The sequence below is a fragment of the Nocardia sp. GCM10030253 genome (genome assembly GCF_042675075.1).
Taxonomy (GTDB): domain Bacteria; phylum Actinomycetota; class Actinomycetes; order Mycobacteriales; family Mycobacteriaceae; genus Nocardia.
In genome coordinates, this window is record NZ_JBHTDL010000008.1 from 229,242 (window position 1) to 286,912 (window position 57,671).

At 66.8% G+C, this 57,671-nt stretch carries 48 protein-coding genes and 1 tRNA gene (1 of these 49 only partly in view); 31 read left to right on the forward strand and 18 right to left on the reverse strand.

Annotation, left to right across the window (positions count from 1 at the left end; all coding sequences use genetic code 11):
- Nucleotides 1-500, forward strand: the 3' portion of a protein-coding gene (locus tag ACFQZZ_RS19590; RefSeq protein ID WP_378682492.1) for a hypothetical protein. 94 nt of this gene lie to the left of the window's left edge; the window shows 500 of its 594 coding nt (coding positions 95-594); its start codon lies beyond the left edge, outside the window; it ends in the stop codon at nt 498-500.
- 38 nt (nt 501-538) lie between these two features.
- Here ACFQZZ_RS19590 and ACFQZZ_RS19595 read toward each other — a convergent pair whose 3' ends face one another.
- The gene (locus tag ACFQZZ_RS19595) at nt 539-1,276 is read right to left on the reverse strand and encodes a TetR/AcrR family transcriptional regulator C-terminal domain-containing protein (RefSeq protein WP_378682495.1); all 738 of its coding nucleotides are present in this window, start codon (nt 1,274-1,276) and stop codon (nt 539-541) included.
- A gap of 72 nt (nt 1,277-1,348) precedes the next feature.
- On the opposite strand from ACFQZZ_RS19595, the gene ACFQZZ_RS19600 reads away from it, so the two are divergent.
- The 3 genes from ACFQZZ_RS19600 (at nt 1,349) to ACFQZZ_RS19610 (ending at nt 4,470) form a co-directional block, all read left to right on the forward strand.
- Nucleotides 1,349-2,839 carry an MFS transporter gene (locus tag ACFQZZ_RS19600; protein WP_378682498.1) on the forward strand — a complete coding sequence of 497 codons (1,491 nt, stop codon included), beginning with the start codon at nt 1,349-1,351 and terminating at the stop codon, nt 2,837-2,839.
- 44 nt (nt 2,840-2,883) lie between these two features.
- Nucleotides 2,884-3,882 carry an isopenicillin N synthase family dioxygenase gene (locus tag ACFQZZ_RS19605; RefSeq protein WP_378682501.1) on the forward strand — a complete coding sequence of 333 codons (999 nt, stop codon included), beginning with the start codon at nt 2,884-2,886 and terminating at the stop codon, nt 3,880-3,882.
- Nucleotides 3,883-4,080: 198 nt separating this feature from the next.
- Complete coding sequence (locus ACFQZZ_RS19610) at nt 4,081-4,470, forward strand: lipocalin-like domain-containing protein (RefSeq protein WP_378682504.1); 390 nt, start codon at nt 4,081-4,083, stop codon at nt 4,468-4,470.
- A 40-nt stretch (nt 4,471-4,510) separates the two neighbouring features.
- Here the strand turns inward: ACFQZZ_RS19610 and ACFQZZ_RS19615 are convergent, their stop codons facing one another.
- Nucleotides 4,511-4,996 carry an acetyl-CoA carboxylase biotin carboxyl carrier protein gene (locus ACFQZZ_RS19615; protein ID WP_378682507.1) on the reverse strand — a complete coding sequence of 162 codons (486 nt, stop codon included), beginning with the start codon at nt 4,994-4,996 and terminating at the stop codon, nt 4,511-4,513.
- Between the two features lie 23 nt (nt 4,997-5,019).
- A complete protein-coding gene (locus ACFQZZ_RS19620; protein ID WP_378682509.1) occupies nt 5,020-5,802 on the reverse strand; it encodes an SDR family NAD(P)-dependent oxidoreductase in 783 nt (260 codons plus the stop codon).
- Between the two features lie 174 nt (nt 5,803-5,976).
- Here ACFQZZ_RS19620 and ACFQZZ_RS19625 point away from each other — a divergent pair, with 174 nt between their 5' ends.
- The 4 genes from ACFQZZ_RS19625 (at nt 5,977) to ACFQZZ_RS19640 (ending at nt 12,294) form a co-directional block, all read left to right on the forward strand.
- Nucleotides 5,977-6,399, forward strand: a complete 423-nt coding sequence (locus ACFQZZ_RS19625; protein ID WP_378682512.1) for a nuclear transport factor 2 family protein — start codon at nt 5,977-5,979, stop codon at nt 6,397-6,399.
- A gap of 375 nt (nt 6,400-6,774) precedes the next feature.
- The gene (locus ACFQZZ_RS19630) at nt 6,775-7,332 is read left to right on the forward strand and encodes a CocE/NonD family hydrolase C-terminal non-catalytic domain-containing protein (protein WP_378682515.1); all 558 of its coding nucleotides are present in this window, start codon (nt 6,775-6,777) and stop codon (nt 7,330-7,332) included.
- Nucleotides 7,333-7,814: 482 nt separating this feature from the next.
- Nucleotides 7,815-8,447: a hypothetical protein gene (locus tag ACFQZZ_RS19635; RefSeq protein WP_378682518.1), complete on the forward strand. Its 633-nt coding sequence runs from the start codon at nt 7,815-7,817 to the stop codon at nt 8,445-8,447.
- Nucleotides 8,448-8,733: 286 nt separating this feature from the next.
- Complete coding sequence (locus tag ACFQZZ_RS19640; protein WP_378682521.1) at nt 8,734-12,294, forward strand: AAA family ATPase; 3,561 nt, start codon at nt 8,734-8,736, stop codon at nt 12,292-12,294.
- Between the two features lie 149 nt (nt 12,295-12,443).
- On the opposite strand, the gene ACFQZZ_RS19645 is transcribed toward ACFQZZ_RS19640, so the two are convergent.
- Both ACFQZZ_RS19645 and ACFQZZ_RS19650 read right to left on the reverse strand, forming a co-directional pair.
- Nucleotides 12,444-13,796, reverse strand: a complete 1,353-nt coding sequence (locus ACFQZZ_RS19645) for a TIGR01777 family oxidoreductase (protein WP_378682523.1) — start codon at nt 13,794-13,796, stop codon at nt 12,444-12,446.
- An 86-nt stretch (nt 13,797-13,882) separates the two neighbouring features.
- Nucleotides 13,883-14,674 (reverse strand): 3-oxo-5-alpha-steroid 4-dehydrogenase, encoded by a 792-nt coding sequence (locus ACFQZZ_RS19650; RefSeq protein ID WP_378682526.1) that lies wholly within the window; start codon nt 14,672-14,674, stop codon nt 13,883-13,885.
- 113 nt (nt 14,675-14,787) lie between these two features.
- Between ACFQZZ_RS19650 and ACFQZZ_RS19655 the strand changes: the two genes are divergently transcribed.
- Nucleotides 14,788-15,591: a nuclear transport factor 2 family protein gene (locus ACFQZZ_RS19655; protein WP_378682528.1), complete on the forward strand. Its 804-nt coding sequence runs from the start codon at nt 14,788-14,790 to the stop codon at nt 15,589-15,591.
- Nucleotides 15,592-15,715: 124 nt separating this feature from the next.
- Here ACFQZZ_RS19655 and ACFQZZ_RS19660 read toward each other — a convergent pair whose 3' ends face one another.
- Nucleotides 15,716-16,114 (reverse strand): hypothetical protein, encoded by a 399-nt coding sequence (locus tag ACFQZZ_RS19660; RefSeq protein WP_378682530.1) that lies wholly within the window; start codon nt 16,112-16,114, stop codon nt 15,716-15,718.
- A 132-nt stretch (nt 16,115-16,246) separates the two neighbouring features.
- Here ACFQZZ_RS19660 and ACFQZZ_RS19665 point away from each other — a divergent pair, with 132 nt between their 5' ends.
- Together ACFQZZ_RS19665 and ACFQZZ_RS19670 are read left to right on the forward strand one after the other, a co-directional pair.
- A complete protein-coding gene (locus ACFQZZ_RS19665; RefSeq protein ID WP_378682533.1) occupies nt 16,247-16,453 on the forward strand; it encodes a hypothetical protein in 207 nt (68 codons plus the stop codon).
- Complete coding sequence (locus ACFQZZ_RS19670; RefSeq protein WP_378682535.1) at nt 16,414-16,731, forward strand: response regulator transcription factor; 318 nt, start codon at nt 16,414-16,416, stop codon at nt 16,729-16,731. The genes ACFQZZ_RS19665 and ACFQZZ_RS19670 overlap by 40 nt, the downstream gene beginning before the upstream one ends.
- A gap of 19 nt (nt 16,732-16,750) precedes the next feature.
- Here the strand turns inward: ACFQZZ_RS19670 and ACFQZZ_RS19675 are convergent, their stop codons facing one another.
- A complete protein-coding gene (locus tag ACFQZZ_RS19675) occupies nt 16,751-17,233 on the reverse strand; it encodes a DUF2231 domain-containing protein (RefSeq protein ID WP_378682537.1) in 483 nt (160 codons plus the stop codon).
- A 385-nt stretch (nt 17,234-17,618) separates the two neighbouring features.
- On the opposite strand from ACFQZZ_RS19675, the gene ACFQZZ_RS19680 reads away from it, so the two are divergent.
- The 3 genes from ACFQZZ_RS19680 to ACFQZZ_RS19690 all read left to right on the forward strand — a co-directional run bounded on the left by ACFQZZ_RS19680 (nt 17,619) and on the right by ACFQZZ_RS19690 (nt 20,030).
- Nucleotides 17,619-18,371, forward strand: coding sequence for a DUF6345 domain-containing protein (locus tag ACFQZZ_RS19680; protein ID WP_378682539.1), 753 nt, complete (start codon nt 17,619-17,621; stop codon nt 18,369-18,371).
- A 24-nt stretch (nt 18,372-18,395) separates the two neighbouring features.
- On the forward strand, nt 18,396-19,214 hold the full coding sequence (locus ACFQZZ_RS19685) for a hypothetical protein (RefSeq protein ID WP_378682541.1): 819 nt from the start codon (nt 18,396-18,398) through the stop codon (nt 19,212-19,214).
- Nucleotides 19,215-19,310: 96 nt separating this feature from the next.
- The gene (locus ACFQZZ_RS19690; protein WP_378683148.1) at nt 19,311-20,030 is read left to right on the forward strand and encodes an ABC transporter permease; all 720 of its coding nucleotides are present in this window, start codon (nt 19,311-19,313) and stop codon (nt 20,028-20,030) included.
- 207 nt (nt 20,031-20,237) lie between these two features.
- On the opposite strand, the gene ACFQZZ_RS19695 is transcribed toward ACFQZZ_RS19690, so the two are convergent.
- Nucleotides 20,238-20,311, reverse strand: a tRNA-Met gene (locus ACFQZZ_RS19695).
- 550 nt (nt 20,312-20,861) lie between these two features.
- Between ACFQZZ_RS19695 and ACFQZZ_RS19700 the strand changes: the two genes are divergently transcribed.
- Nucleotides 20,862-21,407, forward strand: a complete 546-nt coding sequence (locus ACFQZZ_RS19700; protein ID WP_378682544.1) for a transglycosylase family protein — start codon at nt 20,862-20,864, stop codon at nt 21,405-21,407.
- Between the two features lie 148 nt (nt 21,408-21,555).
- Here the strand turns inward: ACFQZZ_RS19700 and ACFQZZ_RS19705 are convergent, their stop codons facing one another.
- Nucleotides 21,556-24,558 carry a UPF0182 family protein gene (locus ACFQZZ_RS19705; RefSeq protein WP_378682546.1) on the reverse strand — a complete coding sequence of 1,001 codons (3,003 nt, stop codon included), beginning with the start codon at nt 24,556-24,558 and terminating at the stop codon, nt 21,556-21,558.
- 216 nt (nt 24,559-24,774) lie between these two features.
- On the opposite strand from ACFQZZ_RS19705, the gene ACFQZZ_RS19710 reads away from it, so the two are divergent.
- The gene (locus tag ACFQZZ_RS19710; protein WP_378682548.1) at nt 24,775-25,356 is read left to right on the forward strand and encodes a PPA1309 family protein; all 582 of its coding nucleotides are present in this window, start codon (nt 24,775-24,777) and stop codon (nt 25,354-25,356) included.
- Between the two features lie 7 nt (nt 25,357-25,363).
- Here the strand turns inward: ACFQZZ_RS19710 and ACFQZZ_RS19715 are convergent, their stop codons facing one another.
- The gene (locus ACFQZZ_RS19715; RefSeq protein WP_378682550.1) at nt 25,364-26,389 is read right to left on the reverse strand and encodes a PDZ domain-containing protein; all 1,026 of its coding nucleotides are present in this window, start codon (nt 26,387-26,389) and stop codon (nt 25,364-25,366) included.
- A gap of 127 nt (nt 26,390-26,516) precedes the next feature.
- On the opposite strand from ACFQZZ_RS19715, the gene ACFQZZ_RS19720 reads away from it, so the two are divergent.
- The 4 genes from ACFQZZ_RS19720 (at nt 26,517) to ACFQZZ_RS19735 (ending at nt 30,267) form a co-directional block, all read left to right on the forward strand.
- Nucleotides 26,517-27,941 carry a zinc-dependent metalloprotease gene (locus tag ACFQZZ_RS19720; protein ID WP_378682552.1) on the forward strand — a complete coding sequence of 475 codons (1,425 nt, stop codon included), beginning with the start codon at nt 26,517-26,519 and terminating at the stop codon, nt 27,939-27,941.
- Nucleotides 27,942-28,029: 88 nt separating this feature from the next.
- Nucleotides 28,030-28,392, forward strand: coding sequence for a hypothetical protein (locus ACFQZZ_RS19725; protein WP_378682554.1), 363 nt, complete (start codon nt 28,030-28,032; stop codon nt 28,390-28,392).
- Nucleotides 28,389-28,841 (forward strand): hypothetical protein, encoded by a 453-nt coding sequence (locus tag ACFQZZ_RS19730; RefSeq protein WP_378682556.1) that lies wholly within the window; start codon nt 28,389-28,391, stop codon nt 28,839-28,841. The genes ACFQZZ_RS19725 and ACFQZZ_RS19730 overlap by 4 nt, the downstream gene beginning before the upstream one ends.
- Before the next feature lie 82 nt (nt 28,842-28,923).
- Complete coding sequence (locus tag ACFQZZ_RS19735; protein WP_378682559.1) at nt 28,924-30,267, forward strand: ABC1 kinase family protein; 1,344 nt, start codon at nt 28,924-28,926, stop codon at nt 30,265-30,267.
- A gap of 248 nt (nt 30,268-30,515) precedes the next feature.
- Here ACFQZZ_RS19735 and ACFQZZ_RS19740 read toward each other — a convergent pair whose 3' ends face one another.
- Together ACFQZZ_RS19740 and ACFQZZ_RS19745 are read right to left on the reverse strand one after the other, a co-directional pair.
- Nucleotides 30,516-30,839, reverse strand: a complete 324-nt coding sequence (locus ACFQZZ_RS19740; protein WP_378682562.1) for a WhiB family transcriptional regulator — start codon at nt 30,837-30,839, stop codon at nt 30,516-30,518.
- Nucleotides 30,840-31,450: 611 nt separating this feature from the next.
- The gene (locus ACFQZZ_RS19745; protein ID WP_378683151.1) at nt 31,451-33,604 is read right to left on the reverse strand and encodes an ATP-dependent DNA helicase UvrD2; all 2,154 of its coding nucleotides are present in this window, start codon (nt 33,602-33,604) and stop codon (nt 31,451-31,453) included.
- A 150-nt stretch (nt 33,605-33,754) separates the two neighbouring features.
- Between ACFQZZ_RS19745 and ACFQZZ_RS19750 the strand changes: the two genes are divergently transcribed.
- Complete coding sequence (locus ACFQZZ_RS19750; RefSeq protein ID WP_378683154.1) at nt 33,755-33,985, forward strand: mycoredoxin; 231 nt, start codon at nt 33,755-33,757, stop codon at nt 33,983-33,985.
- Nucleotides 33,986-34,045: 60 nt separating this feature from the next.
- On the opposite strand, the gene nudC is transcribed toward ACFQZZ_RS19750, so the two are convergent.
- Nucleotides 34,046-34,945 carry an NAD(+) diphosphatase gene (nudC, locus tag ACFQZZ_RS19755; protein WP_378682565.1) on the reverse strand — a complete coding sequence of 300 codons (900 nt, stop codon included), beginning with the start codon at nt 34,943-34,945 and terminating at the stop codon, nt 34,046-34,048.
- A gap of 118 nt (nt 34,946-35,063) precedes the next feature.
- A complete protein-coding gene (locus tag ACFQZZ_RS19760) occupies nt 35,064-36,089 on the reverse strand; it encodes a potassium channel family protein (protein ID WP_378682567.1) in 1,026 nt (341 codons plus the stop codon).
- 166 nt (nt 36,090-36,255) lie between these two features.
- Here ACFQZZ_RS19760 and ACFQZZ_RS19765 point away from each other — a divergent pair, with 166 nt between their 5' ends.
- Nucleotides 36,256-36,666 carry a hypothetical protein gene (locus tag ACFQZZ_RS19765; RefSeq protein ID WP_378682569.1) on the forward strand — a complete coding sequence of 137 codons (411 nt, stop codon included), beginning with the start codon at nt 36,256-36,258 and terminating at the stop codon, nt 36,664-36,666.
- On the opposite strand, the gene ACFQZZ_RS19770 is transcribed toward ACFQZZ_RS19765, so the two are convergent.
- Together ACFQZZ_RS19770 and ACFQZZ_RS19775 are read right to left on the reverse strand one after the other, a co-directional pair.
- Entirely contained in the window at nt 36,623-40,450 is a 3,828-nt protein-coding gene (locus ACFQZZ_RS19770) for an ATP-dependent helicase (RefSeq protein WP_378683157.1), read from the reverse strand. The genes ACFQZZ_RS19765 and ACFQZZ_RS19770 overlap by 44 nt on opposite strands.
- A gap of 144 nt (nt 40,451-40,594) precedes the next feature.
- Entirely contained in the window at nt 40,595-44,311 is a 3,717-nt protein-coding gene (locus ACFQZZ_RS19775; protein WP_378683160.1) for an ATP-dependent helicase, read from the reverse strand.
- An 88-nt stretch (nt 44,312-44,399) separates the two neighbouring features.
- Here ACFQZZ_RS19775 and ACFQZZ_RS19780 point away from each other — a divergent pair, with 88 nt between their 5' ends.
- The 8 genes from ACFQZZ_RS19780 to mtnC all read left to right on the forward strand — a co-directional run bounded on the left by ACFQZZ_RS19780 (nt 44,400) and on the right by mtnC (nt 54,418).
- Nucleotides 44,400-45,185 carry an alpha/beta fold hydrolase gene (locus tag ACFQZZ_RS19780; protein WP_378682571.1) on the forward strand — a complete coding sequence of 262 codons (786 nt, stop codon included), beginning with the start codon at nt 44,400-44,402 and terminating at the stop codon, nt 45,183-45,185.
- A 5-nt stretch (nt 45,186-45,190) separates the two neighbouring features.
- Complete coding sequence (locus tag ACFQZZ_RS19785) at nt 45,191-45,502, forward strand: MGMT family protein (protein WP_378682574.1); 312 nt, start codon at nt 45,191-45,193, stop codon at nt 45,500-45,502.
- Between the two features lie 51 nt (nt 45,503-45,553).
- Nucleotides 45,554-46,312 (forward strand): VOC family protein, encoded by a 759-nt coding sequence (locus ACFQZZ_RS19790; RefSeq protein ID WP_378682576.1) that lies wholly within the window; start codon nt 45,554-45,556, stop codon nt 46,310-46,312.
- Nucleotides 46,313-46,395: 83 nt separating this feature from the next.
- Nucleotides 46,396-48,195: an NTP transferase domain-containing protein gene (locus tag ACFQZZ_RS19795; RefSeq protein ID WP_378682579.1), complete on the forward strand. Its 1,800-nt coding sequence runs from the start codon at nt 46,396-46,398 to the stop codon at nt 48,193-48,195.
- Between the two features lie 683 nt (nt 48,196-48,878).
- Nucleotides 48,879-51,191 carry an arylsulfatase gene (locus ACFQZZ_RS19800; RefSeq protein ID WP_378683163.1) on the forward strand — a complete coding sequence of 771 codons (2,313 nt, stop codon included), beginning with the start codon at nt 48,879-48,881 and terminating at the stop codon, nt 51,189-51,191.
- A 175-nt stretch (nt 51,192-51,366) separates the two neighbouring features.
- Entirely contained in the window at nt 51,367-53,166 is a 1,800-nt protein-coding gene (mtnA, locus tag ACFQZZ_RS19805) for an S-methyl-5-thioribose-1-phosphate isomerase (RefSeq protein WP_378682582.1), read from the forward strand.
- Nucleotides 53,163-53,738: an acireductone dioxygenase gene (locus ACFQZZ_RS19810; protein ID WP_378682585.1), complete on the forward strand. Its 576-nt coding sequence runs from the start codon at nt 53,163-53,165 to the stop codon at nt 53,736-53,738. The genes mtnA and ACFQZZ_RS19810 overlap by 4 nt, the downstream gene beginning before the upstream one ends.
- Nucleotides 53,735-54,418: an acireductone synthase gene (mtnC, locus tag ACFQZZ_RS19815; RefSeq protein WP_378682588.1), complete on the forward strand. Its 684-nt coding sequence runs from the start codon at nt 53,735-53,737 to the stop codon at nt 54,416-54,418. Before ACFQZZ_RS19810 ends, mtnC begins: the two co-directional genes overlap by 4 nt.
- Nucleotides 54,419-54,448: 30 nt before the next feature.
- Here mtnC and ACFQZZ_RS19820 read toward each other — a convergent pair whose 3' ends face one another.
- Nucleotides 54,449-55,396, reverse strand: coding sequence for a hypothetical protein (locus tag ACFQZZ_RS19820; protein WP_378682591.1), 948 nt, complete (start codon nt 55,394-55,396; stop codon nt 54,449-54,451).
- Nucleotides 55,397-55,660: 264 nt separating this feature from the next.
- Between ACFQZZ_RS19820 and ACFQZZ_RS19825 the strand changes: the two genes are divergently transcribed.
- Entirely contained in the window at nt 55,661-56,539 is an 879-nt protein-coding gene (locus tag ACFQZZ_RS19825) for an alpha/beta fold hydrolase (protein WP_378682594.1), read from the forward strand.
- Here the strand turns inward: ACFQZZ_RS19825 and ACFQZZ_RS19830 are convergent.
- A complete protein-coding gene (locus tag ACFQZZ_RS19830) occupies nt 56,455-57,276 on the reverse strand; it encodes a helix-turn-helix transcriptional regulator (protein ID WP_378682597.1) in 822 nt (273 codons plus the stop codon). The genes ACFQZZ_RS19825 and ACFQZZ_RS19830 overlap by 85 nt on opposite strands.
- Nucleotides 57,277-57,671: the final 395 nt, after the last annotated feature.

Genomic DNA, 57,671 nt, shown 5'->3' on the forward strand with positions numbered 1-57,671 from the left:
TCGAGTGCGCGGCGGCCATGGCTCAGCTGGACGAGGACTACGCCGAGCACATCGCCGACGGCGCGCCCACTGCCGTCCAGGCGCTGCGGACGGTGATCGACGGTGGCCCGTTCGATCAGCGGTATGCCAACGATTACCTGGACGTCTACGAGAGCATGTGTTCGGTGCTCGGTGCGGAACTCGACAACCTGTGGGGGCCGCTCGATTTCGGTTGGCCTGCCCGGGTCGACAAAGGCCTGGCGGCCTTGGGTATGCGCGTCAGCGTGCGCGCCTTCGCGGGCAATCGCTTGCCGGCGGGTCTGCCGCATCCGACCCAGGCCGGCTGTGGCGAGTGGACCGAACGGGACTGCTTGGCCGCACTCGACCGATGGACCGCGACACTCCCCGAACAGCGCGCCGCGCTGGAGCCGGATGTGCTGGAGGGGATCGAAGACTGCGTGGCGTGGATGCAAGAGGTCAAGCGGTTTCCCGGCACCAGCATCGTGGGATTCTGGGGCTGAGGGTCGGTGTCCTGTTCAGGTAGGGAGCTACCAGTTCCTCAGGCTCCGCCGCGCTCGATTTGCGCTTGGATGCCGTCGAGGAGGTAGTCCAGGCTGCGGGTGAACGTGCCGTCCCAGTCGTCGTCGAGCATGTAGCCGTGCGCGGCGAGGGTTGGATAGCGGTCACCATGCGCGGCCAGGTGCTGTTGCGCCTGAGCCCGCTCATCGGCAGGCATAAGCCAGCCGGCACGCGAAACCGCCGCGCCCATGACATGGTTGTACAACCCCCAAGTCGCCGCAGCCAGGCATGCGTCGGTAAGCCCGGCGCGAAGCAGTGACGCCTGCAGAAACTCCATGTGCGCCAGAATGTTCGGTCCGATCATGGGACGCCCCACCAGGGTGGTCGACCACCGGTGCCGCAACATCACAGTGCGCCAGCCGATGAGCATGACGGTGATTTCGCCGCGCCAATCCCCGGTGTGCTCGGGCAGCGGCACCTCACCGTAGATGGCGTCGAGGCACAGGTCGAGAACATCGTCCTTGGTGTCGACATGCCAGTACAGAGTCGTCGAGCCATGTCCCAGGCGTTCGGCCAACCGCCGCATGGTCAGTCGTTCGATGCCTTCGCTGTCGAGTAGCGCGAGAGCTTCGTCGATAATCCGGGCCCGATTGAGCGTGGGTTCGTCTCGTGGCGTGCGAGCGGGCTTGAGCCAGACGTTGCGCGAGGCTGTATCCGCCTTCCGGCCACCCTTCCCCATGCTTGTTGTGATCTGAGTCTCATTCGTGGCCGCACTCATGCCCCCACTCTAGTACGTTGATCAATCACTAGACCAATGTTCTAGCGATAGACCAACGTACGAGAGGTGGGCATGAAATCAACAGGAAGACCAGGTAGGCACACCCATGGCGACCATCGCTGGTGGGCGCTGGCGGTTATCGCGACAGCACAACTGATGGTGGTGCTGGACGCGACGATCGTGAATATCGCGCTGCCATCGGTGCAGTCCGAACTGGGTTTGTCCGACGCGAATCGGCAGTGGGTGATCACCGCGTACGCGCTGGCCTTCGGCGGTCTCCTGCTCTTCGGCGGCCGGATCAGTGGATCGATCGGTCACCGGCGCGCTTTCGTGATCGGCTTGACTGGGTTCGCGGTCGCGTCGGTACTCGGCGGCGCCGCCAACGGTGCGGCACTGTTGTTCGGCGCCCGGGCCGCGCAGGGGGTGTTCGCCGCGTTGCTCGCGCCCGCGGCCCTGTCGTTGTTGACCACGACATTCGTCGAGGCGCGCGAACGAGGCAGGGCCTTCGGGGTTTTCGCGGCAGTCGGCGCTGGTGGATCTGCTGTGGGCATGGTCGTCGGCGGGCTTCTCACCGAGCATGCGGACTGGCGCTGGTGTTTGTACGTCAATGTGCCCATCGCGGCGGTGGCCATGGCCGGGTCCGTTTTCCTGCGAGGCGATGCTCCGCAGTCGGGTATGGGGGGTCTCGATATACCCGGTGCGATCTCGAGCGCCGCCGGCCTGGTGGCGTTGGTGTACGCATTCACGCTGGCGGAGGGACGGGGGTGGGGTGATCGGGTCGTTCTGCTTCTATTGGTTGGCGGCGCGGCACTATTGGCGCTGTTCGCACTGGTGGAGTCGCGCACGAGACACCCGCTGCTGCCGCTGCGGATCGTCGCCCACCGCGTCCGCGGCGGCACGCTGCTCACCATCGGGCTCACCCAGGTGGCCATGTTCGGCTTCTACCTGTTCATGACCTATTACATGCAGGGAATATTGCGGTATTCACCGGTGCAGGCGGGTGTCGTATTCCTGCTCACCGCAGCAGGTATCGCCGTCGGAGCCACCGTCGTCGCGGAATCGCTGTTATCCAAGACCACACCGCGGGTGCTGCTCGTATCGGGACTGGTGGTCACCACGGCTGGAATGCTGATCCTGACTCGGCTGACCGCTGAAACGGACAATGTCTTCCTGCTGTACCTGCTGCCCGCGCAACTGCTGATCGGGCTCGGACTCGGCTGCGTCATGACACCCGCGACCGGTCTGGCCACGTCGCAGGTCTCCGCCACCGAAGCGGGTATCGCGTCCGCGGCTTTCAATGCCGCGCAACAACTCGGCGGAGCGCTCGGTACGGCGCTGCTCAACACTGTGGCCGCCTCGGTCGCCGCGGCCGCACTGGTCCGGCACGGCGGTCCGGTCGGCAGGGCCGATTCCGCAACGGTGCACGGCTTTTCGGTGGCGCTGACCGTAGCCGCCGGTGTCCTGATCGCCGCCGCGCTGATCGGATGGCTGGTCATCGACACCGACAAGACCCGGCCGACAACCGATCTCGACGGAAGCGAGCTGAAGACCCTGCAGAACTGAACTCACCGCCACTTCCAACCCTTCAGCCCCTCGAGGAGACATCAGTGCCTACCGATATCGGCAACTCCGCACCGATCACCATCGTCGACGACTACGTGCCCGTGATCAACCTGTCCTCGAAACACACCACCGACGGCCGCGCAGCGATAGCTCAGGCCATCGGCACCGCGTGTGAGACCTCCGGGTTCTTCGTCATCGCCGAACACGGCGTCACACCCGAACTCATCGACCGCATGTACGCGACCACGCTGGAATTCTTCCAGTTACCCCGCGCCGAGAAGGACCGAGTCTTGGCCACCTCCGCGACAGGCGGACTGCGATATCAGGCGGGCAGCGCCGCCAAGAGCATCGGCCACGACACCCCCACCGACCTCTGCGAGATCTTCAGCTGCAACGTTCTCGGCGATCGCCACCCCGAGTTCCTGGCACAGTTCGGCGACGACACCATGCCGTGGACCAGATCCAATCTCTGGCCGCGCACTCCAGCGGGTTTTCGCGAGACCTGGTCGGAATACGCCGACGCCATGGAGCGATTGGCCGCAGACCTGATGGAACTGTTCGCCCTCGCCCTCGGCCTAGATCGCGGATTCTTCGCCGACAAGATCGACCAGCACATCTCGACCATCGTCGCGAACTACTACTACCCCCCGACCGGCGCTCCGCTGCCCGGTCAGTTGCGCAAGGGAGCACACACGGACTGGGGCAGCCTCACCATCCTCTACCAAGACGACATCGGCGGCCTACAGGTGCGCCACGGCGACAACTGGCAAGACGTACCGTTCGTCCCGGGCAGCTTCGTCATCAATATCGGTGACATGATGGCGTTCTGGACCGGCGGCAGATGGGTCTCCACGATGCACCGGGTGTGTAACCCCCCACAGGGCGCTTCCAACGCTCGGGTATCCATCCCGTTCTTCCACCTCCCCAACCATGACGCGCAGATCGAGCCGCTGCCGCGGCTCCGATCGGTCGAGGAGGAATCGGGATCCGGTACCACGCCCGGGCAGTGGTACCAGGAAAAGATGGCAGCGATCTACTCGTGATCCGACGGTGGCTGGGCCGTCGACAGCTGCTCGCTCCCGTCGCTTCGAACCAGCAGGCGGCCCAGCCGCTGCGGACCGAACCCCGCTGACATGGCAGATTTCGTGCCGAGGTCTGCTGGGCGAGATCCGAAAGGTTGACCCGAACAGAACAGTCGGCTCTAGAGCGTGATTCGAGCGGCGGCGCGCAAGGTGTTCACCATGAACGCAACCGATCTCGTCGGGACCTGGCAGCTGTTGTCCTACTTCGATATTGATGATTCGGATACGCGCAGCGAAGGGCCGCTGGGGGACGCGCCGCGCGGGCTGCTCATCTATGACCCGAACGGGCACATGTCGGTGAGCATGATGCGCACCGACCACGCCGTCGGAGCGAATCCGTTCATGGGGTATGCGGGCACGTGGCGGCGATCCGGTGCGGAGCTGGTGCACGCGATCACCGTGTGCTCCAACCCCGCGTTGGCCGATACCGAACAGGTGCGGCAGCTCTCGCTCACCGGCGACACGCTCACCTTGATCGGCACCGCCCAGGTCGAGGGCCGGGCACAGCGCCGAGTGCTGACCTGGCGGCGGATCCGGCCCGCCGCCTGAATCCGCCCTCGGCTCGAATCACCCGGTCGGGCGCCCTTCCTCATTCCGGGACGTAAGAGAACAGCGCGTCATCGAACTGAACAGGTTCGTTGTCCTCGTGGAGCACGCCGGTGATCACTCCGCTCACCGGTGCGTGCACCGGGATCATCAACTTCATCGCCTCGACGATCGCGATCTGCTGACCGGCCGAAATCCGATCACCCACCGCGACGAACGGATCCGCACCCGGTTCCGGACAGCGGTAGAAGACCCCGACGCTCGGCGCGCGAATCACCGGGTCGAGCGCCGTGACTTCCTGGCCGCCAGCGCTTTCCAGGACGTCGGGCAGCACCGCGGACCCGGCCGCCTGCGTAGGCGCGGCGACGGCCCACTCCGCTTCGACGGTCACCTCGCCGACTTGAATCCGTAGCGCGCTCGGCTGCCGAGGAAATCCGGCGAGCAGTCGCAATGCGCCCGTCTGAATCGCTTCGAGGGTGCGCAGGTAGTCGCGCTGCTCCTCCGCCACGTTCTCTTCTACTGTTGTCATCGCTGAAAGACCTTTCGACCAGATCAGTAATTGCCGAGTCCGCCACAGACATTCAGCGCCTGAGCGGTGACCGCTCCCGCGCCGGGGCCGACCAGGTAGTCGACCATCGCCGCTACCTCGAACGGCTGCACGTAACGCCCGATCGGCACCCTGGCGCTGACTCGAGCGTGTACCTCGTCGGTGTCCACACCCCACAGCCCGGAGTAGACCTCCCGAACCCGTTCGGCCATCGGAGTTTCCACGAAGCCGGGGCACACCGCGTTCACGGTGATCCCGGTCTTGGCGAGTTCCAGCCCGAGCGCCTTGGTGAACCCGACCACACCGTGCTTGGACGCCGAGTACGGCGCACCGTGCACGACCCCCTGTTTGCCGCCGGTGGAGGCGATATTGACGATGCGCCCGCGGCCGCGCTCGAGCATGCCGCCCGCGGTCAGTGCCGCTTTGGTCATCAGGAAGACGCTGTTGAGGTTGGTGTTGATCACGTCGAACCACAGCTCGTCGGTCACTTCGGCGGTCACGCCACCGCCGCTGCGACCCGCGTTATTGACCAGAATGTCGATCGGACCGTATCGGCCGACACCCGCCTCGACGTACTCCCGCACCTGCGCGGGATCGCCGACATCGCAGACGGTGCCGTCGACCTCATTGCCCTCGTCCTGCAGATCCTTGATCGTATCGGTCAGCTTCTGCTGGTCGCGGGCACAGATGAACACCGAGATGCCCTGACCTGCCAGACTTTTGGTGATCTCCAGACCCATGCCACTGGTCGCTCCTGTCACCAGCGCGACGCGCCGACTTTCCGCCATGACTCCTCCATCGCTCGAATATCCGAACTCGCCGGGCTCTTCGAGCTCCAGACTCGTCCGGTCTCCTATAGCTCTGGTCAACCCGCGGCGGTGCATGCGGCTACTCGAGCAGGGCTCGAGCGCGATCGGCCACCGTGACCTGCAGCAGAGATCCCCGCCGCACCAGGAGCGAACATGACCACCGTCGCCAGCCGGACCGAGTTGTACGCCGAGGTTCAGCAGTTCTACGCCGATCAGATGCAGCGGATCGACGACCGCGATATCACCGGCTACGCCGAAACATTCACCGAGGACGCGGAATTCGAGCACACACCGGGCCGCCCGCCCGCGCGCACCCGGGCGGGCATCGTCGCGGATCTCGTCGAGTTCCACAAGCGATTCGAGACCGATCCGATGCAGCGCAGGCACTGGTTCAACATGATCAATCTGCGGCCGCAGGAAGACGGCACCATCGTGTCAACCGCCTACTGTCTCGTCGTCAAGATCCGACCGGGCAGCGCACCGGAGATCAATCCGAGCACCGTGGTGCACGATGTCCTGGTGCGGGTGGACGGGAACCTGCTCACCCGGTCCCGGCGCGTGACGCACGACGGGTAGTCACACCGCCGCGGTGAGCGCTCAGCGACAGACATCCGTCCGCTGTGGACTCATAGACACCACAACAGGGCCAAGGGCAATCCGCCATGGGCCCTGTCCGCGTCCCCGCTTCCGCTGTGATTCTGCACCACGTTGCCACCTATCTCGTGCGCAAATGTGCTCAGAATGCTTTCATAGTGTGCATAAGAGATCACACCTGTGATCGAGCGCAGCTGCGGAGGACTCGTGAACGGTCAACTTCCTGCCCCTGATCTGCTCGGCACCCTGGTCGGCTACCTGATGATGTCGCCGATGTCGGTACTGGCGAATCTGCTGTCGCTCGCGACCGCACTCTGAGGCCGAGGGACCGACCATGGGTACCAAGACGCTGAGTTGTTGCCTCGCTGTCGCGGCCATTTCGAACTGTCCGCCCCGGCGGCGGGTGCGCTCGGCGACAGCACAGGCGACTGGTCGCAGGCGCTGCGTTCCGCGCCGACCACCGCTGTCGCCGCGATCCCCTACATCAGCGGCGTCGCCGCACAACTCGGCATCGTCCCGCCCACCGCCATCGGCTCGATCGACCGCGGCGCCGCCGGAGTGTGGCGTGGCGAACCGTTCTCAGGAGGGGCCACGGTGTCCGGCACGCCATCGCTGAGCCTGACCGTGCGACCGCCGACACCGGATCTGACCGTGATCGGCATCCTTTTCGATGAGGACCCGGCGGGCAACGCGGTACAGATCACCCAGTTCCCCCTCACCCGACACGATCTCACGCCCGGTGTACCGAACACCGTCGCCTGGGATCTGGCGCCGACCTTCTGGCATCTGCCCGCCGGACACCGCCTGACTATCACCGTGACCACGCAAGATCCGATTCCGTATGTCAGCTCCACACCGAACGGCGCGATGGTCGAGTTCACCTCGCCGTCCTTCGCGGAGATCCCGGTCGCGTGACCGGGAGACCGAGAACCGCTGGGCGGGTGCGTTTTCCGCGCGCGTCCGGCTCCCTCGGCGTGGTGGTGCCGGTTGCCGCGTCGAGAATCGCTGGGCAGGTGCGTCTTTGCGCTCGTCCGGCCCCGTCGGCGTGGCGATGCCGGTCGCCGCGCCGACGGACTCACGTGCACTGCCGCACACGCCGAGCCGGGGCCGTCGCGCTGAGCACGCTCACGTGGCCGGTGACCTCGCACGCGGTGTCGACCGGACCCGCGCCGACGGTGCCGAGCATTCAGTCGTGGACCCCCGGCGGGGAGGGGTTCACGCTGGGCGCGGGTCCACCTGATCGGTGAGCAGCCGCACTTGCGCACAGCTTGCCCGTAGCGAACGATTAACTGTGCGGCGGCTGCCTTCGCGGGCCGTGCGGTTCCACGCCCTCGGTGGACCACGAGGCGTCGGCCCCGTGACGATGCGGAGTGATCGCTCCGCGCGAGGAGGACTCGATGTTCATCCAAGTCATTCAAGGCAAAGCCTCCGACCCCAACCGACTACGTCAATGCATGGATCGATGGACCGAGGAACTGCAACCGGGAGCCACCGGCTACCTCGGAACGACCGGCGGACTGTGTGACGACGGGACATTCATCGCCTTGGCAAGATTCGAATCCGAAGACGCGGCACGACGGAACAGTGCGCGTCCGGAGCAAGGCGCATGGTGGGCGGAGACCGAAAAATGCTTCGACGGGCCCGTCACATTCATGGACTGCCCCGAAGTAACGCAGTGGATGGGGGGCGGCTCCGACGAGGCCGGGTTCGTGCAGATCATGGAGGGCCACACGCGCGATGCGGGCCGGATGCATGAACTGCTGACACAGTCCGTCGACCGCATGCATGAATTGCGCCCGGAGATTCTCGGCGGCACCTTGGCGACATTCGGCGGCGACGGATACGTCGAGGCGGTGTATTTCACCTCCGAGGCCGAAGCTCGCTCCCACGAGAAGGTGGATGTACCCGATGATCTGAGGTCGCTGTTCGAGGAGGAAAGCAAGCTCATGGGTGAGGTCGAATACTTCGACCTGCACAAGCCGGTGCTGGTCTCGGCGGGGAAGCAACCGCCGAAGTCGGGGACCTGGTAAAAAACGCCTGCGACCAGCCGCCGGGCTGCGAACCACCGCGGGGAGGGGGTCGGGCACTCCTGTCATCGCGATTCCGCCCACTGGAATCGGCGGAGCCCGACAAGGCGGCCGGCTGTGGGCCCCGACCAACAACGCGGCGTCGGTCGCGACGCCGAATACGTTGCATCCCATATCGAATGCCGAACCCCGCGCGCGGACTAGCTTGGCCCCGAAAACAGGTCGGCCTCAGGCGAATTCACCTGAGGAAAACCCAGCGAGGGGACGAATTCTCCGAAATCATAGTGGGGTGCGGACGCGGAGGAAGTGGTCCACGGGGTTCCTGCGGAACCTCCAGCTGTGGATGGTCGCGGCGGTCGTGCTCGGTCTGGCGACATCGTTGTCGCTGATCACGGGTAACAACAGGTCGTTACTGGCGGTCATCCCCGCATTCGTGGTGGCGTTCGCGAGCTTGGTCGCCCAGGAGCTGGTGAAACAGCGACCGAAGCGACGTTTGTGGAATTCGGATCGGTCGCCGTATCCCGGGCTGGAACCGTTCACCCCGTTGGACTCGGCCGTGTTCTTCGGACGATCGCTGCAGATCGAGGAGATAGTCGACCGGATGAACCCGGCGGCCGGGGCGTATGCCCACCGGTTCATCACGGTCGTCGGGCCGTCGGGCAGCGGGAAGTCGTCCCTTGTGCAGGGCGGTGTCATGGCGACACTCGGCCAGCGCGGCCGCTGGCTCGTCGTTCCGGCGTTCCAGCCGGGCACCGAGCCCGTGGCCGCGCTGGCGCACGCGCTGGCGGAGCTGCCGCCAGTCGGCAACGCAGACGGTATCGAGGCGTTATTGCGCGCCGACGGGCACCGGGCGCTCGAGCGACGGTTGCGGATGGTGGCGGGACAACGTCGGCAGGTGATCGTGATCGACCAGTTCGAGGAGCTCTACACGCTGTCCGGCCCTGGAGAAGCCGAGGAGCTGCTCGACCTGGTGCGGGAGACGCTGCATCTCGTTCCGAAGTTGTGGGTGATCGCGACGATCAGGTCGGAGTTCCTCACCGATTTGCTCAATTCCCGTTTCGCGCATCTGGCGCACAACCCGGTGACGGTGGGAGTCCTCGATACCGAGGCGCTCGGCCAGGTGATCGAAGGGCCCGCCGAACTCGCCGGGAAGGTGTTCGAACCAGGTCTGGTCAGCCGCATGCTCACCGAGACCGGAGGCGGCGACGCCCTGCCGCTGCTGGCATATCTGCTGCATCAGTTGTTCGACGCGACCCGTGGACGTTCGACGATTACCAAAGAGGACTATCTGAGTCTCGGTGGGGTGCGGGGAGCGATCTCGCGCCGCGCCGAACGGGTGCTACAGGAGCTCGCAGGCAGCCACGGCGAGGACGAAGTGCTGCGGACACTGCTGAAATTCGTCACCTGGGAGGGACCTGAGCCAACTCGGCGGCGGGTGCGCAGAGCGGATCTGACCGGCGCCGAAGCCCAGATCGCCGACGTGTTCGTCAACGTGCGACTGGTCACGTCGAGGACCGACGACGAGGGACCGGTGCTCGACGTCGCGCACGAGGCGTTGTTCCGGTATTGGGCACCGCTGAAACAGCAGGTCGAGACGCATGCGGACGAGCTACGCCGCCGCACTCAGCTGGAACGCTGGGCGACGGAATGGGTGCGGTCCGGGCGTCAGCGGGCGTTTCTGCTGCGCGGTGAACGTCTCGAGACGGCCATGCGGTGGTCCGAGCACGGCGACGCGGTACCCGAAATCGAGGAATTCCTCGCCGCATCCCGCAACGACGATCTGGCCTGGCGGGAACGGCTGTCGGATTCGCTGGCCGCCCAGTCCACCTTGACTGTCGACCACGATCCGGAGCTTGCGATTCTTCTCGCGATCGCGGCCATCGAGGAGTGTGCTGTCCGGGTTGCCGCGGTCCGGGCCCTCCATCGGGCGCTGTGGACGAGCAGGCAGCGAATTCTGTTGCGCGGCCACGACGACTGGGTATGGGGCATCGCATGGTCCCCCGACGGCACGATGCTCGCCTCCGCCTCGCACGATCACACCGTCCGGCTGTGGGACCTGGCCGAGCCAGGGGAGTCGCGGGTACTGCGTGGCCACACCGACCGGGTGTCGAAAGTGCGGTGGTCGCCCGACGGGACTCAATTGGTCTCCGCCGCACAGGACCAGACGGCCCGTGTCTGGAACATCGTCGACGGGACCGAGTTGTTCGTTCTCACCGGGCACACCCACCGGTTGGAGGCGGCCCACTGGCGCGCCGACGGCGAGCTCATCGCCACTGCCTCCCGCGATGGTCAGGTCCGCCTGTGGACGGCCTCGGACGGGTCTACAGCAGGCGTTCTCACCGGCCACGAGGATTGGGTTCAAGACGTCGAGTTCGCGCCAGTGCCCGCTACGTCCGTGCCGGAGGGGGATGGCGGTCGTTGGCCGGTGGCGTCCGCGTCGGGGGATGGTCTGATCAGGATCTGGGGAGTGCCTCCTCGAGACGACCGGGATGCCCCGCGACAGGACGGGGCACCGACGCTGTTGCGCGGTCACCGTGGCTGGGTCGAGGCCGTCGCCTGGTCGCCGGACGCAACGGCGCTCGCCAGCGCATCGCGGGATACAACGGTCAGGGTGTGGGATATCGCCCGCGCCGAACAGCGGTTGCTGATGCGCGGCCATGAGTCCAACGTCGAGTCGCTCGCGTGGTCGCCCGACGGCTCCCGGTTGGCCAGCTGCTCCCGGGACAGCACTGTCCGGATGTGGACGGCTGACGAGGGCGAGGAGCAAGCGGTTCTCCGCGGTCACGGTGATTGGGTCGAGGACGTCGCCTGGTCCCCCGACAGCTCCCGGATCGCCAGCGCATCGCGGGACGGAACGATCAGAATCTGGGACGCTGCTGCGACCCCCGAACTCGTCCGGCTGTCGGGGCACACCGGCTGGGTCCGTACCGGTGCATGGTCTCCGGACGGCCGCACGATCGCGACCGGCTCTCGGGACGGCACCGCTCGCCTGTGGAACGCCGCCACCGGAGAACAGATCGCTTTGCTCGTCCATGACGACGAGGTCCGGAGCGTCACATTCTCGCCCGACGGGCTTCTGGTCGCGACCGCCTCCTATGACAACACCGTTCGACTGTGGACCTCCGCTGGCGACGAGGTCCACCGTCTGATCGGGCATCGGGAGGGCGTCCGTCGCGTCCGCTTCTCACCGACCGGTGATCGGCTGGCCACCTGCGGCCGGGAGGACACGATCCGGGTGTGGTCGGCCGCCGGGGAGCAACTGGCCGTGCTCCGGGGGCACCGAGCCATGGTCCGTGCCCTGGTCTGGTCCCCCGATTGCACCCGCCTGCTCACCGGCTCCAATGACGGCACCGCCCGGATCTGGTCGGCCGACGGCGCTGAACTCGCCGTTATCACCACCCACACCAACTCGGTCACCGGCGTCGCATGGTCACCCGATGGCACCACGATCGCCACCGGATCCCGCGATCGGCGGCTACTGCTGTGGGATCCGTCGACGCAGGAGCTCATCCGGGATCTGGGACACCAAGAGGAGGTGGTCCGCGATCTGGCCTGGGCCCCGGGCGACGACCGCCTGGCCGTAGGCCTGGACGACGGGACCGCCCGGGTCTGGGACACCGTCCAGGCCGTGGAGATAGCCATCCTTCGAGGCCATGGTGCCTGGACAGAAGGCGTCGCCTGGTCACCCGACGCAACCGCCCTCGTCACTACCTCCGGCGACGGCACCGCCCGAATCTGGACAGTTCCCCCAAGTCTCGACTCCCTTCTTGCTATCGCCCGAACCCGCGTCTTTCGTACGCTCACCCCCGGCGAGCGCCACAGCCACCTGCTCACCGCACAGCCGGCCTGATACCAGCGCGGTTATCCGGCGTTTCCACCGGTCGCCGCGATTTCAGACATTTCGCCCGATCCAAACGAGTTGAGCCGTTCACCCGGCTTCCTGCGCCGCGGCTATCTCGACGGACGGCAGTTGCTGCGCACCCGCTCGGCTCCCGCGGGCTAGGAGCGAGTGCGGCCGAGCAGGTGGCGCAGCGTCGATTCCAGGTCCGGCATGCGGAAGGTGTGACCGGCCGATTCCAGTCGAGCGGGCGCCACCCGCTGGCTGGCGGACGCGAGTTCCTGCGCCCCCTGTGCGCCGAGCAGCAGGCCGGGACCGAACTCCGGCACCGGCAGCAGGGCGGGCCTGTGCAGCACGGCGGCCAGGATCCTGGTGTAGTCGATATTCCGAACCGGTTGTGGTGCAACGGCATTGACCGGGCCCGATAGTCCACCCTGCCACAGTGCCCGGTGATAGACATCCACCAGATCGTCGATCCCGATCCAGGAAAGCCACTGGTTGCCGTCGCCGATCCGGCCGCCGAGTCCGGTGGCGAAGAGCGGGCGTAATAACCGCAGCGTGCCACCGCGCGGCGACTGCACGATCCCGGTGCGCACCGACACCACCCGGACCCCGGCCGCCGAAGCCGGGACGGTGGCCGCTTCCCAATCGGCGACGACATCGGCCAGAAACCCGTCACCACGAGAAGCGTCCTCGCGCAGGACCTCATCGCCCCGGTCATAGCCGTAATATCCGATGGCCGAAGCACTGACGAAGGTGGGCACTCCCGTGCGGCTCGCGAGGTCGGCGAGCCTGCGGGTCGGGCCGATGCGGCTCTCGACGATCGACCGCTTGTGCTCGTCGGTGAAACGACCCGCGATCGACGCACCGGCCAGATGCACCACCGCGTCGACACCGTCGAGCAGATCAGGGGCCGGATCCGCTGGGTCCCAGCGCCTTTCATTCGCATCGCTCGGCACGTGGCGAACCAAGCGGATGACGGTGTGCCCGCCGGTGGTCAGGAACGCGGCCAAGGCCGACCCGACCAATCCGGACGCACCCGTTATCGCGATGGTCGACGAGGCGAAGCCCTGCTCGGCCGCCCGGCCGTGCGCGGCCAGATCGTCGGCGACCTGCCGATACCGATAGTCGAACATCGAGCGCAGCGCGAAAGCGGGCACCGGTGACTCCACGCGATCGACGATTCGCGTGTGGTCGTCGTCGACGACCTCGAAATCGTGCGTGTGCCGCCACCGCAGCAGCAGCTTGGCGGGCAGCGAACCGAGGCCGTCGACGGCGACCGAGTCGACGAACCGATGCGGAGGCTCGTAGCCCGCTGGATCGTGTCTGGCGACCCAGCGCAGCCCGCCGGGCAGGCCGAGCACCGCCTGACCGTCCCGCAACGAGCCTGCCTCGGCCACCAGCGACACCGGCTGCCATGGTGGCGCCAGCCGGGCGAACGCACCTGGTCTGGCATGCCATGCGAAGATCTCGGCCCGGGGAACGGCGACGACGCTCGAACACTCGATGCCCATACCCCCGACTGTAGCCACGAACCGGCGCTTTGCCGGGCTGCCACCAGGCGGCCCGTGTCGACATCGGATGAGCAGGTCGCGTGGCCTCACACCACGAAGGGAATCAGAGCCTTTCGATCCGCCGGGTAGTCGGCGAACTTCTCGCGGTACCACCTATGCGTGGCAAAGGCGCGCGGCACCAGGTTGCCTGCGGTGATCAGGAAGATCACCACACCGGCCAGCGACCAGGTCAGCAGGGCGAAGCCGGCCCAGGCGATCAACTCGCCGAGGTAGGCCGGGCTGGTGACGAATCGGAAGCCGAAGCCGTAGGGCACTCGGTATTCCGTTGCTCCCGGGTTGTTCTTATCGCGCAGGTTGCGCACGATCGCCTCGGAGCGGACCAGCACGATGAACCCGCAGAGATAAACCACCACGCCGACGAGGAAGCGCGGATCGGTCAGCCAACCGGTGTCGTACTGATGCCGGTAGTCATGGCTGAAGAACGCGCCATTGAGATAGCCGTGCAGTGCCGTCACGAACATGCCCATGCCGAGCACCGAGACGTTGAAGCTGCCGCGCTTGCCCGGCACCTGCCGGATGGACAGCGGAAAGAACCACCCGCGATTTCCGTAGTGCAGCAACCAGATCAGCGCGAGCACCAGCGGCGTCGGCTCGAACCGGTTCGGGCCGGTCAGATAGAACACCGCGAAGACCACCGTCGCGGGGACTTCCATCAACCACCAGCCGAGCTTCGGGTTGAGGTTGAAACCGACCTTCGTGGTGGCGAAGCGGCCGTACGGACTCTGCGCGAATAGCCCGCCGACCAGCACGAAAGCCGCGAATCCAAAGGCGATCGTCAGCACCGTGTCGTAGGTGGTGTTCCCGGTGTACCAGTCCATCGAGATCCTTTGTCGAGCGTTGCGCCGGGTACTTCTGCTGACTTCCGACGCCAAAATTAGAACATGTTCTACCATGTGTTCGAGTCACGACCCGCGACAACGGAGGAACTGTCATGCCGCTGGATCCGACGGCCGCCGACCTGCTGGCCGCCGTACAGGCCTCACCGCGCGCCGTCGCCGCACATGACCGCGCGGCCTGGGTCGGGTTGTTCAGCACCGACGCCGTCGTCAACGACCCGGTCGGCTCGCGGCCGCACATCGGCCGATCCGCGATCGAGCGCTTCTACGACACCTTCATCGGCCCGAACACCATCACCTTCCAAGTCGATCACGACTTCGTCAGCCCGCCGACAGTGGTGCGCGACCTGATGATCAAGACGACCATGTCGACCGGCGCCACCGTCGTCGTCCCGATGCACCTGCGCTACGACCTCGTCGAGGAAGACGGAACCTGGAAGATCACCCGACTGGCCGCGCATTGGGAGTTGGCCGCGATGATCGTGCAGCTACTGCGCACCGGCGTACCCGGCCTTGGCGCCGCGCTGAAACTCGGCCCGCAACTGATCGTCAATCAGGGTCTCGACGGCGCCATCGGAATGACGCAGGCCCTCTTCGGAGTCGGCCGAGCGGGCAAACGCGCTGCGAACAGTGTTCTTTCGGCCGCCGCCGCCACCGACATCAGCCGGGTCCGCCGCCTGCTCGACCACAACACCGTCATCGAACTGCCCGCAGGAACGCCCGTCTCGGTAGAGGAGTTCACCAACCGGGCCCGGGGCATGCGGTGGGACAAGATGATCGCCGCCGGTCGCAGCGTCACCGCCAGTATCGAGCTCGGGAATATCCACGGTGTCGCGGTCATCGAGTTCGCCATGGGCGCAACGCGAATCACGGCGATCCGGGTATTCACCGACGCCTGAGCACCAGCTCGATCAGGACGAAACCCGGTCAATCAATCACCCAGGTGCATCATCGATCCGCCGCCGTACCGCGCGCACGTCAACCTGCGCGGTCCGGCGGCGATGCCGCTCGATTTCGCCGGGATCACGCCGCGGCAGTAGATTCGGCGACCAGAGTGGCGTCGGCCGACGCCGCCCGGGGTTCCGGCTCAGTGCCGGTTACCTTTTCGGCCCATCCGGGCGGCCCGAATACGTAACCGAATCGGCCCCTCCAGGTTTCGGCGTTGCGGACATCGCCGATCATTCCCGCCAGCTCATGGGGCGGGGCCACGAACGACGCGAAATACCTGCCGCTCGCGTCCTTGATCACGGTCACCGAAGACGGATCTGACGGCAACTCCCGCGACCAACGCACTGGAATGTCGCCGATCTTCGGCAACCGCAGCTTCCGACCGGCTGTGATCTCGAACCTCGCGTTGCCCGCCGCGCGGACTCCCGCGTCCGCCTTCACCACCGCCCTGAAAAGCAGGGCACCAGCGGACATCCGGTAGCAGAAATCCGTGACAACCAACCCGAGCACCCACACCCACCAGCTCTTCGTCGACAGCCAAGCAGATTTCGACAGTGTCGCCGAGGTAAGCAAGGGCCATTGCCGAAACCGCCCGGCTGCGACCGGATGTCGCGATCCTCGATGTGCGGGGACGGGCTCGCCGCCACCGAGTCCATCGTCGCGACGGGCGGCACCTATGCTCTCGTGCTCACCACCTATGACAGCGACGCCAACCGTGCCCTGCAAGCAGGCGCGAGCGGCTTCCTGCGAAAAGCCTGTCACCGGAAGAACTCGTGGCCGCGATCCGAATCGCCGCTCGCGGCGACGCCCTGATCAATCCGTCGATGACCCGCCGCCTGATGTCGCGGTTCGCACACAACCTCACCCCGCCCCGCAGTCCGCCGGAGGTACTGCGACTCACCGCCCGTGAGCGAGAAGTGCTGCTCCTGCTCGCCGACGCGCGCAGCAATGCCGAGATCGCGGCGATACTCGGCGTCGGCGAGGAGACGGTAAAGACCCACGTCTCCCGCATTCTCGCCAAACTCGGTGTCCGCGACCGGATCCACGCGGTCGTGTACGCCCACAAACACGGACTGGTCTCCCCCGCCTGACCGGTCGGCACCCGCCAGGCTAGAGCGTTGAGAACAATGTGGTGTCGACCTGGGCGCCCCACACGGCGCGGGAGCCGGAGTCGCCGACTCGATACGCCTGCGTGATGGCCGCGATGCCGCAGCCGATCGCCAGCACGGCGATCACCGCGGTGATGACGCGGGTCGGCGGCTTCTCGCGTTGTTCGCGCAGGTGCACGACGATGAGCAGGGCGCTGACCAGCAGCAGCGGGACGACGAAGTAGATCATCGTCCTGCCGAGGTCGGCGTGGGTTTCGATGGCGGGTGACGAGCCGAGCCGCTGCTGGAACGATTCGCCCGCGTCGGTGGTGAGCGGTGTCAGCGCGACGGTCACCGCGGCAAACACGGTGACCAGCCAGATCAGCCGACGACGCGCCGCGGGCCATAGCGCGGACAACATCAGCAGCGCCGAGGTCAACGGCACGAACACCACGATCACATGAACCAACAGCACATGGGCGGGCAGACCGTTGATCGTCGACATGAGGGCATCTCCTCGGTTCTCGACCGCCGCGGCGGTACCGGCCCAAGTATCTCCCTCACCTCACGTTCCCCGGCGGCGCACGGTTCATCGACGTGTCCGGACGCCTCGACAGTTCCTCAGGCGTTGGCTGCTGCGATGTCGACGTGGTGCGGTCCGGATGCGAACGGTGCGCAAGCAGCCGGGTCTCCCCGGTGGGCCGCACCAGGTCAGCGGCCGTAATCGAACCAACATCGGCCCGATCCCGTACCTCTGGTAGTGGCCGCGGGCGAGTCGGCACTACTCGCGGCGGTGCTGTGCCCCCGACCGAACGTTCGGGTAGGTAATTACTCGCGTCGCAGGAGGGCGGCGGCGACACGATGGTGCGAGCACGGAAGGGAGATCAGCGATGCGATTCTCGACCGGGGCGGTGAGCAGATACGCCGCGAGTGGTTGCGATGGGCCTGATCTGCCCGCCACCTTCGACGAGGCGCGCAGCTTTGCGGCTATCTTCCTGCAGGCAGGCCACCAGGTCTTCGCCCGATGGGAGAACGCGGATGTGTGGGGTTCGGACTTCCGCGAAGCGGGAGCGGGTGATCGCGAGCCGCAGGGCGGCAGTGACCTCGCCGAGCTCTATCTCTTCTGTGGTCACGGGAGATGTCAGAGCACACCCACCGCGACGGACCCCGACTTTCTTTCTGTCTGCAGCACGAGCGGGCGGTCCGACATCGTCACGATCGGTCGCGAGGTGCGCTGGGGGAACACCCTCCGTTCGGGGCTGCAGTACGCGGTGATCGATGCCGGTTGCTCGATGGACCTGGTGGCGCTGGCCAATTCGTGGTTCCCGGTGTTCGAGGGTCTGCATATCGCACTGGGCCATTCCGGTAACTCGGCTGCCGACACACTGGACAGCCCGGATCGCGGATTCTTGTTCGCGCTGTACGCGACGGGAATGCATCCGTTCTTCCCGCACTACTCGGTGGGCGACGCGTGGATGAACGCTGGAACCGAGGACATCCAACCAGGGTGTTCGGCAGTGGCCCTTGCCGCGGGAACCTCACGCAGCGACGCCATCTGGCACCGCGATCACGAAACGATCGGTGTGCACAGCCTGTTCAACTATCCGGCGGCGTGGTTCGCCTGGAAATGGCGCACCGCATGATGACGAGGCAGCCGAGGAGTCGACATGACCGCCCCTGATGGCGGCGAGCGATCGCCCGAACTCGAACGACTGACCGGCCTCGCCGAACTGCTCGGCCTGCGGATCGACGGCGCGAGCGGGATCGTGGGCAATACCGTCGGGATCCGAAGCGATGACCTGCTTTTCAGTCAGCGCCTCGATTCCCGCACCTATTTCGTGCAGAACTCGGCGTTCGGAACGGGCCGTGGCGCGGACTATCGAGGTTCCGACGACGCCCTCCTCGCCGAATGCGACGCGGTGGCAGCTCGTCTCGGTATACCGCGCGACGAGGTCGGCGAACGTGACATCGTTCGGGAATACGCGCAGGTCGCGAGCTACCACGGCGGCACGGGGATAGCCGCACCCGAACCCGCCGAGCCCGGCGTCCGATACGGACGGCTGCGACGCCGGATCAACGGACACCCGGTGTGGAATTCGAGTTGCCTACTCGGCCTGACAAGCGACGGCGGCATCGGACATCTGCTGCTGCATTGGCCCGAAGTGCCCGCGACCGTCCTCGAGGAGGCTGCCGCGCTTGCGGACCACCTCGACGGCACTTGGCAGGATCCTGGATGCGAAGCGGCGCAACTGGAATCGGTGCGTGCGGGCATTCTGCACTCGCAGGCGGTGGGATTCGTGATGGAATTCCGAGCCGCGATCCGGGCCGTCTATGCGCCGGTGACGCTCGGCATCGGGCGCAAACCGGTTCGCTACCTCGACATCGCAGGGCACGACGTCACAAAACCACGCAATCACGTGTGGGATCTCGACAGACTCCTGCCCTGGCAGGGCGAACGTGTCCGCGACACCTGGGAAATCGCGTAGATCGCCCAGGTCGGCCGGGGTTCATCACAATGGGCAGGTGGACATGACAGGAACGGGGTGATCGCGCCCGGCCTCGGGTTGGCCGTGGTGTGCACGATGATGGTCGCGGGCACGGTGGTGGTGTATCTGGCTGCCGGGCTGGGTGAGGTGGCGATCGTGCCGCGTGCGGCATTGCGCGGGGCGGCACAGTTGACGGTTGTCGCGCTGGTGCTTGCCGCCGCGCTCGCACAGCTGTGGTCGTCGATCGTGGTGCTGACGGTGATGTTCGGTGCGGCCGTGGCGACATCGGCACGGCGTGCGAACGCCGGGAGGTCGGCGGCGTGGCTGGGATCGGCGATCGCCTGCGGACTCGGCAGTGTGCTGCCGTTGCTGCTCATCAGTGGCGTCGTCCCCCTGGCGGGTGTGGCCATGGTCCCGATCGGCGGCATCGTGCTCGGCGGGACGATGACCGCGACCTCGCTGGCGGCCAGGCGGGCACTCGACGCGATCGAGCAGCGGCGGGGTGAGGTCGAAGCAGGGCTGAGCCTGGGACTGAGCGAACGCGACGCGCGATTGGAGATAGTCCGGCCGACCGCCTCGGACGCCTTGCTCCCCGGCGTCGACCAAACCCGCACCGTCGGCCTGGTCACCCTCCCCGGCGCTTTCGTCGGTGTCCTTATCGCCAGCGGTTCCGCCATCCAGGCAGGCGCCGTGCAAATCCTGGTGCTGATCGCCCTGCTACTCGCCCAATCCTGCGCCGTCGCAGTAACGATCGAACTCGTCGCCCGTACCAAGATCCGCCGCTCGACCGGCACACCTGGACGGCGTACTGCCTGAGTTCGACTACAGGCCAGAGGTTTTGGGTGTCTGCCCGGAATAGACCAGGACGCAGCGGTTTGTGGACCAACCTGTCTACTGGGCGTCACCAAACCGAACCCGGCGGTGACAGACTCGGAATCCCGAGCCTGGCCAAGATTCCCAAAGATGCCCTCGAGGGGCCAAGAAAAATGGCCCGGAACATATGTTCCGGGCCATTGTCCCTAGTAGCGGGGACAGGATTTGAACCTGCGACCTCTGGGTTATGAGCCCAGCGAGCTACCGAGCTGCTCCACCCCGCGTCGGTAAACACAACATTACACACGTCTGCGCCTAGATGCCAAATCGACCCCAAGGCAAGGCGTTTGCGCAGGTCAGCGGCATCGGGCCACCCGAGAGGTGGGTGAACGAGGTCGCCCAGTGACGCAGCCCACGGCAATCCAGGATCAAGTTCGTTCCGATGTTCGGGATGGCGCCTCCGAGGGAATGCACGCACGCGACACCCCTTCATCAAGCCCTTCAAACGTGACTCGGATCACTATTTCGCTGTGATCTCAGGCACATCACGGCACAATAACTGACCGCCCAGAATCCATTCAAACGACATTAGCGACCAGCGCAAACATCGAAATGCATGCCATTCGCTTCATACAATACGAGCGTTATCAAGACGTGATCTGTTGAGAATTCTTCGTTACCGTCGTGTCCACGGCCCGGATCAAACGTGATGGGCACGAACTCGAACCGCCGAACACCGGTGACCCTGTCCCGCGGTTCGAGGATCCCCGACTCCTGGGGACAGGGACACGGCAGATTTTGGCCGCGTTGGCGGGCGCAGGGAGGGAAAATACTATGTCTCAGAACCGGAAGTTCAGCACCCGCGCCCTCGGCTTCGTGGCCGTCACCGGCGCTCTCGTTGCAGTACCGTTCGGTCTTTCCACCGCGACCGCTTCAGCCGCGCCCACCCACAACTGGGACGGCGTCGCACAATGCGAGAGCGGTGGCAACTGGGGGATCAACACCGGAAACGGCTACTACGGCGGCCTGCAGTTCTCGCAGAGCACCTGGGCGGCCAACGGCGGTGCGGGCTCGGCGCACACCGCCAGCAAGGCCGAGCAGATCCGCGTCGCGGAGAACGTGCTCGCCACCCAGGGCGTCGGTGCCTGGCCGACGTGCGGCGCCTACCTCAGCGACGGCCAGTCCGCGGATGTCGAGCCCGCCGTCGAGCCGGAGCCCGCCGCCCCTGCCGTCGCCGCCCCGACCATCGACAATGCCAAAACCGTCGTCGACCAGGCCAAGAGCGCGGGCGACGAGCTCGCCAAGCAGGCCGGCGTCCAGGACCAGTACCAGGCAGTGCTCGAGCAGAACAGCGGCCTGATCAACTCGCTGTTCCGCTGATCTCCGTTTCTACTCGGGATCTAATGCAAAGAACGGCCCCGTCACCCGCTCGGGCGACGGGGCCGTTCTCGTGTAGTCGAGACCGACCGATAGCCAACGGCCCTGTCACCCGGTTGGGTGGCAGGGCCGTTGTTGTGTTCGGACGAGATCAGCGACCGGCGTCCTGGTAGGCCTTCACCGCGGCATCCAGTTCGTCGAGCGCCTTGCCGAAGTCCTGGAAGTTGCCCGTGCGCATGGCATTACGCACGTTCTCGATCTTCCGGTTCAGCTCCGCCGCCGCCGCGTCCTTGGCGGGCGAGGAGCCGGATGGCGGAGTGACGCCGCCCGGCGGCGGGGTGGTGCCGGCGGTCTGCGGTGGCGGTGTGCTGCCCTCGACCGGCGGTGGCGCGGTGCCGGGCTTCGGCCTCGACGCCGGGTCACCACCGAATGGTGTTGCCAGCGAACCGGATCCGGGTAGCACCTGATTCAGCGCCTCGGCCAGGGTCGCCGCGTAGCCGACCTTCACGCTGCCCGCTTCATCGCGGTAGCTCACCAGCACTCGGAGCAGCTGCGGGAAGGTCGACGTATTCGGCCCGGTATTTCGTTCGTTGTACAGCGGTTCCACATAAAGGATTCCGCCGTCGGCAACCGGCAATGTCAGCAGGTTGCCATATTTGATCTTGTTCGAATTCGACAGCAGTGTCTTCTCCGCCGACACTTCCGGTGCTGTCGTCAGCGTGTTCTGCGTTTGCTGCGGACCCTGCGTTTGCGTGTCGGTGGGCAATCGCAGAATCGTGAATTTGCCGTAGCCGTCCGGATCCGACCGCACCGAGATGTAGGCGGACAAGAACTGACGGTTGTAGCCGACCATCGCGCTGGTCAAATTGAAGACCGGCTTGTTCGTCTGCTGATCACCGAGCAGCACGTAGTACGGCGGCTGGTTGAAGGTGCCGCCCTCGATGGTCGGGTCGCTCGGCACGGACCAGAATGCGTTGTTGGTGAAGAACTCTCGCGGATCGTCCACGTGGTACTTGGTCAGCATCTCGCGCTGCACCTTGAACACATCCTCCGGATAGCGGAAGTGCGCCCGCAACTCCGGCGAGATCTCGCTCTCCGGCTTGACCGCGCCGGGGAACACGCCGCGCCATGCCTTCAACACCGGGTCGGAGGAATCCACCTCGTACAGGTTCACCGTGCCGTCGTAGGCGTCGACGGTGGCCTTCACCGAGTTACGGATGTAGCTGACCTCCTTGCGCGGCAGCAGTCGACCGGTCTTCTGGTCGATGCTGTCCTCGACCGCGCCCTCCAGCGAAGTGGTCTGCGCGTAGGGGTAGTTGTCCAAGGTGGTGTACGCGTCGACGATCCATTGGATCCGGCCTTCGACCACCGCCGGATAGGCGTTCCCATCCGTCGTCAGCCACGGCGCCACCTTCTGCACCCGATCACGCGGGCTGCGATTGAAGATGATCTTGGAGTCGTCGCCGATGGCCGAGGAGAACAGGATATTCCGCTCGGCGTACTTGGCTGAGAACGCCAACCGGGTGAACCAGTTGCTGATCGGCACACCACCCTTGCCGGTGTAGGTGTACTGCGCGGTGTCGGAGTCGTATTCGCGCGGACGCTGCCCCTCCGTCGAGCCGACGATGGCGTAGTCCGGATTCGACTGTGAGATCAGCTCGCCGTAGTACACGCGCGGCTGCTCGACCTTGATCCGCTGCTTGTCCGTCGGCGTGAACAGGTCACTCACCATGAAGATCGGGTAGCCGCTGTCGCTGCTGCCGCCGGCCGCATTGGTGGGATCGTCGGACTGCGGCTTGTTGACTCGGTTTGCCGGGGCGGCGACGAAACCGTTGCCGTGGGTGTAGACGGTGTGACGGTTGATCCAGTCGGTCTGGTTGCCGCTCAGCGCCGCCGGGGACAGCTCACGGGCCGCGACGATGTAATCCTGGATATCGCCGTCGATGTTGTAGCGGTCGATATCGAGCGACTCGGGGAAGCCGTAGAAGTTCTTCAGCTGCCGCAGCTGAGTGAAGGTGGGCGACAAGATGTTCGGATCGAGCAGCCGGGCATTGCCGATAGTCGCCGCGTCGACCGGGACGTCCAAGGGGTTCTTCCTACTCTCGCCCTTGTAGTCCTTGTAGTCGATCTTGTCGTTGGTGATGCCGAACGCCTGCCTGGTTGCGGCGATATTGCGTTCGATGTATTCGCTTTCCTTGTCGGCAGCGTTCGGGCGCACCGAGAACTGCTCGACAACGAGCGGCCACACCGCCCCGACCAGGATCGACGACAGCACCAGCAGTGCGGCCGCCATCGCGGGGACCCGCAGATCACGCAGCACGATGCCCGCGAAGAAGGCCACCGCACAGATCACCGCGATGGAAAGCAAGATCAGCTTGGCGGGCAACACGGCATTGATGTCGGTGAAGGAACCACCGGTGAAGGTCGGCTCCTTGCGGCTGCTGGAGAGCAGTTCGTAGCGGTCGAACCAGTACGCGATCGCCTTGAGCAGCACGAAAAGCCCGGCAAGCACGGCAAGTTGGACGCGCGCGGGACGGGTCAGCGTGCCTTCCCTGCCGGTAAGGCGCAGACCACCGAAGACGTAGTGCGTCACCAGGCTGGCGAAGAAGGCGATGACAATGGCTACGAACAACCAGTTCAGCACCATGCGATAGAAGGGCAGATCGAACGCGTAGAACCCGACGTCCAGATTGAACTGCGGATCCTTCTGCCCGAACGAGCCGCCATTGAGGAACAGCTGCACAGTGACCCAATTCGACTGCGCCACCAGTCCGGACAGCACGCCGAGCAACACCGGGATGCCGATGCCGAACAGCTTCAGCCTGCTCATCACGGTGGTGCGGTAGCGCGCGATCGGGTCGTTCGGGCCCACCACCGGGATGAACACCGGCCGGGTCCGGTAGCCGAGCAACAGCGCCAGCCAGACAACAAGACCGACGAACACCGCGACCACCACGAACAACAGGACTCGGGTGCGCAGAACGGTGAGATAGACGCCGCGGAAACCGACCTCGCCGAACCACAACCAGTTCGTATACGTGTCGGTCAGTCGTGGTCCCAACAAAAGCAGCGCTGCCACAATAATGGCCGCCACCAGCAGCACACGGCTGCGTCGGGACAACGAAGGTAAGCCGGTGGGGGGCCGCATGCCCACGATGCCACTCTCCAAGGTCCGGCGGCACTCGCACCGATATTTCGGTTGATGCGCCGCAGTCCGATGTTGCAGATGGTCCTTGCGGACCTGTTCAGCGCCCACTCTACGGAATCGGACACCAATCGGACCGCAGGGCCGCAATCGCACAGACCAGAAGGCTGCGGCTTAGCCGGACCGGCGGTCTGCGATCGACCGATCGTTTGATTGGATGTCTGCGTGACCGAAGACCTGCACGCCGAACTCGTCCTCGCCCGCTGCGTCCGGGAGGTGGCGGAATTCGTGGACGCCGAGGGCTGGGGGAACCCGCCGCAGATGTTCGCGCTGGTGCGCACCGCCGATCTGGTCGCGGCCGAACCGGGGCTCGTCGATCAGCTCGACGACGGCAATGAGCTCACTCCCGTTGCCCAGGAATCCTTTCCGGACGACGTGACCGGCGGGTCGATGGCACTCGACGAGTTCCTCGCGACCACCAGCTGGCCCGACGCCGTCGAGGGCTGCGTGCTGGTGCAGGAGATCGTGGTGCTCCCGCCGGACGCCGAGAGCACCCTCGACGACGCACTCGCCCCGCTACTCGCCGATCACGACGCCGCCGATGCGGCCGCGCGCGCCGCCGCCGAAGCGCATCCGGAACGCCGCGAAGCGCGGCTGTTCGCGGCGGTCCTTCGCGAGGGCACGTCACTGGCACTGCTGCAGGTGCGCCCGGAGGACGACTCCGAAGACTTCGGCGACCTCGACCTGCGCACCTACCCGAATCTCGCGCCCAACGTCATCGAAGCCCTGCACCAGACGTTCGAGTAACCACTGGCTAGCCGCAGGAGACGGTCTGCTTGCCTGCGTTGATGTCGTTGAGCGACGTGACCGCGCCGTTGAGATTTTCGACCTTCACCAGACGCAGCCCGTCGGGGATGCGCTGCTTGGCCTCGTTGCAATTGGCCGCTGGGACGAGGAAGGTCTCCGCACCCGCGTCACGGGCGGCCATCATCTTGTATTGGATGCCGCCGATCGGGCCGACCTTTCCTTCCTGGTCGATGGTGCCGGTGCCCGCGACGAACTTGCCGCCGTCGAGTTCACCGGGTGAGAGCTTGTCGATCAGCGCGAGGCTGAACATCAGCCCGGCCGAGGGGCCGCCGATATCGGCAAGGTTGAAGGTGACCTCCATGGGCGGGCGCGCACCTTCGGTCGGTGTCAGGCCGAGGTAGCCCTTGGCCGCGTCGTCCGGGCGGGCGGCGAGGGTGATGATTACGGTCTGCTCGGCATTGTCGCGCCGATACACCACGGTGATCCGGTTGCCCGGCTGCTGCGAGGACACGGCGGCCACCACGTCCTTCGGTGTGCTTGTCGGTGCGCCGTTGATGCTGATCAGCTCGTCACCAGCGGCCAGCACGTCCTTGGCCGGGCCGTCATCGCCGACCTTGCGCACCAGCACCACGGTCGGCAGGTTCAGATAGTGCAGTGCGGCAACCTCGGCGTTGCCCTCGGAGTCCTTGAAGTCCTGCTGGTTGGACTTATCGATTTGCTCACGCGGTACCCCGGGTGGATACACCTCGGCGCGCGGCACCAGGCCGTGTTCACCGCTGACCCAGTAACCGAATGCCTCGAAGATATTCAGCCCGTCGCGCACCGAAACAGTGGTCATGTTCAGATGTCCGGTGGTGGGGTCGAGCACGGCGCCCTGCACATCGACGACCGGCTTGCCCTCGACCTCGCCGAGCGTATTGAACGTGGGCCCGGGTCCGAGTGCGACGAACGGCACGGTGAACACGGTGCCCGAGACACCGAGCACGAGCACCGGGATCAGAGCGGCGACCAGGGTGAGGATCCGTCGATTCACCTCGACCACAGTAGTGATCGCCCGCGCCGATGGGCGGCAGAGGCATGCATTTACCACGTTCGGGTGTCCTCCGATTTCGCGACGCGCGAACACAAGGCCCCTATCCCGCACGCGTAACGTAAGGGGTATGAGCGACCTCCCCTTCGGATTCTCGAATCGCGATGACGACGACGCGCGCAAGCGTGGCGAGGAGCCGGGCGGTCCCGACGCAAACAATCCGTTCGGCATAGGTGGGCCCGGCACAGGCGGCTTCGACCCGGCGCAACTCGGGCAGATGCTGACCTCGCTCGGGCAGATGCTCAGCGGGATGGGCCAGCCGGGTTCGGCGCAGGCCGGTCCGGTGAACTACGACGTCGCCAAGCGGCTGGCCCGCCAGCAGCTCGGATCCAGCCTGACCCCGTTGACCTCGGGTGCGGCCAGCGCGGTGACAGATGCCGCGCACCTGGCCGAGGTGTGGCTCGATGGTGCGACCACGCTGCCTGCCGGTGCGACCAAGACGGTGGCGTGGACGGCCAACGACTGGATCGAGGAGACGCTGCCGACCTGGAAGCGGCTGTGCGATCCGGTAGCCGAGCAGATCTCGGGCATGTGGACCTCGCAATTGCCCGAAGAGGCAAGGGACTTCGCTGGTCCGATGGTGGGGATGCTCAGCCAGATGGGTGGGCTCGCCTTCGGATCGCAGCTCGGGCAGGCGCTCGGGCAGCTGGCCAGGGAGGTGCTGACCTCCACCGATATCGGTCTCCCGCTTGGACCCAGTGGCACTGCGGCGCTGCTGCCCGCGGCGATCTCGGAGTTCAGCGCCGGACTGGAGCAGCCGGAGAGCGAGATCCTGGTGTTCCTCGCCGCCCGTGAGGCGGCCCATCAACGGCTGTTCGGCCACGTCCCGTGGCTGCGCCAGCAGGTGCTCGGGGCGGTCGAGGATTACGCGCGCGGCATCAAGATGGACTTCTCCGCGCTCGAGCAGGCCGCCCAGGGCATCGATCCGATGTCGCTGAGCGATCCGTCGAAACTCGAGGAGATCCTGTCGCAGGGCACCTTCGAACCGCAGACCACCCCGGAGCAGAAGCAGGCCCTCGAAAGACTGGAGACGCTGCTCGCGCTGATCGAGGGCTGGGTCGAGGTCGTCGTCACCGAGGCGGTGGGCGATCGCCTGCCCGGCGCCGGCGCACTCGCCGAGACGCTGCGCAGACGCCGCGCCACCGGTGGCCCCGCCGAGCAGACCTTCGCGACCCTGGTCGGCCTGGAGCTGCGGCCGCGCAAGTTGCGCGAGGCGGCGGCGCTGTGGCGGCGGTTGACCGCCGACGCGGGTATGGAGGCCAGGGACGGCGTCTGGGCGCACCCGGACCTGCTGCCGGATTCCGATGACCTGGACTCCCCCGCCGGTTTCATCGACTCGGTGATCGGCGGCGGCACCGCCGCATTCGACGATCCGATCGCCCAGCTGGCGGCGACCGAGGCCCGCGAACGCGACGAGGCCGAACGCAAGCGGGCCGCATCGGGCGAGTCCGATTCCGACGGTCCCGACCTCGGCAAGGACAGCGACAAGTCCTGAGACTGTCCTGTTAGTCACCGCGAATCCCTGTGGATAACCGCAGGATTCGCGGTGTTCCAAGCCTTGCGTGGTCCGCATACTGCTGGCCATGACAATCACCATCCGCCCGCACGGTCCAATGCTGCATCCCCGGGTGACGATCCTGGTGCGCCCCTCCGGTGTGGTCCAACTCGGCTGGGACCCGGAGGGTGCGCTGCTACTGCACCCGGCCGAGTTGGATGTCGACACGGTGCTCGCCTTCCTGCGTCTCTTGGACGGAATGCAGACCAGGCCGCAGCTCGTCTGGCGCGCCGGAGAACACGGCATCACACCGGAGCGAGCACTTGCGCTGCTGACCGAGATCGACAAGGCGGGCCTGCTCATGCAGCCCGACGACGCCACCGGGCCGGACTGCGCCGCCTCGGGCTGCGGCCGAGCCGCTCGCGCGACTATGGCTCCGACACCTCGGTGACCGACTGGCGAGCCGATCTCGTGGTGCTCACCGATTCGCTGGTGATCGATCCGCGTCTCGCCAATGATCTGGTGCTGCACCGGATTCCGCATCTGCCGGTCCGCATACGCGATGACAAGGGCGTCATCGGCCCGCTGGTACTGCCCGGTATGACCAGCTGCCTGCGCTGCGTGGACCTCACCCGGTGCCGGTACGACCCGGACTGGCCGCTGCTGGCCGCGCAACTGCTCGGGCGGGTCGGACATGCCTCACCCGCCGGGATCGCGGCGACAACGGCGCTGCTGCTCGGCGAACTCGAGGCGATCCGCAGCTGCTCGCCCCGGCACGAGTTGGCCACCCTGAACTCCACCGTCGAGCTCGATCTTGCTTCGCATGTGATCGAGCGGCGGGATTGGCCGCCGCACGCCGCCTGCGGATGTCGCGGAATTTTCGCTGGTCCGGCCGCATGAACGTGACGATTATTACACTCCGCCAAGGAAAGACATCACATTGCGATGGCAAATTGACGGTTCTGTCCGCCATGATGGGTACGTGTCTGAGATCGTGCGCCGTCGCTCATCCCGCAATGCCAAGTTAGCCAAAATTCCGCTGGGGATCGCAGGCCGAGCCGCCGTCGGGTTCGGCAAGAAGCTAGCCGGTGGCGACAAGTCCGAGATCAACGCCCAGTTGAACCAGAAGGCCGCCGAACAGTTGTTCACCGTGCTCGGTGAGCTCAAGGGCGGCGCGATGAAGTTCGGACAGGCGCTCAGCGTGATGGAGGCGGCGGTTCCCGAGGAGTTCGGCGAGCACTATCGCGAGGCGCTGACCAAGCTGCAGGCTGCCGCACCGCCGATGCCCGCCGCGACCGTGCATCGAGTGCTCGACCAGCAGCTGGGCACTCAGTGGCGGCAGCGGTTCCAGTCCTTCGACGACACCCCGGCCGCGTCGGCCAGTATCGGCCAGGTGCACAAGGCGGTCTGGTCCGATGGCCGGGCCGTCGCGGTGAAGGTGCAGTATCCCGGCGCCGACGAGGCGCTGCGCGCGGATCTCAAGACACTGTCACGGATGACGGGCCTGTTCGCCTCGGTGATTCCGGGCGCCGATGTGAAACCGCTCCTCGCCGAGATCACCGAGCGGACCGAGGAAGAGCTGGACTACCGCAACGAGGCCACCAACCAGCGGGCGTTCGCGAAGGCGTTCGACGGACATCCGGAGATCGTGGTGCCCAAGGTAGTGGCCAGCGCCCCGAAGGTGATCGTCACCGAATGGCTCGACGGCACCGCCGTCTCGGCAATCATCAAGCAGGGCGCCGAGGATCCGGCGGGCACCAAGGCGCTGCGCAATCGCGTCGCGGGCCTGATGGGCAAGTTCCATTTCTCCTCACCCGAAACCGTCGGTCTGCTGCACGCCGACCCGCATCCCGGCAACTTCATGATGCTGTCCGACGGCAAGCTGGCCGTCATCGACTTCGGCGCCTGCGCACCCATGCCCAACGGCTTCCCCGAGGTGCTCGGCCGCATGCTGGCGCTGGAGGTCGAGGAGCGATTCGACGAGCTGACGGAGCTGATGTACGACAACGGCTGGGTGATTCCCGGTCGCACCATCACCGACAAGGAGATCGCCGACTATCTGCGGCCGTTCACCGACCCGGTCCAGACGGATTCGTTCCACTTCACCCGCAAGTGGATGCAGCGGGTGGCGGGCAAGGCATCCGACATCTCCAGCCCGGAGATGAAGACCGCGCGTGCCCTGCAGCTGCCCGCCGAATACGTGATGATCTTCCGAGTCCTCGGCGGCTCGGTCGGCATCCTCGCCCAGCTCGACGCGGAACTGCCGTTCATGCAGTTGGTGAAGACCTGGATGCCCGGCTTCCGGGAACAACGCACGGCCAGCTGACGCCGAAAGACGAACGGGCCGTTCACCTCTGGTCGGGTGAACGCAAAAGAGCCGCCCACCTGATCTCGAGGTGAGCGGCTCTTGTGCTTTCTCGTTCGTGGGCCCGGTTCCGGTGGGAATCAACCGGATAGGCCTCAGCGACCGGAGGGAGGGAGGGCGCGAGTCTCGGCGTCATGCCTGCGCCTCGCTGACGCTCGGCTCCGGCATGACACCGGGGCATTGCGCCGGTGTGAGCTCGCTACGCTCGCTCATGCCGAGATCGCGACCTTGCGCGGACGTCCACGCGGGCGCTTGCGGGCGATCACGACACCCTGATCGAAGATCTCACCGCCCCAGACACCCCACGGCTCACGCCGATCCACGGCGGCGGCCAAGCAGCCCTTACGGATCGGGCAGGACTCGCACAGCGCCTTGGCCTGCTCCAACTGGGCAGGGCTCTCGGCGAACCAGAGATCGGGGTCTCCGGCTCGACAAGGCAGGACCTTCGTAACCTCCCGAGTGCGGGTAGGCAGTGCCACGGTTCGGCATGTCACGCCAGCGGTGGCCTGCGGCCAGCTCTCTGCGGTGAACACGTCGTTCTCCTTCAGCTCGTTTGCAGCGGTTCGTTTCGTTTCTTCTGCGAAACCGGTGCCGTCCGGCTGAAGGGCCGGGAAAAAAATACTGGCCACGGTTTCGCTTCGGGCGATCCGTGGCCAGGAGGTTGGGGTGTTCCCTACCTAGGTCGACATCTGTGTCGATTCCTGATCACGGTCGCTGGGTGTGCGGCGCGGAGGCGTGCTGCCTGCAGATCGGTACCAACCGAAGTAGGCACTGTTGCCGGTGCATATCCGGCTTCGAATGCGTCGGCGCCGGTGGCTGCTTTCGCGGCTACCGGGTGCCAACCCGCGCTGGGCTTGTCCTGCGAGATGGTGCAAATGGGGGAATGCATGTGCGTGAATTGCGCCGGCATCCCGAATGCACTGCCGCCGGACAGACCGATCCCCTGCAAAGCGAGGATCCCCCGGGAGGCCGACATGACGGGTGCATTCACCGCAACGTCGTTCGCGTTGAAGTTAATGTTGTCGTTCATTGGTCTGCCTCCCTCCTTAACTCGTTGTCTGTCGCTGAACTCTGCGCGCCGAGATGACCTCCCGGTGCGTGATTCCCACCATATGCAATGTCGGCAGAACCGACAACCTATTTTCTACCTGCGGTTTTGTGGGCTTGACCGCAACCGGGATGCCACGATAGCGAGCACGTCCGCACCATATTGATCGAGCTTCTTCGACCCGATCCCGGGGATCGCGGCCAGTGCATTGTCGTCACCGGGCAGTTGCTCGGCGATCGCGGTGAGCGTGGTGTCGGTGAACACCACGAACTCGCGCACCTCGAGTGCCAGCGCTTTCTCCTCACGCCACGCCTGCAGTGCCGTCAATAGCTCGGCGTCCAATTCCGCCGGGCAGCGCCGACAGCGACCGAGCATGGTGGCGTATGTACCGATCAGTGGTTTGGCACAGACACGGCAGGACGGGCGAATCCCGTTCGAGGTGGTGTCGGAGACCGGCGCGGCAATCCGCGAAGCGGGCGAATCGTCGGGCACCAGGCCATTGAGGAACCTGGAGCGGCGGCGCGTGCGGCGGCTGCCCTCGCCGCGCGACAGCGCCCAGGACAGTTGCAGGTATTCGCGCGCCCTCGTCACGCCGACGTAGAGCAGCCTGCGTTCTTCCTCCAGCGCTGCCTCATCCGCGACCGAGCCGTTATCGCCGAGCACATGCGCGATCGGCAGCGTGCCGTCGGCGAGTCCGACCAGGAAGACCGCATCCCACTCGAGGCCCTTCGCCGCATGCAGCGATGCCAGGGTCACGCCCTGCACGGTCGGTGGGTGCCTTGCCTCGGCGCGGGCGCGCAGCTCGTGCAGCAGACCTGGCAGGTCGAGCTCGTCGTCGTGACCGACGAGTTCCTCGGTCAGGCGCACCAGCGCGATCAGCGACGACCAGCGTTCCCGCGCCTGCGCGCCCGCCGGTTCGGTGGCGGTGAGTCCGAGCGGGCCGAGCACCGCTCGGACCAGAGTGACCAGGGCGGTTCCGCTGCGGGCCTGGTCGGGCAGGTCGTCGCGGGCCGCGGCCGTGCGCAGCGCCTGCACGGCCTGTCTGACCTCGGCACGCGCGAAGAAGCCCTCGCCGCCGCGCAGCTGATACGGGATGCCGAGTTCGGTCAGCGCCTGTTCGTAGGCTTCCGACTGCGCGTTGATCCGGTACAGCACAGCGATCTCCGCGGCGGGCATGCCCGCTTCGATCCGCCGCTTGATGAATCGCGCCACCGCCGCCGCTTCGGCGGGGGCGTCGTCGTACTCGGCGAACACCGGCTCGGGACCGTCGGGCCGCTGACCGATCAGCTGCAGTCGAGTACCCGCGATACGGCCACGTGCGGCGCCGATCACCCGGTTGGCCAGCGACACCACCTGCGGGGTCGACCGGTAGTCGCGTTCCAGCCGGATCACCGTCGCCTCGGGGAAGCGCCGGGAAAAGTCGAGTAGGTAGCCGGGTGTGGCGCCGGTGAAGGAGTAGATCGTCTGGTTCGCGTCGCCGACCACGGTCAGGTCGTCGCGATCGCCGAGCCAGGCGTCGAGCACCCGCTGCTGCAGCGGGGTCACGTCCTGATATTCGTCGACCACGAAACTCCGGTAGCGGCCGCGGAATTCGTCGGCCACCGACGGATAGTCCTCCAACGCGGCGGCAGTGTGCAGCAGCAGATCGTCGAAGTCGAGCAGCAGCCCGTCCGGCGAGGTCTTGAGCGCTTCGTAGGCGAGATAGACCTCGGCCACCCGCGCCGGGTCGTATGGCGGCTCGCGCCGGTGCTTGGCCACGGCCGCGGGATAGTCCTCGGGGGCGATCAGCGAGGCCTTCGACCATTCGATCTCGCTGAGCAGGTCGCGGACGCTGTCGGTGGCAGAAGAGAGTCCTGCCTTGTTCGCGGCCTGCGCCACGATCGGGAACTTGCGATCGATCAGCTGCCACGGCACTTCCCCCACGATCTGTGGCCAGAAGTACTTGAGCTGGCGCAGTGCGGCGGCGTGGAACGTACGCGCCTGCACCTGATTCGCCTCGCCGCCGAGCCCGAGTTCGCGCAGTCGGCCCCGCATCTCTCCCGCCGCGCGGGCGGTGAACGTCACCGCGAGCACCTGGTCGGCCTTCACATGCCCGGCCGACACCAGATGCGCGATCCGGTGGGTAATGGTCCTGGTTTTGCCGGTGCCCGCCCCTGCGAGCACGCACACCGGCCCTCGCGGCGCGCGCACGGCGGCGGCCTGCTCCGGGTCGAGGGCGGCGAGGTCGAGTGCTGGCACGGGCACCATCATGACAGCGCCGACCGACAAGACCGCGACGGCCGACGGCGAGGCGCGGCCGACAAGCCGTAGTCCGGCGCTGGAAGCAGCCACCACCGGTGGAACAGGAACGGACCATAAGGCGTTGAACGGACCGTGACTGACGCGACGCCTGACCTGACGATGTACTCGACCACTTGGTGCGGCTATTGCCGCAGGCTGAAGACCCAGCTGGACGAGGCCGGTATCACCTATGTCGAGATCGACATCGAACAAGACCCGACATCGGCCGAATTCGTCGGCAGTGTCAACAACGGCAACCATGTGGTGCCGACGGTGAAGTTCGCCGATGGCACCACCGCGACGAACCCGTCGCTGGCCGCGGTCAAAACGGCGCTGGCCGCGATCGCCTGACATTTAGCTCCGAATAGCACATACGCGCGGACCGAATGCGGCCCGCGCGCAGGCGCGTGCTCAGTCGAGGGCTGCCCAGGATTCGACGATGGTGCGGGCGATGGAGATCGAGCCGGGCAGCAGCAGTCGCGTGTCCTCGGTCTTGGCCGACCAGTCCCCCGCGGTCAGCGCCTCGCGCACTTCCGCGCGGGTGAACCAGTGCGCCTCGGCGATCTCACCGTCGGAAAAGACCAGCGGCTGTTCGGGATCCGCGACCGCGGCGAAGCCGAGCATCAGCGAGCGCGGGAAAGGCCATGGCTGGCTGCCGAGATAGTGGATGTCACGGACGTCGAGCCCGACCTCCTCGAGCATCTCGCGCTCTACACATCGTTCCAGTGATTCGCCTGCTTCGACGAATCCGGCGAGCAGCGAGAACAACGAGTGCGGCCAGCTGTGCTGACGCGCGAGCAGCACCCGGTCGCCGCCGTCATGGATCAGGCAGATGACCGCGGGATCGATGCGCGGGAATTCCTCGTATCCGGACTCGGTGACCCGCGACCAGCCGCCCTTGGCCGAGACGGTGACGGTGCCGTCGGCGCCGTTGAAGCCCGCCTTGTCATGCCAGTTCAGCAGGGCTATGGCACTGGAGAGCAGGCCCGCGGTGAAATCGTCTACTCCGCTCGCCATCGCGCGCAGGTCGGTCAGCGCGCCGGTCAGCTCAGGATCCCGCACCGCCCACAGGTGTGTGCCTTCCTCGATACCGAGGAACACCGCCGCCGGACTCGGCTCGGCGGCCAATTCGATCGCCGAATCCAACACCAGCGCGCCGTTCTCGAACCTGACCTGACCGCGCCGGTTCACCCGTAGCAGCTTGGCGTCGGCCCAGCCCTCTTTCAGCGCCTGCGCATCGGCCCTGACCTCTTCGGCTCGATCGACGACGGAACGGGACAGCAACGGAACACCATTGAGCTGAAATGCCACGCTCCGAGCCTAACGCGCCGCCCGATACGCCAGCCGGACGGAGTCCGTCGACAGCCACGCGCTCGGCGGAGCGAAGGCGAAGCTGCCGCCTGGTGCGCGGGTGCCGGGCGGACCGATGTCACTTGGAAACGAGACGGATGTAGAGCAACTTGTCGCCCGCCTCGATGGCGTCGACCTCGGGTTCGCCGACCCGGATCAGCTGACCGTCGCGAACAACGCCGAGCACGATGTCGCTGAGATGTCGTGGCGAACCACCGATCTCCGAGACTTCGACCTCGCGTTCGGCGACCGCGAACCCCTCCTCGGGGGTCAGCAGGTCCTCCATCATTTCGACGACGGTCGGCGTCGTGGTGGAGATGCCGAGCAGCCTGCCCGCGGTCTCCGAGGACACCACCACCGAATCCGCGCCGGATTGGCGCAGCAGATGGGTGTTTTCGGCCTCTCGGATGGCCACCGCGATCTTGGCTGCCTTATTGAGCTCACGGGCGGTGAGCGTGACCAGAACGGCGGTGTCGTCCCGGTTGGTGGCGACCACGACCGCCGCCGCGTTCTGCGCGCCGGCCAGCCGGAGCACATCGGACTGGGTAGCCGAGCCGTGCACTGTCACCAAACCGGCATTCGCCGCGGCCTCCAGCGCGACGACATCGGTGTCGACCACCACGATGTCGGCGGCCTGCACGCCGTCGCCGATCATGGCGTCGATCGCGGTGCGACCCTTCGTGCCGTATCCGACGACCACGGTGTGATTACGCACGCTGCGCCTCCAACGCTGAATCTTGAATGCCTGCCGGGAGCGTTCGGTCAGCACTCCGAGTGTGGTTCCGACGAGCACGATGAGGAAGAGAACTCGCAGCGGGGTGATGATGACGATGTTGGCCAGCCGCGCCTGGGCCGTCACAGGGGCGATATCGCCGTATCCGGTGGTGGACAGCGACACCGTCGCGTAATAGAACGCATCGAGGAACGACAGCTCGTTGCCGGAATTGTCGTGGTATCCGTCGCGGCCGAGGTAAACCACCAGCGCGGCGCTGAACAGCAACGCGACCGCGAAGGCCACCCGGCGAGACAGCGAAATCCATGGGCTGGTCTGTATTTCCGGAATGCGCAGCAACCCGACCAGCGCGAAATCCGGGCGGTCGGACATCCCGGGACTGCGTCGATCACCGAGCACCGGACGCACCCAACCTGTCGCTCGCCGAGTTCACTGCCCTCGGCATTGCTTGTCCATCCGGCACAGCACGGGAGCCTACCCGGTTATCGCAATACCGCCCGGTCTCGACGCGAACGGTGGGTGAATGTCAGGGTGGGGCATGGCAGAAAACGCACTCGTCCCCCGTGACACCGGCCGTCGGCCCGCCCTGATGCTCGCGACACTGCTGTTCGGCTCCGGCGTACTGCACTTCGTGTGGCCGAAGCCGTTCGATTCGATCGTGCCGCGTGCGCTGCCCGGCCGGGCCCGCGATTACACCTACGCCTCCGGTGTCGCCGAGCTCACCATCGCCACCGCGCTCGCGCTGCCGCGCACCCGCAGCTTCGGCGGTCGGCTGGCAGCGCTGCTGTTCATCGTCGTGTTCCCGGCGAATGTGCAGATGGCCGCCGACTTGGTGGCCAACCCGAAGACGCCGCAGGCGTTCAAGATCGGGTCGGTGCTTCGACTGCCGTTGCAGCTGCCGCTGATCACTCAGTCGCTGAAGGTGAGTCGACGGGCGCGGCGCTCCTGATCAGCTCGGCCAGCTCGTCGGAGCCGGGCAGCGCGACGGGCGCGATGGTGCGCCCCGAACGTACATAATGGAAAGCGGCGCCGACACGTTCGAGCAGCTCTTGCTCGGTCCCGCCTTCGCGGGCTGCCATCAGCCTGGCCCAGGCCAGCCGGTACACGGCCAATTGCATCGCGACCGCGGGCTCCTCGGCGGGGCTCGGCTCGGCGCCGGTCTTCCAGTCCACCACGATCCAGCCGCCGCCCGGCTCGGCGAATACCGCATCCATCCGGCCGCGGATAACGGTGCCCGCGATGGAGGTTTCGAACGGGATCTCCACCTCGAGCGGGCTGCGGTGCGCCCATGGCGAGTTGAGGAATGCGTCCTGCATCCTGGTCAGTTCCGCGTCTACGCCAGCGTCGGCGGCGCCGTTGTCGGCGGCCCCTGGCAGTTCGTCGAGGCCGAGTAGCCGGTCGGCACCGAACCACCGTTGCACCCAGGCGTGGAACGCGGTGCCGCGGCGCGCCAAAGGGTTCGGCGGGAACGGGAGCGGACGGCGCAGGCGGGCAGCGAGTTTCGCGGGGTCGGCGCGCATCTCGACCAGCGCGGTCGCCGCGATCTGCCCGGGCAGTTCCACTACTCGCGCGATCGCTTGGGCCGCTTCGTGTTCGGCGAGCAAGGCATCGACGTCAGCGGCCCAACCATCGGCGTCGTCGTTCGCGTCGGCCAGGTTCAGATCGTCGGCGTCGGCGCCGTCGGGCGGGGCCGGAGTGTCAGAGGGTCCGCCTACTATCACTGCTGTGTCGTCCGCAGTGTTGTCAGCCTCCATCGCCGGGTGGTGCCGCGCTGAATCGACTGTGGCGGCGGCGGACACCGCCTCGGGTAGCGCGAGCAGTTCTTCGAGAGCCGCGCGGACCAATGCCGCGCCCTGCTCGATGGGGTCGCGACGATTGCCGAGCGGGTCACGGGGCCACTCGGCGGTGGCCGGGTTGTCGGTGAAGGGGTTGACGGCGTCGATCTCCGGCGGGTCGTCCCAGCGGTCGATGTCGACAGCGCCGTTGGCCGGGCTGTCCTGGGACTCGCTGGCGTGTTTGAGTTCGAGCAGAAAGTCCGACGGACCCTTGGGGGTGGTGCCGGTTTCGGCCCAGTGATGCGCCGAAACGAGAAGGACCCGTTCGGTTCTGGTGAGCGCGACGTAGAACAGGCGGCGGTCTTCGTCGAGGCGGCGCCGGTCGAGTGCTTCCTTGTGCGCCTTGATCGCGCGGTCCAGATCGGCACGGTCATAGAGATCGGACAAGTCGAGGACCGGAACGCCTTCGGTGGCGTCGTCCTGTTGGCGATCGCCGCGCAAGGTGGTCGGCAGTTCGGCGAGCGCGCCGAGCCAGCTGCCGGAGGCCGCTCCGGACGGGAACACGCCGCGCGCCACGTGCGGGACCGCGACGATCTCCCATTCCAGACCCTTCGCGGCGTGCACGGTCAGCACCTGTACGCGATCACGGGCCACCTCGACCTCGCCCGGCTCCAATCCGTTCTCCACCGATTCGGCCGCGGCGAGGAAGGCGAGCAATCCGCTCAGTGACGCTCCCGAATCACTGGCATACCCGGCGACCACCTCGGCGAAGGCGTCGAGATGCTCGCGCCCGGCCCCTGCGCCCGCCATCGCCCGCCTGGCCTGGGTCTCGACACCGACCCCGATGGTCCGCTCGACGTCGGCGACCAGTTCGGCCAGCGGCTGGCCGCTGCGTTCGCGCAGTGCCGCGAGTTCCCGGCTCAGCGCGACGATCCGCACGAACCCGGACTCCGAATACTGTTCCTGCGGACCGGGATCGGCGATCGCATCGGCCAAGCCGGCCTGTTCGGATGGTTCCGGCGCCACCTCGCGCAGTGCCGCGGCGAGGGTGGTCGTATCGGTGATGTCGTTCGCATCGCCCGCGGTGAAACGACTGATCGATAGGTCACGGGCCCGGCGCGCGAGCGCCGCGATATCCGCGACACCGATCCGCCAGCGGGCACCGGTGAGCACACGCATCGCCGCACTGCCCGCACCCGGCTCGGCAATCAGCCGCAGCGTGGCGATGATATCGGCGACCTCCGGCGTCGCGAGCAACCCGCCGAGACCGACGATCTCCACCGGGAGACCCTGCTCGCGAAGAGCTTCCGCGAGCGGAGCGGCGTCGGCGTTGCGGCGCACCAGCACCGCCGACGTTGGCGGCGGTTCGTCGGCTGCCCGGCGGACGGCCCACTCGGCGGCAATCCGCGCTGCTACCCAGTCCCGTTCGTCGGCAACGGTTTCGGTCAATGCCAATGCCACGATGCCCGACTCCGCACCGGGTTTCGCCCGCAACGCATCGACGGTTACCCCACCTGCGTCGATCGCGCTACGCCGCAACGGTTCTGCGACCAGATTCGCCAAGGCGAGCGCCTCCGGCGGATTCCGCCAGCTGGTCAGCAGCGGCAGGGTCGGCGCGGGAACACCGGGGGCAGTGGGAAAGTCGGTCGCGAACCGGGGCAGGTTCGCCGCAGAAGCACCGCGCCAGCCATAGATCGACTGCATCGGATCACCGACCGCCGTCACCGCCAACCGCTGCCCGGCCTCGGCAGTGACCGACTCCGCACCTTGGTCCGACCGGCCACCTGGGTCCGGCAGCTGGCTCGGGTGCTGTGGCGGGTCGAAATCCTGTGGCGGGTCGAAATCCGGAGGGGGCTCGAAATCCGGAGGGGGCTCGAAATCCGGAGGCGGTTCGAAGTCAGGGGGCGGACCGAAGTCCGGCGGGAGCTCGAGGTCCGGGGGTGGGTCGATATCCGGAGACTTGGCCTGGCGTGGTGGCTCGACGGAGGTCGGGCGCTTGGTTGTGGTCGAGGGCCGGGCGGGGTGACGGCGCTGCTCGACGGGGGATGCGCCGCCGAACAGTGCGGACAGCAGGACTCGTTGGGCGTGGCCGGTGTCCTGGTATTCGTCGAGCAGGACCAGGCGGAAGCGGGCGCGTTCGGCCGTCGCGACCTCGGGATGTTCGGCGGCAAGGCGGGCGGCGAGGGACATCTGGGCGCCGAAGTCCAAGGCGCCGCGGCGGCGCAGCGCCTCGGCCAGTTGCTGGACCAGCGGCAGGAGTGCCACGCGTTCACGTTGCACCTGAACGATATTCAGCAGTGTCTGGCTCGGACCGCCGCGCTGACGCGGGCCCGCGGGCAGCGTGAATACCAGCTTTTCCAGTTCGGTGTGTGCCTCGGCGAGCTGTTCGGGTTCCACCAGATGTTCGGCGAGCTGTCCGGACAGCGCGAGCACCGCCTCGGTCACCGATACCGGGGTCCGATCGGTGTCCAGGTCACCGTCCCAGTTGCGCACCACCTGATGCGCGAGCTGCCAGAGCTGAGTCTCGGTGAGCAAGGTCGCCGAGGGTTCCACCGGAAGCAACAGGCCGTGTTCGGTAAGCAGCCTGCCCGCATACGAGTGATAGGTACTGATCTCCGGTTCGGCGCCTGCCAACTGTGCGCGCAGTTCGCCGCCGACATCGAGCTCGCGCAACAGCGGCGAGCCCGCGAGTCTGGCCAACCGCGTCCGGATGCGAGAGGTCAACTGCTGGGCGGCTTTTCGGGTGAACGTCAGTCCGAGGACTTCATCGGGCAGCACCAGGCGATTGGCCACCATCCACACCACACGGGCAGCCATCGTCTCGGTCTTACCGGCACCCGCACCCGCCACCACCAGGGTCGGCCCCGGCGGAGCCGCGATCACCGCAGCCTGCTCATCGGTAGGCGGCGGCAGCCCGAGCGCCTCCGCCAGCCGATACGGCGTCACCCTGCTCACGATCGCGCCTCGCACACACTCGACACCACAGCGCCCGAAGCCCCTCCGCCGACAGCCTGATCGCCGCGCTCCCTCACGATTCCGCCCGCGCCGACACCCTGCACCGCACCGAAGGCACTGCGCCTATGACTCGTTCGCTGCACTCCCTCACTCGTCGGTCACCTGCCTCCCGGTGTCCTGGACCGGGCAGCTGCCCGCGACCGAGCAGTGCCTGCAGCCATCGTTGCGCATGGCGAGGTAGCTGGGGCCTCGAGTTGCGGCTGCGGCGTCGTGAATCGTGTCGCGCCACTTGTCGAGCGCCTCGGCATCCAGCGGCAGTTGCATCCGCTGCGTCGCACCCTCCTTACTACTCGGCTTGGCGACATACACCAGCCGAGCCCCACCCGGCTCTCCCATCACGCCACCAGCCGGGCCGGGTTCAACTGCTGCTCTTGGAGTTGCGGTCACGGTGCTGCCAGGCGAAGCTGCGCCACCATGTGGACCTACCGCACTGGCGGGTTCCTCTGCTGCTCTTGGAGTTCCGGTTACGGTGCTGCCACGCGTATCCGCTGACCCACCGGGTTCGTCCGCGGAATTGCCGAGTTCGGCAACATCGAGCATGCTCCAGGATTCCGCGGTTACGCGTCTCGATTCAACTGCGGGACGACTTGGCGCTCCCTTGGTAGGTCCGGATTCTGCGTCTGTGCTCCCTGATTCAGCTTGGCTGCTATCCGATTTGCCCACGGTGGCGTCGAGTGCGCCCATCGCCGCGGCTACCTGATAGGTCGCGAGTTGGGCGTGGTCGGCGGCGGCTTGTTTGGTGACGGGGGACTTGCCTGTTTTCACGTCTACGATCACGAAGCGGCCGAGGCCGTCGCGTTCCAGGCGGTCGACTCGGCCCCGAATTCGGACGGGGCGTTCGTCTTCCGCGCGCGGGGGCAGCACACAGTCGACCGGCACCTCGACGCCGGCCTGGGTGAGCTCGCCTCGGGTGTTACGGACCCAGGCCATGAACGTTTCCAGCATGGCCTCGGTGCGGCGCAACTCCTGGCGGGAGTGCCAACCGGTGCCGGGATCGATAGCCTGCCATGCCTTGTCGAGAGCCCCGCGCACCTGCGCTTCCGGCACCTTCCCGGCAAGCGCCTGGACCAGGGTGTGCACCAGATTGCCTTTGACCGCGTGCGGATTGTCGCCGTCGGTGCCGCCGTGGCGTTCCAATGCCCAGCGCAACGGACAGGTACGCAGCAGCTCGACGGTGGACGGGGACAGCGCAACGGCGGCGGCGTCGTCGTCCCACAGCGACCGTGACGAGCTGAGATCGGCTGTGCCGTACCAGTCTTCGGGGTGGGTGCCGCGGATGCCCGCACTCGCCAGCCGGGCCAGCTGATGGGCGGCGCGGCGCCTGCGTTCCGGGTCCGCCTCGGAATCGCAGACCACGCCGCGCATTTCGGCGACCAGGGAGTGCATCACAAGGGCACGGCCGGGATCGGCGACCGGCAGTGCGCCGGGTTCGCCGTCGTCGTCGTGTCCCAGCAGTTCGGCGAGGAAACGAGACGGCACAAGATCGCGGTCACCTGACACCGATTCCACCGCGGTGACCAGCAGCGATTGCCGAGCTCTGCTGCATGCCACCAGCAGTAGCCTGCGCTCCTCCGCCAGGATCGGGGCCGCGCGGCTCACCCTTTCCCCGGCATCGATGATTCCCGCGGTGAGGTCGACCAGGTCCTCATTGCCGAGCAGGGTGCCGCGCGGGCGTGGATTGGGCCAGATGCCCTCCTGCACAGCGGCGACCGCGACCACATCCCATTCCCGGCCCGCCGCCGCGTGCGCACTGAGCAACGCGACCGCGGCACCAGGCGTGGTCAGCGACGTTGTGTCATGCGGAATCTCCTGTTGAAGAAGGTATTCGACGAATCCCTCGACGCTGGCGCGCGGCAGCCGGTCGACATACGCGGCGGCAGCGTCGAAAAGACCGACCACGGCGTCGAGATCCCGATCGGCCTGCATCCCGACCGCGCCACCGCGTTCGGACTGCGCAACCCAGCGGCGCTCCAGTCGCGACCCGGTCCACAGCGCCCACATCACGTCCTCGAGCCCCGCACCCTTGCGGCGGGCCGTTCGCGCCCGATCCAACGCGTCGAGCACCCGGCGCAGCGGCGCCGCCTCCACGTCGGTGAGCCGCTCCATGATCTCGCGGTCGGCAACGCCGATCAGCAGATCGCGCAGCACCTCCGCCGAGGACTGATCGAGCAGAGCACCGGCGTCATCGACATGCCGTTCAGAATCGCCAGCGTCCCGTATGGACTTCGATCCATTCCGCTGGGACTCCAGCACACTACGTCGAATACCACGCCGCAGCCTGCGCAAGCTGATCTGGTCGGCACCGCCGAGCGGGCCTGCGACCAGGTCGAGCGCATCCTCGTCGACGAACATCGGCTCGGTTGTCGGCGGGGCGGCGCGCTGCGCCCGCTCGCTCGCGATTACCGCGCGCAGGGCCAGCAGCATCCAGGCCGCGCCGCGCCGCCGCGCCAGCGGCGCATCGAGCGCGGGCTGCTGCACCGGCACCCCGGCCGCGAGCAGCGCGCGACGCAGCGGTGCGAGTGACAGCGGCACCGAACGCACGATCACCGCCATGCGCGACCACGGCACTCCCGCGGTGAGATGGGCGCGGCGCAAATAGTCGGCGATCAGGGCGGCTTCCTTGGCCGGGGTGGCGAGCACCCGCACCCGCACCGCGGTACCGTCGTCCTCCGGTTCGGCTGCCCGTTCGGGCAGCGAAAACCGTTGCGGTGCACTGCCGGGCAACTTGGCCGCGACCCTGGCGACCGCCAGCTCCACCTGACCGCCCGATCGGTGGTTGTCACGCAGAATGATTCGCTGCCCATCAGGAGCATCGAGGTCGGCGACGAACCGCGTATCCGCGCCGCGGAAGGTGAAGATGCCCTGATCCGGATCGCCTGCGACCACCGCGGTCTGCGCGGCATTGCCGATCACCCGAATCAGCAGCGCGGCTTGCGGATCCAGGTGCTGGGCGTCATCGACCAGTAGGTATCGGATCCGGGATCGTTCCGTGGCAAGCAGATTCGCGTCGCCCGCCAAGGCGTCCAGTGCGGCACCGACGAGTTCGGCGGCATCCAGTGCGGGCGCGGTTGCCTCGGGCGCCTCCACCCCCACCGACCAGCGCAGCAGCATCGCCTGCTCGTACCGCACCGCGAACTTGCCCGCCGCCACCCACTCCGGCCGTGCATGCTCGCGACCGAGGCGGACCAGATCCTCTGGCCCGAGTCCGCGCTCGGTGGCCCGCAGCATGAGATCACGCAACTGCTCGGCGAACCCGCCGAGACTCAGTGCGGGCTGCAGCCGTTCGGGCCACAATCCGCTCGCCCCCTCCGCGATGTCGATCAGGTCACCGCGCAGCATCTCGCGCAGCACGGCATCCTGCTCGGCACCGGTCAGCAAACGCGGCGGGGGGTTGCCGTGCGCCGTGGCGTGCCTGCGCAATACCGAGAAGGCGTAGGAGTGCAACGTGCGCACCAGCGGCTCCCGCGTAGCGCCGGGCACGCCCGGTTCGGTGTCGGGTCCCGACCCGGTCAGCCGGGCGGTGATGGCATCGCGCAGCGCGCTCGCCGCCTGCTTCGAATGGGTCAGCACCAGCACCGATTCCGGATCGGCTCCCGCGGAGATCCGATCGGCTGCCAGATCGATCAGCAGGGTTGTCTTGCCCGTGCCCGGCCCGCCGAGCACCTGCCACGGCCGCCATCCAGGGCGGATCGGGCCGATCGCGGCCTGGGCGTCGAACAGCGCGCGGACATCGGCACCCCAGGCCCGCGGCCGGGGTGCCGCCACGTTTCGGCGAACAAGTCGCACCGCGCTATCCGATCGCACCACGCGGGCTATTGCAACAGACGCGTCCGACACGCCACGCGCCGCTCCGGGTCGACTCGCGCTGCGACGGGTTTCGATACCCGTCAAAATGGACTCCGTGTCCCCTCTTCATGTCTACCGATTCGGGCCGGCGAACGGGCCGATCGTGCTGGCTTTGCACGGCGTCACCGGCCACGGCAAACGCTGGGAAGCCATCGCGACCGAGCACCTGCCCGATGTTCGAATAATCGCTCCTGACCTGCGAGGACACGGCCGTTCTACCGCGCTGCCGCCGTGGAACTTCGAGGCCATCGTCGAGGATCTCGCCGAGCTGCTCGCCGCGGAAACCGACGAACCCGTTGTGGTGGTAGGGCACTCGTTCGGTGGCGCGTGTGCGCTGCATCTCGTCGATAGCCATCCGCACTTGGCGCGCAAGTTGGTGCTGCTCGACTCGGCCATCGCGCTGGAACCGGAACGGCTCATGGACATCGCGCAGTCCACCCTCGCCTCGCCGGACTACGACAATGTCGCGCACGCTCGTCAGGACAAGGTGGCGACGGGCTGGAGTGAGGTGGAACCGCGCCTGCTCGAGGCGGAACTGGCCGAGCATCTGATGCCGACCGCCGACGGCCGCGTCGGCTGGCGGATCAGCCTGCCCGCCATCAATTCCTACTGGGGTCAGCTGGCCCGCCACTTCGTGCTGCCGCCGAGCGACCTGCCGACCGTGCTGGTGCAGGCCATGAAGGTAGTACCGCCATTCGTGACGCCGGAGTTCCGTGCCGCCCTGATCGAGCGCCTCGGCGACAATCTGACACAGCTGGAGTGGGACTGTGATCACATGGTCGCCCAGATCCGTCCCGCCGAGACCGCTGCGCTGATCCGATCGGTGCTCTGAGCGCGATGGCCACCTCGGATGCCCAGGTCGAGCTGGTCCGCGCACTGGTCGCGACGATCCCGCTCGGCCGGGTGGCCACCTACGGCGACATAGCCGCGGCGGCCGGTCTTTCCACGCCGCGTACGGTCGGCTGGATCATGCGCACCGACGCCGCCGATCTGCCCTGGCATCGGGTGATCGGGGCGGGCGGCAAGCCGGCGGCGCATCTGGCCGATCGCCAGCTGCGGCTGCTGGCGGAGGAGGGTGTCACGATCCGTGACGGGCGGGTCGACCTGCGCGCCGCGCGTTTCCCCTTCCCCGAAACACCGGACCGGTAGCACCGCGCAATCCCGTCACACCGCCCACGCTCGACGGTTACCGTTGAAGTTATGTCCACCCGCCTGGCGTGTGTCGTGTTCGATGCAGACCGCCCGCGGTTCGTCGCGGACTTCTGGGCCGAGTTGCTCGGCTGGGGCGTGACCGTGGACCGTACCGACGAAGTCGACGTGGCGGCACCCGACCCCGACGGCCTCGATTTGGCCCTGACGTTCCTCCCTGCGGCGCGCGCGAAGCACGGGAAGAACCGTATCCACCTCGACCTTGCCACTCGCTCCCTCGACCACCAGCGCGTGCAGGTCGATCGGGCGCTGGCGCTCGGTGCACGACACATCGACATCGGTCAGGGGGCGGTGTCGTGGGTGGTGCTCGCCGATCCGGAGGGCAACGAGTTCTGTGTGCTGGAGCCAAGGGAGGAGTACGTGGACACCGGCGCGGTCGCCGCCATCGTCGTCGACACGCACGACCCGGTGCGGCTGGCAGAGTTCTGGTCCGCCGCGTCCGGGTGGCCGGTCGAGCACGTCGGCGAGCAGGCGGCCGGATTACGGTCGGCGACCGGCCTCGGCTCCTGGCTGGAGTTCGTGCGCACCCCTGACGCGAAGTGCGGGCGCAATCGACTACACCTGGATCTGGCCTCATTCCCCACCGACGACCAGGCCGGCGAAGTCGCCCGACTGCGTGCGGCGGGCGCGACCCCGGTCGCGCCTCACAGAGTCGGTGGCGCGCCGGGGCAGGTGCTCGCCGATCCGGAGACCAACGAGTTCTGCCTGCTCCGACCTGCCTCGAACTACTCGGACTACTCGACCGTCTGATTCACCACGCCTGCCTGGGCGGATGTACGGCGTCGACGAATTAGCATGTCGGCCATGTTGTTCCTCGCTCCAGGTACCGGCTTGTGACGGCCGCCGACGCGATCATCCTCGCGGGCGGACGCGCCAGCCGCATGGGCGGCGTCGACAAACCCGCCATCGTGATCGGCGGACGATCCATGCTCGACGCGGCCGTGGCCGCCGTCGCAGGCTGTGTGCGCACCGTCGTCGTCGGGCCACATCGGCCAGAGTTGGACGCGGAGATCCGGCAGGTGCGGGAAGTCCCGCCCGGGTCGGGTCCGGTGGCGGCGGTCGATGCGGGCCTGCGGGCGCTCACTGCTGCCGCGTCCCCGCTCGTGGTGGTGCTCGCGGCGGACATGCCGTTCCTGACCGACGCGGTGGTAGTCGAATTGATCAGGCACGCAAACGAATCCGGCGCGGACGCGGTGTTCGCCGCCGACGAGTCCGGGCGGCCACAGTATCTGACCGGAGTGTGGCGACGGTCCGCGCTCGCCGCGGCAATCGCGAAGTTGGATTCGCCGGTCAATCAACCGATGAAAGCGCTGGTGCCGACCGACACGGTGACCGTCGCAATGCCGGGGATTGCCGATGTCGACACCGATGAGCATGTGCAGCGGGCACAGACGGCGGCGCGGATGGCGGAAGGCGGCGCGGGATCGCCCGCACCGACCTCGGCCGTTGCCGCGCCGGGCCGCGATCGCCCCGCGTTGACCCTCGACGAGGCGCGAAACACGCTGCGCGCCCATCTCTCTCCACTGACCGTGTATCGGGCCGACCTCCGCTCCGTACGCGGGGCCGCGCTCGCCGCGCCGCTGTCGGCCATGGGACCACTGCCACGCTTCGATGTATCGGCCATGGACGGGTACGCGGTCGCCGGTGACGGTCCGTGGCGCTTGCGCCGCGATATCGGCTTCGCCGGTGGGCAGCGCCCGGTCGGCTTGCTGACCGGTGAGGCCGTGCGTATCGCCACCGGCGCGCACGTGCCCGACGGCACCACCCACGTCGTGCGCGACGAGTTCGCCAGGGTCGAGGCGGACAAGACCCTGTACCGGCTGCCAGACACTCCGCTGCGCGACGACATCCGCCGCAGTGGCGAGGACCGCACGCGCGGTGATCTGATCGCGCCCGAGGGCACCCTCGTCAACGCGACCCTGATCTCCGCCGCCGCCAGCGTGGAAACGACCGAGGCTCTGGTCCGCGGCCCGGTCCGCGCGCGCATCGTCATGACCGGCGACGAAATCCGCAGCAGGGGCCCCCTGCACGCCGGGCAGACCCGCGACTCCATCGGCCCGGTCCTACCGGACATGTTGTCCTGGTATGGAATTCACACCATTGCCCGTGTCCACCTGCGCGACACTCCGAATGGTTTCGATGAAGTCCTCACGGCCGCGTCCGATTGCGACGTCCTGGTCATAGTCGGCGCCACCGGCGGCGGCGCCGCTGACCAGCTTCGCAGCGCACTGACCCGCGCGAACGCCCGGATCCTCGTGCCACGGCTGCGCCTGCGCCCCGGCGGCTCTACCGTCGTCGCGGAGCTTCGGACCGGCACCGCCGTCCTCGGCCTGCCTGGCAACCCCTTCGCCGCCGTCGCCACCCTGATGGCGCTGGCACCCGCCCTCGTCAACGGCCGTACCGGCAGCCTCCCACCGCGCGCACTGATCGGCCCCCTGCGCAACGCCTCCGAGATCGCGGGCCCGGTCCCCCGTATCGTCCCCGCCCGCATCACCGAGAACGGCGGCTGGCACGGCGACGCCCACATCCGCACCACCCATCTCGGCGGCCTGATCGACCGTGACGGTTTGGTCATCGTCCCCGCCGAAGCCACCGACGGTGACCGGGTCGAATTCCTGCCCCTGCAGACCTGACTCCGGCCGCCCATTTCCGCCCATTTTCGCGGCAATCGCACTGAATCGCCGGACACATTCGCATTTTTCCTTCCACGAATGGCGCATGCTCGCTATTGTGTGGTGGTTAGGCGAACATTAATCACCCGGAAAGGACCGAGTGGAGATGGCTGAAAAGTCGAAGAAGACGCCTAAGAAAATGCCCAAGGAAATGCCTAGGCAGCAGCAACAGCAGCGCCAGGATCAAAGCCGAGCAGGCGGGAATGCCGAGGGCCAGAGGTTGAGCCCCGAACAGCAGCAACGCCTGAACGACGAACGGCGCGCGGAGCGGCGACCCGGGCAACACTGATCCAAGTCCTGTAAAACAGGTCGCCTGTTCCTGCATTTGCAGGAACAGGCGACCCGTTTATTTTGCGGATGAATTCCCGCGCTACGCACCGTACGTAACAGCGATACGGAATCGACGTCGACGGAACGCCGTGCGACCGTCGGATCCGGAGTGGGCACCGCATCGAGAAATCGCAGCGTGTAATCCTCGCGCGGGCGAGTGAAAACGTCTGCAACCGGTCCGGTTTCGACGACAGATCCCCGGCGCAGCACCACGACTCGGTCGGCCACTCTTCAACGACATAGCCCAAGCACCGGTTCGGCGCACCGTGCGCGAAATACTGGTGACCTGGCATTGCCCGACTTTGACTGGAATGATGACTGTTCCATCCCATGCCCGCGGTTACGAATCCTTCTCCGGTTCGATCGGCCGCACCACCGCCGATTCGACACCCGAATGGACCTATTCGCCCACCGCACCGGCCGGCGCCCCCAACATCATCGTGGTGCTGGTCGACGACATGGGATACAGCGATATCGGCCCGTTCGGCTCCGAGATCGAGACGCCGACGCTGGACCGGCTGGCCGCCAACGGGGTTCGGCTCACGAACTACCACACCACCCCGCTGTGCTCGCCGTCGCGCGCGGCGCTGCTGACCGGAATCAACTCCCACCGTGCCGGATTCGGCTTCGTTGCCAATGCTGATCCTGGATACCCCGGCCTGCGTTTGGAGCTGGCCGACGATGTGCTGACACTGCCGGAGATACTGCGTGGCAACGGTTACGCAACCTACGCGGTCGGCAAGTGGCACCTGGTGCGCGACGCCACGATGAACCCTGCCGCACACCGGGATTCGTGGCCGACCCAGCGCGGCTTCGACCGCTACTACGGCTCACTCGAGGGGCTCAACTCCTTCTACTACCCCAACCAATTGGTGTCGGACTCGTCCGTCGTCGATGTCGAGCGGTATCCGGAGGGCTATTACCTGACCGACGACCTGACCGACAAGGCCATCGGCTACCTCAAGGATCTGCGCGCCCACGATTCGGCCAAGCCCTTCTTTCTGTACTTCGCGCACGTCGCCATGCACGGCCCGTTGCAGGCAAAGCCCGAGGACCTGGCCAAGTACCGCGGCCGCTACGCCGAAGGCTGGGACCGACTGCGACAGAACCGGTTTGCCGCTCAGCTCGCGCAGGGCCTGTTCCCTGAGGGCACACAACAGAAGGCACGCAACACCGAGCCGGGATACGAGGCGGCGGAGTGGGATTCGCTCGGCGCCGAGGAGCAGCGCCGCTTCGCCAGGTATATGGAGGTGTACGCGGGCATGGTCGACAGCATCGACCAGAGCCTCGGCCGCATTCTCGACGTGGTCGAGCAGCTCGATGAGCTCGACAACACCATCGTCGTGTTCACCTCGGACAACGGCGGCACCGCCGAAGGCGGACCGGAGGGCACCCGTACCTATTTCGCGGAGTTCGCGCACATCGACGATCCGGATTGGGTCGGCGATGTTCCGCACGACGAGGAACTGATCGGCACCGCCCGGCTCGGCGTGCACTACCCGCGCGGCTGGGGCCAAGCCTCCAACACACCGTTCCGGTTCTACAAGGGCCAGACCTTCGCGGGTGGTGTCCGGGTGCCGCTCATCGTGTCCTGGCCGAAGGGATTGCCGCGCACCGATGCCGACAGCGGCATCCGGCAGGAATACGCCTACGTCACCGATCTGGCGCCGACCCTGCTCGACCTGGCCGGCCTGCAACGGCCGAGCGTGCGCAATGGCCTGCCCGCCAAGGAGTTCGACGGTATCTCCGCCGCCGACGTACTCCGCGACCCGCAGGCCCGCAGCACACACACTGAGCAGTACTCGGAGATGACCGGGCATCGCGGCTTCTACCGTGACGGCTGGAAGCTGTTGTCGCTGCACGAACGCGGCGACGATGTCGACGCCCCCAATTGGCAGCTGTTCGACGTGCGCACCGACCCGACCGAGCTGCACGACCTTTCGGACCAGTTCCCGGAAAAAGCCGCCGAACTCGCGCGGGCGTGGGACGAATCGGCGTGGGCCAATACGGTTTTCCCGCTGCTGACCCGCCAGGATCTGGCCCGCAGGCGGCCAGAGGAGTCCCGCTTCGCCGAGCCACTGCGATTGCTGCCGGGTACACCGACCCTGGAGCGCTATCGATCGCAGCGCCTGATCGCCTACCGAGACTTCGCCATCACCGCCGAGCTCAGCGGCTACCGTCCCGGCGATGAGGGCGTCCTGGTGGCGCACGGCGATCCGCTCGGCGGCTACCTGCTCTACATCGAAGACGGCTGGGTCACCTTCGGGGTGAACAGCTACGGCAACTACGCCACGGTGTCGGCGGGCCCGCTGGACGACGACACCCGCCGAATCACCGTCGCCGCGGTGGCGCGCCCACACCTGCGCTGGGATTTCAGCGTCGGCATCAACGGCGACCGCGTCGGTGAACTGCGCGATCAGGTACAGCTGGTCGGTATGGCCCCATGGACCGGTATCTCAGTCGGTGTCGACGCCCGCGGCCCGGTCTCCTGGGACCTGCGCGAACGCCGCGGTCCGTTCCGCTACTCCGGCGAGCTGCGTTCGGTGACCTACACCCCCGGCCCGATCCGCGTCCCCGAGGCCACCATCGAGGCGGTGGAACGCGAGGCGGAATTCATCGCTGAGTAGGCACTTTGCCGACAGAGCCTGGTATGGCTCGAGGGGCGTAGGACCGAACTACGACCCCATCGAGCGGGCGGCGAAGCTGCGGGCGCGGGCGTGAGTCGATTTTTCGGCACCGTCCCCGGTCGGATACCGTTGACCAGGCACAACGGCCCTCTTGACGACTAGAAGGACGCACCTGATGGACGACAGTTCCCTCATCTGGGACGACGGTGCGCTGGTCACCATCGACCAGCGCGGGCTGCCGCACGAGGTACGGGAGCTGCGGCTCACGACGGTCGATCAGATCATCGACGCCATCCGGGTGCTTGCCATCCGCGGTGCTCCCGCAATCGGGATCGCGGGGGCGTTCGGGGTGGTTATCGCCACTGCCGCGAACACGGCCGACGGCGTGGTCGATGTGGCGCGCGTCGAAGCCGACGCCGAGCGCATCACGGCAACCAGGCCCACCGCGGTCAACCTGGCCTGGGCGGTGCGCAGGGTCACGGCCCAGGTGCCGCTGGGTGCGGACGCGGTGCTCGCGGAGACGCTGGCCATCCTCGCCGAGGACGGCCGGGTCAACCGTGCCGCCGCGACGAACGCCGCCGATCTGGTGCAAGAGCTCTGCCCGGATCGCCCGCTGCGGGTGCTGACCCACTGCAACACCGGCAGGCTCGCGACGAGCGCCTTCGGCACCGCGATCGGCACGCTTCGGGTGCTGTTCGAGCGCGACGCGATCGAGGACGTCCTGGTCGACGAGACCCGTCCACTGCTACAGGGTGCGCGCCTGACGGCGTGGGAGCTGGCCGAGGCAGGCATCCCACATCGCCTCACCATCGACTCCGCGGCGGCCTGGGCGATGGCCACCGGTCAGGTCGATTGCGTCCTTGTCGGCGCCGATCGCGTCACGGTCAACGGCGACGTCGCGAACAAGATCGGTACCTACGCCCTTGCGCTCGCCGCCCGCCATCACGGCATACCGTTCATCGTCGTAGCCCCCGAGTCCACCCGCGACCCGAATATGGCGACCGGTGACGACATCGTCGTGGAACAGCGAGCCGCCGCCGAGGTCACCGGATTCGGCGGTGTCCCAACAGCTCCCGAGGGCACCGAGGTTTTCAACCCGGCCTTCGACGTCACCCCCGCCGACCTGGTGACGGCCGTGGTGACCGAACTCGGCGTCGTCCATCGAGCGGCCACCGTCGACGCCGACAGCGATCCCGTCGCCACACCCGCCGAGACGAGCATGCGCGCCGTGGATCGCGTCGCAGCTCGAGACCCGGCCATCGCGATCGCGAGCATCGCACGCGAGCTGTATCAGCGCGGCTGGATGCCTGGCACCGCGGGCAATATCTCGGTGCGGATCGGGGAGGCCGCGGTGATCACCGGCAGCGGCCTGTCGAAAGGCGAATTGTCCGAGCGCGACATGGTGACGGTCCGCGTGCTGGATTCGGCTCCAGCGCCCCAGCAGCAGCGGAAACCGTCGGCGGAGACCACCATTCACACCGCTGTCTACCGAACGACCGCCGCCGCTGCGGTTGTTCACATCCATCCGCCGTACGCGACAACCCTTTCGACGCAGACGGGTTCTCCGGACGAGGTGACCACCCTGCGAATTGCCGACTTCGAACTCATCAAGGGACTCGGCGGCGCCGACCCGGCGGCCATCGATATCCCGGTGTTCCCCAATTGGCCCGATGTTGCCGGCATCGGTACCGACATCGAGCGGTACCTGTCCGAGAACCCCACCGCACCACCGGTATTGAGTATCGCGGGCCACGGCATCACCACCTGGGGAGACAATCTTTCCCAGGCACGTGACCGCGCCGAATGCCTGGAGGCATTGTGCGAACTGGTGATCCGTACCGGTCGACGGCAGGCGTTCGCCACTGGCGACTGCTCACAGGTCGCTCGAAATGACACCGCTGGCGACTGCTCGCAGGTCGCTCGAAATGACACAGCCCGCTCACGTGACGAGATCCTCGAGATTGGATTGACATGACGCTTTTGCAGGTGATGGCCGCCGACAATGCCGACAAGGTACTGCTGCGGACCACGGACGACGCGGTGATCGCCGCGCAATTGGCCGACCGCGGAATCGCTTTCGACCGATGGCCGGTGGTGGACAACGCCGCCGGCACTGCCTCGGATGTGCTGCTGGCCGAGTACGCCGACCGGGTCGCCGAGCTCAATGTCGCCGGCCGCTACCGGCACATCGACATCGCCCGCATCCACCCCGACGATGCGAACCCGCAGTGGCCGCAGATCGCGAAGGGCGCCCGCGAGAAGTTCCTCAACGAACACCGGCACGCCGAGGACGAGGTGCGCTTCTTCGCAGGCGGTCGCGGGTGTTTCTACCTGCACCTCGACGATGCGGTGCTGGCCGTGGTCTGTGAAGGCGGCGACCTGCTCTCGGTGCCCGCGGGCACCCTGCACTGGTTCGATATGGGCACTCGCCCCGATTTCATCGCCATCCGCTTCTTCGAGGAAGAAGACGGCTGGGTCGGCGATTTCACCGGTGACCGCATCAGCGAAGGTTTCCCGACGCTCGACCAGCTGCTCACCGCGCCGTGATCGCCTCGGTCGTCGTCGATATCGAAGGCACCACCAGCCCGACCAGCTCGGTGCGCGAGGACCTTTACGGCTACACCAGGGCCCGGCTCCCCGAGTGGCTGGCCGAAAATCGCACGGACGCGGCCATTCCCATCGTCGCGGCGACCAGGGAACTGGCCGAGCGACCCGACGCGGGCGAGGCCGAGGTCGCCGCGATTCTGCGCGACTGGCTCGGCTCGGATGTCAAGGCCGAGCCGCTCAAGGCCGCCCAGGGACTGATCTGTCACGAAGGCTTCCGCTCCGGCGCCCTGCACGGCGAATTCTTCCCCGACGTCGCGCCCGCGCTCGCCGCGTGGCGCGCCGCCGGGATCAACCTCTACGTGTACTCGTCGGGATCGGTACGCAACCAACAAGATTGGTTCACCTTCGCCCGCGGCGGTGAGCTCGCCTCGCTGATCGGCGGCTACTTCGATCTGTCCACCGCGGGGCCGAAGCGGGAATCCTCGTCCTACGAGAAGATCGCGGGCGCGATCGGCACGCCCGCCGAGCGCATCCTGTTCCTGTCCGACCACCCGGACGAACTCGATGCCGCCGTCGCGGCGGGCTGGTCGGCGATCGGCGTCCATCGCCCCGGCGAGCCGAATCCGCCGCGTCCACCACACCGCTGGATCGACTCGTTCGCCGAAATCCAGCTCCGCTGAGCCATTTCCGGCCCCGCTGAACCAGCGCGCTCAGCCGCCGGAAATGCCGATCTGGGTGCGCACCGCGCCGAGGTGGCCGTGCTGGACGGAGGCGAAGATACGGCGCGCGTGCACCGCGATGGGACTGGTCGACCAAGGCGCGAGCGCGGTGGTGTACATCAGCTCACACCAGGACATGGCGGGGACGTCGCCCGCGGCAAGCGTTGCGATGAGCGACATTTCGGTGTCGTGGCCCGCCCATGCGGCGAGCAGCCAAGCCGCGTCGAGGCGGCCGAGGAACTCATCGGCGTCCTCCGGCGGACCGTGCGGAGTATCGACCGCGAGATGGACGACGGCGGCGATAGCGTGCCGCATCCTGGCGTCCAGACCGACGGCGTCGTGCAGCAGCAACGCCTCCAGCGCGGCGCGCAGCTCTACGCCGGGGTCGATCGGCGGGTTGTCGGCCATCGAAGCGGTAGCGCGCGAACTGCGAATCATCGGATAGGTCTCCTTCGAGTCGGTATCGAGTTGTGTGGTTGCGATGACCGAGCGGAGCGCGCACGACTCGAGCAGACGCGGTCTGCTGTCCTCGACCAAGCTGACCAGCGCACCCGGGTTCCAGTCCAGCCTGCCGAAGGCCAGGCACCAGTCCAGCGCCGGATTGTCCTCGGCTACCACCACATCCAGCGCAAGTCCCGATATCGACGCGGCGCAAGCCAGCGTGACGGCGTCCACGTCGGGTTCGGTGATGGTCAGATGCAGGGTCGCCTCGTCGTGTCCCGCGTCGGCGCGGGCTCGGCCCGCCAACCAGACAGCGCGGGCGGCCGCGGCCATCGCCCCAGCCCGGCGGTCACCGTGCGGATGATCTGCGTCGCTGTCGAGGAAGGGGCCGTACCAGAGCGCGCGGCCCTCGTCACCGCACACCGCGAAGGTGCCGTTGGAGCAGTCCGCGGCCGCGGCCAGCGTGATATGGGGTACCAGTTGGATCTCATTCGCCATGAAACACTCACTCCCGCAATGTGCGCGCAACCTGTCCTCATCCACCGGGTAATCGCGTTTCGTCACCGATTCCGCGGGTACTCCGATAAACGGATCAAATACGCTTCGCCACGACTTGTCCAGCGAATCGATAACATCGACCAAACCCTGTGATGTACTTACACCGGCCAGTGAAAACTCTGGCCGGAAGTAACACACAACTGTGTAGCGCATCCGGTGGGCAATACCGTGGTCGGCGCCCTTTTCCGCCGGTAGCGTCGCCGCATGCCCTATGTTCAATCCGGCTCGGTAACAGTTCATTTTCGGCCGAGCCGGACCCGCGGTCCGGTCCTGCTGCTCGCACATGGATTCCTCATGGACGAATCCATGTTCGAACCTTTGCGGAAACCGTTGACGGCCGCCGGAATCAATGTGGTGACGTGGGATGCGCGCGGCCACGGCGGAACAAGGGCACCACGCGACGAGCCGTTCACCTATTGGGATCTCGCGGGCGACGCACTGACCGTTTTGAATGCGCTCGGTGTCGAAAAGGCCGTCATCGGCGGGATGAGCCAGGGCGGTTACGTGGCGCTGCGCACCGCCTTGCTCGCACCCGAGCGAGTGCTCGGACTTGCTCTGCTCGATACCGAGGCAAGCGCGTGCAGCCTGCCCGAATTGGCGCAATACCGTGCATTCTTCGACGCCTGGTGCGGTCAGGACCCCCTTGCGCCGATCACCGAGACCTTGGCGCCACAGCTGATCGGTGGCCCTGACCCGGCCGCATGGACGCAGTGGACCACCCGCTGGCAAGCGGGTGATCGCCTCGCCATACGGGCGGCCGCGGAATGCCTGATGACACGCGATTCGGTGCTGCGAAGGCTGCACGAAATCGAGGTACCCGCACTGGTGCTGCGCGGCAGCCACGACGCGTCCAGTACCGCGGCCAAGTCGGCGGCGCTGGCCGCCGGACTCCCCGGCGCGTCCGGGGTGATCACGGTGCCCGATGCCGGGCACGGCGCGGCTTGGACGCATCCGGAGCTGGTGGCGCCGGCGTTGCTCCAGCTCATGTGCCGTGCGACCTACGAGCCAAAAGATTCCGTTGTCGGCGCGGGCACGGGGCACGGGGTCCGGATGCCGAGAAAGAATTGGACCCTGCCCGGATAGTTCCCGGAATCCACCCGAAACATCTGGACATCGAGGCTGTAGCACTCGTCGGTGTCCAGGTCACGAATATGCATCGGCTGGTCTCGGCCATAGATGGTGCGGCCCGCGGCCCACATGGTCCGGAATTCCGGGTAGCCGCCGAGTTCGTCGAGCAATTCGGTGGCCCACGCGGTATCACCCGACTGGCCGATGAGCCCGCGCAGCCAGTCCACCGTGAGCGCGGCCTCGCGCCGCCAATCGACCATGACCTGTTTGGACAGCTCGTTACCGAAGAACCAGCGCAGGATATTGACGTCCTCGACCAGCCCGGGGAAAGTCGCGGCATAGGCGTCATTGCACGACAGAATGTTCCACCGGGTATCGAGGTAGCTCGCCGCATTCGGCTCGTGTAGCCGCAGCCCGTTGCGCATGTCGCCACTGATCTCCGCACGCAACTGCGGCACGGCCGGAAACGTTTCCTCGGCAAGCCCGGCCAGGTCGAAAAGGTGTCTGCGCTCGGCGTCGGCCAGCGGGCCGATCTGATCCAGATAGGCGATCAGCGCGGTTACTACCGCCTTGGTGGGATGATCGCGATCGCCACCCTCGAGGTGGGTGATATAGCTGGAGCTGACCCCCGCGGCGAATGCCAGCTTTTCCCGGGATATGCGCCGGTCGTCACGCAGTCGGCGCAGCAGCCCTCCGAAGGTGGGAGGCCGCAATTGCATCCCGTCGCCGGTATCGGTCGACTTGCTCAGCACAGCAATCCACTCCTATGAAGCGGTAGTCGTATCAACGAGTTGGGTACATCTACACGAGAGGCAAGCAAGATCGGGTTAGTCATGGCTCCATCGTCGACGATGTGAGACCGCGTCCGCAGGACTAGATATTAAACGATATTCGTTCTTTATATTCGAAGCACACGCCGAGAATTAGCAATGTTGTAGCTACCTCTCCGGATCGAATCCGACACGCCGCCACTAACATTCGGGACCGCCGAGATTCGCATCAGCAGCCCAGCCGGAGCCGCACGCCTCGACACATCGTCACGTTCGCCCGCCCGACTCGCTACATGGTTGCCGGTCCGTCACACTCGCCACGTCCACACAAGCACGTACCAGTGTCGCAACGATCCGCACTCTGTGATCACGTCGAG

Coding starts and splice junctions, on each gene's coding strand:
- ACFQZZ_RS19595 (WP_378682495.1), bottom strand. CDS start 1,276: ATGAGTGCGGCCACGAATGAGACTCAGATCACAACAAGCATGGGGAAG.
- ACFQZZ_RS19600 (WP_378682498.1), top strand. CDS start 1,349: ATGAAATCAACAGGAAGACCAGGTAGGCACACCCATGGCGACCATCGC.
- ACFQZZ_RS19610 (WP_378682504.1), top strand. CDS start 4,081: ATGAACGCAACCGATCTCGTCGGGACCTGGCAGCTGTTGTCCTACTTC.
- ACFQZZ_RS19615 (WP_378682507.1), bottom strand. CDS start 4,996: ATGACAACAGTAGAAGAGAACGTGGCGGAGGAGCAGCGCGACTACCTG.
- ACFQZZ_RS19620 (WP_378682509.1), bottom strand. CDS start 5,802: ATGGCGGAAAGTCGGCGCGTCGCGCTGGTGACAGGAGCGACCAGTGGC.
- ACFQZZ_RS19625 (WP_378682512.1), top strand. CDS start 5,977: ATGACCACCGTCGCCAGCCGGACCGAGTTGTACGCCGAGGTTCAGCAG.
- ACFQZZ_RS19635 (WP_378682518.1), top strand. CDS start 7,815: ATGTTCATCCAAGTCATTCAAGGCAAAGCCTCCGACCCCAACCGACTA.
- ACFQZZ_RS19645 (WP_378682523.1), bottom strand. CDS start 13,796: ATGGGCATCGAGTGTTCGAGCGTCGTCGCCGTTCCCCGGGCCGAGATC.
- ACFQZZ_RS19650 (WP_378682526.1), bottom strand. CDS start 14,674: ATGGACTGGTACACCGGGAACACCACCTACGACACGGTGCTGACGATC.
- ACFQZZ_RS19655 (WP_378682528.1), top strand. CDS start 14,788: ATGCCGCTGGATCCGACGGCCGCCGACCTGCTGGCCGCCGTACAGGCC.
- ACFQZZ_RS19660 (WP_378682530.1), bottom strand. CDS start 16,114: ATGTCCGCTGGTGCCCTGCTTTTCAGGGCGGTGGTGAAGGCGGACGCG.
- ACFQZZ_RS19665 (WP_378682533.1), top strand. CDS start 16,247: ATGTCGCGATCCTCGATGTGCGGGGACGGGCTCGCCGCCACCGAGTCC.
- ACFQZZ_RS19675 (WP_378682537.1), bottom strand. CDS start 17,233: ATGTCGACGATCAACGGTCTGCCCGCCCATGTGCTGTTGGTTCATGTG.
- ACFQZZ_RS19680 (WP_378682539.1), top strand. CDS start 17,619: ATGCGATTCTCGACCGGGGCGGTGAGCAGATACGCCGCGAGTGGTTGC.
- ACFQZZ_RS19685 (WP_378682541.1), top strand. CDS start 18,396: ATGACCGCCCCTGATGGCGGCGAGCGATCGCCCGAACTCGAACGACTG.
- ACFQZZ_RS19690 (WP_378683148.1), top strand. CDS start 19,311: ATGATGGTCGCGGGCACGGTGGTGGTGTATCTGGCTGCCGGGCTGGGT.
- ACFQZZ_RS19700 (WP_378682544.1), top strand. CDS start 20,862: ATGTCTCAGAACCGGAAGTTCAGCACCCGCGCCCTCGGCTTCGTGGCC.
- ACFQZZ_RS19720 (WP_378682552.1), top strand. CDS start 26,517: ATGAGCGACCTCCCCTTCGGATTCTCGAATCGCGATGACGACGACGCG.
- ACFQZZ_RS19725 (WP_378682554.1), top strand. CDS start 28,030: ATGACAATCACCATCCGCCCGCACGGTCCAATGCTGCATCCCCGGGTG.
- ACFQZZ_RS19745 (WP_378683151.1), bottom strand. CDS start 33,604: ATGATGGTGCCCGTGCCAGCACTCGACCTCGCCGCCCTCGACCCGGAG.
- ACFQZZ_RS19750 (WP_378683154.1), top strand. CDS start 33,755: ATGTACTCGACCACTTGGTGCGGCTATTGCCGCAGGCTGAAGACCCAG.
- ACFQZZ_RS19760 (WP_378682567.1), bottom strand. CDS start 36,089: ATGTCCGACCGCCCGGATTTCGCGCTGGTCGGGTTGCTGCGCATTCCG.
- ACFQZZ_RS19765 (WP_378682569.1), top strand. CDS start 36,256: ATGGCAGAAAACGCACTCGTCCCCCGTGACACCGGCCGTCGGCCCGCC.
- ACFQZZ_RS19780 (WP_378682571.1), top strand. CDS start 44,400: ATGGACTCCGTGTCCCCTCTTCATGTCTACCGATTCGGGCCGGCGAAC.
- ACFQZZ_RS19785 (WP_378682574.1), top strand. CDS start 45,191: ATGGCCACCTCGGATGCCCAGGTCGAGCTGGTCCGCGCACTGGTCGCG.
- ACFQZZ_RS19790 (WP_378682576.1), top strand. CDS start 45,554: ATGTCCACCCGCCTGGCGTGTGTCGTGTTCGATGCAGACCGCCCGCGG.
- ACFQZZ_RS19800 (WP_378683163.1), top strand. CDS start 48,879: ATGACTGTTCCATCCCATGCCCGCGGTTACGAATCCTTCTCCGGTTCG.
- mtnA (WP_378682582.1), top strand. CDS start 51,367: ATGGACGACAGTTCCCTCATCTGGGACGACGGTGCGCTGGTCACCATC.
- ACFQZZ_RS19810 (WP_378682585.1), top strand. CDS start 53,163: ATGACGCTTTTGCAGGTGATGGCCGCCGACAATGCCGACAAGGTACTG.
- ACFQZZ_RS19820 (WP_378682591.1), bottom strand. CDS start 55,396: ATGGCGAATGAGATCCAACTGGTACCCCATATCACGCTGGCCGCGGCC.
- ACFQZZ_RS19825 (WP_378682594.1), top strand. CDS start 55,661: ATGCCCTATGTTCAATCCGGCTCGGTAACAGTTCATTTTCGGCCGAGC.